The 57,671-nt window shown below is 39.8% G+C and carries 58 protein-coding genes and 1 pseudogene (2 of these 59 running past the window's edge); 28 read left to right on the forward strand and 31 right to left on the reverse strand.

The annotated features are described in order from the left end of the window. The 5 genes from ACLKML_RS17345 to ACLKML_RS17365 all read right to left on the reverse strand — a co-directional run. Window positions 1–1,273, reverse strand: partial view of a Na+/H+ antiporter NhaC family protein gene (locus ACLKML_RS17345; protein WP_413284249.1) — the 5' portion only. Its footprint begins 86 nt before the window's first position; only the first 1,273 of its 1,359 coding nucleotides appear in the window; its start codon is at window positions 1,271–1,273; the stop codon falls past the left edge of the window. 31 nt (window positions 1,274–1,304) lie between these two features. Beyond that, window positions 1,305–2,504, reverse strand: a complete 1,200-nt coding sequence (locus ACLKML_RS17350; protein ID WP_413284250.1) for a pyridoxal phosphate-dependent aminotransferase — start codon at window positions 2,502–2,504, stop codon at window positions 1,305–1,307. Between the two features lie 4 nt (window positions 2,505–2,508). Then, window positions 2,509–2,883, reverse strand: a complete 375-nt coding sequence (locus ACLKML_RS17355) for a RidA family protein (protein ID WP_413284251.1) — start codon at window positions 2,881–2,883, stop codon at window positions 2,509–2,511. A gap of 66 nt (window positions 2,884–2,949) precedes the next feature. After that, window positions 2,950–3,579 carry a transcriptional regulator gene (locus ACLKML_RS17360; protein ID WP_413284252.1) on the reverse strand — a complete coding sequence of 210 codons (630 nt, stop codon included), beginning with the start codon at window positions 3,577–3,579 and terminating at the stop codon, window positions 2,950–2,952. Window positions 3,580–3,849: 270 nt separating this feature from the next. Then, a complete protein-coding gene (locus ACLKML_RS17365) occupies window positions 3,850–4,533 on the reverse strand; it encodes a PA14 domain-containing protein (RefSeq protein WP_413284253.1) in 684 nt (227 codons plus the stop codon). A gap of 441 nt (window positions 4,534–4,974) precedes the next feature. Between ACLKML_RS17365 and ACLKML_RS17370 the strand changes: the two genes are divergently transcribed. Continuing rightward, window positions 4,975–5,166, forward strand: a complete 192-nt coding sequence (locus tag ACLKML_RS17370; RefSeq protein WP_413284254.1) for a hypothetical protein — start codon at window positions 4,975–4,977, stop codon at window positions 5,164–5,166. Window positions 5,167–5,257: 91 nt separating this feature from the next. Here the strand turns inward: ACLKML_RS17370 and ACLKML_RS17375 are convergent, their stop codons facing one another. The 4 genes from ACLKML_RS17375 to ACLKML_RS17390 all read right to left on the reverse strand — a co-directional run bounded on the left by ACLKML_RS17375 (window position 5,258) and on the right by ACLKML_RS17390 (window position 9,692). Continuing rightward, complete coding sequence (locus ACLKML_RS17375; RefSeq protein WP_413284255.1) at window positions 5,258–6,562, reverse strand: TRAP transporter large permease; 1,305 nt, start codon at window positions 6,560–6,562, stop codon at window positions 5,258–5,260. A gap of 1 nt (window position 6,563) precedes the next feature. After that, window positions 6,564–7,055, reverse strand: coding sequence for a TRAP transporter small permease (locus ACLKML_RS17380; protein WP_413285921.1), 492 nt, complete (start codon window positions 7,053–7,055; stop codon window positions 6,564–6,566). 82 nt (window positions 7,056–7,137) lie between these two features. Beyond that, window positions 7,138–8,097 carry a TRAP transporter substrate-binding protein gene (locus tag ACLKML_RS17385; protein ID WP_413284256.1) on the reverse strand — a complete coding sequence of 320 codons (960 nt, stop codon included), beginning with the start codon at window positions 8,095–8,097 and terminating at the stop codon, window positions 7,138–7,140. Between the two features lie 284 nt (window positions 8,098–8,381). After that, a complete protein-coding gene (locus ACLKML_RS17390; protein ID WP_413284257.1) occupies window positions 8,382–9,692 on the reverse strand; it encodes an anaerobic sulfatase maturase in 1,311 nt (436 codons plus the stop codon). A 377-nt stretch (window positions 9,693–10,069) separates the two neighbouring features. Here ACLKML_RS17390 and araC point away from each other — a divergent pair, with 377 nt between their 5' ends. Further along, window positions 10,070–10,906 carry an arabinose operon transcriptional regulator AraC gene (gene araC / locus ACLKML_RS17395; protein WP_413284258.1) on the forward strand — a complete coding sequence of 279 codons (837 nt, stop codon included), beginning with the start codon at window positions 10,070–10,072 and terminating at the stop codon, window positions 10,904–10,906. An 84-nt stretch (window positions 10,907–10,990) separates the two neighbouring features. Here the strand turns inward: araC and ACLKML_RS17400 are convergent, their stop codons facing one another. Genes ACLKML_RS17400 through ACLKML_RS17410 form a run of 3 tightly spaced genes read right to left on the reverse strand, consistent with a single transcriptional unit; the run spans window position 10,991 to window position 13,946 of the window. Then, complete coding sequence (locus ACLKML_RS17400; protein WP_413284259.1) at window positions 10,991–12,511, reverse strand: tripartite tricarboxylate transporter permease; 1,521 nt, start codon at window positions 12,509–12,511, stop codon at window positions 10,991–10,993. A 9-nt stretch (window positions 12,512–12,520) separates the two neighbouring features. Next, window positions 12,521–12,970 carry a tripartite tricarboxylate transporter TctB family protein gene (locus ACLKML_RS17405; protein WP_413284260.1) on the reverse strand — a complete coding sequence of 150 codons (450 nt, stop codon included), beginning with the start codon at window positions 12,968–12,970 and terminating at the stop codon, window positions 12,521–12,523. 19 nt (window positions 12,971–12,989) lie between these two features. Beyond that, entirely contained in the window at window positions 12,990–13,946 is a 957-nt protein-coding gene (locus ACLKML_RS17410) for a tripartite tricarboxylate transporter substrate binding protein (RefSeq protein ID WP_413284261.1), read from the reverse strand. A gap of 286 nt (window positions 13,947–14,232) precedes the next feature. Here ACLKML_RS17410 and ACLKML_RS17415 point away from each other — a divergent pair, with 286 nt between their 5' ends. Together ACLKML_RS17415 and ACLKML_RS17420 are read left to right on the forward strand one after the other, a co-directional pair. Beyond that, window positions 14,233–15,555, forward strand: a complete 1,323-nt coding sequence (locus ACLKML_RS17415) for a sulfatase-like hydrolase/transferase (RefSeq protein WP_413284262.1) — start codon at window positions 14,233–14,235, stop codon at window positions 15,553–15,555. Between the two features lie 216 nt (window positions 15,556–15,771). Beyond that, window positions 15,772–18,294 (forward strand): EAL domain-containing protein, encoded by a 2,523-nt coding sequence (locus tag ACLKML_RS17420; protein WP_413284263.1) that lies wholly within the window; start codon window positions 15,772–15,774, stop codon window positions 18,292–18,294. Window positions 18,295–18,362: 68 nt separating this feature from the next. On the opposite strand, the gene ACLKML_RS17425 is transcribed toward ACLKML_RS17420, so the two are convergent. Both ACLKML_RS17425 and ACLKML_RS17430 read right to left on the reverse strand, forming a co-directional pair. Then, window positions 18,363–18,611, reverse strand: coding sequence for a DUF3297 family protein (locus tag ACLKML_RS17425; protein WP_413284264.1), 249 nt, complete (start codon window positions 18,609–18,611; stop codon window positions 18,363–18,365). Between the two features lie 128 nt (window positions 18,612–18,739). Continuing rightward, window positions 18,740–18,904: a VOC family protein gene (locus ACLKML_RS17430; RefSeq protein WP_413284265.1), complete on the reverse strand. Its 165-nt coding sequence runs from the start codon at window positions 18,902–18,904 to the stop codon at window positions 18,740–18,742. A 146-nt stretch (window positions 18,905–19,050) separates the two neighbouring features. Between ACLKML_RS17430 and ACLKML_RS17435 the strand changes: the two genes are divergently transcribed. Further along, complete coding sequence (locus ACLKML_RS17435) at window positions 19,051–19,458, forward strand: universal stress protein (RefSeq protein ID WP_413284266.1); 408 nt, start codon at window positions 19,051–19,053, stop codon at window positions 19,456–19,458. Between the two features lie 88 nt (window positions 19,459–19,546). Here ACLKML_RS17435 and ACLKML_RS17440 read toward each other — a convergent pair whose 3' ends face one another. The 7 genes from ACLKML_RS17440 to ACLKML_RS17470 all read right to left on the reverse strand — a co-directional run bounded on the left by ACLKML_RS17440 (window position 19,547) and on the right by ACLKML_RS17470 (window position 29,379). Next, on the reverse strand, window positions 19,547–20,563 hold the full coding sequence (locus ACLKML_RS17440) for a LacI family DNA-binding transcriptional regulator (protein WP_413284267.1): 1,017 nt from the start codon (window positions 20,561–20,563) through the stop codon (window positions 19,547–19,549). A 71-nt stretch (window positions 20,564–20,634) separates the two neighbouring features. Further along, on the reverse strand, window positions 20,635–21,732 hold the full coding sequence (locus ACLKML_RS17445; RefSeq protein ID WP_413284268.1) for an ABC transporter ATP-binding protein: 1,098 nt from the start codon (window positions 21,730–21,732) through the stop codon (window positions 20,635–20,637). Between the two features lie 2 nt (window positions 21,733–21,734). Beyond that, window positions 21,735–22,697 (reverse strand): carbohydrate ABC transporter permease, encoded by a 963-nt coding sequence (locus ACLKML_RS17450; protein WP_317718305.1) that lies wholly within the window; start codon window positions 22,695–22,697, stop codon window positions 21,735–21,737. A 6-nt stretch (window positions 22,698–22,703) separates the two neighbouring features. Continuing rightward, window positions 22,704–23,567 (reverse strand): sugar ABC transporter permease, encoded by an 864-nt coding sequence (locus ACLKML_RS17455; protein WP_317718306.1) that lies wholly within the window; start codon window positions 23,565–23,567, stop codon window positions 22,704–22,706. 120 nt (window positions 23,568–23,687) lie between these two features. Next, on the reverse strand, window positions 23,688–25,037 hold the full coding sequence (locus ACLKML_RS17460) for an ABC transporter substrate-binding protein (RefSeq protein WP_317718307.1): 1,350 nt from the start codon (window positions 25,035–25,037) through the stop codon (window positions 23,688–23,690). A 62-nt stretch (window positions 25,038–25,099) separates the two neighbouring features. After that, on the reverse strand, window positions 25,100–26,800 hold the full coding sequence (locus tag ACLKML_RS17465) for a sugar phosphorylase (RefSeq protein WP_413284269.1): 1,701 nt from the start codon (window positions 26,798–26,800) through the stop codon (window positions 25,100–25,102). 290 nt (window positions 26,801–27,090) lie between these two features. Continuing rightward, on the reverse strand, window positions 27,091–29,379 hold the full coding sequence (locus ACLKML_RS17470; protein ID WP_413284270.1) for a glycoside hydrolase family 9 protein: 2,289 nt from the start codon (window positions 29,377–29,379) through the stop codon (window positions 27,091–27,093). 374 nt (window positions 29,380–29,753) lie between these two features. On the opposite strand from ACLKML_RS17470, the gene ACLKML_RS17475 reads away from it, so the two are divergent. Further along, the gene (locus ACLKML_RS17475; protein WP_413284271.1) at window positions 29,754–30,377 is read left to right on the forward strand and encodes a class I SAM-dependent DNA methyltransferase; all 624 of its coding nucleotides are present in this window, start codon (window positions 29,754–29,756) and stop codon (window positions 30,375–30,377) included. Between the two features lie 73 nt (window positions 30,378–30,450). Here ACLKML_RS17475 and ACLKML_RS17480 read toward each other — a convergent pair whose 3' ends face one another. The 3 genes from ACLKML_RS17480 to ACLKML_RS17490 form a co-directional block, all read right to left on the reverse strand. Then, window positions 30,451–30,636 (reverse strand): hypothetical protein, encoded by a 186-nt coding sequence (locus tag ACLKML_RS17480; RefSeq protein ID WP_413284272.1) that lies wholly within the window; start codon window positions 30,634–30,636, stop codon window positions 30,451–30,453. Window positions 30,637–30,819: 183 nt separating this feature from the next. Next, entirely contained in the window at window positions 30,820–30,993 is a 174-nt protein-coding gene (locus ACLKML_RS17485; RefSeq protein WP_413285948.1) for a hypothetical protein, read from the reverse strand. A 162-nt stretch (window positions 30,994–31,155) separates the two neighbouring features. Continuing rightward, the gene (locus tag ACLKML_RS17490; protein ID WP_413284273.1) at window positions 31,156–31,710 is read right to left on the reverse strand and encodes a ClbS/DfsB family four-helix bundle protein; all 555 of its coding nucleotides are present in this window, start codon (window positions 31,708–31,710) and stop codon (window positions 31,156–31,158) included. A 394-nt stretch (window positions 31,711–32,104) separates the two neighbouring features. On the opposite strand from ACLKML_RS17490, the pseudogene ACLKML_RS17495 reads away from it, so the two are divergent. The 3 genes and pseudogenes from ACLKML_RS17495 to ACLKML_RS17505 all read left to right on the forward strand — a co-directional run bounded on the left by ACLKML_RS17495 (window position 32,105) and on the right by ACLKML_RS17505 (window position 34,972). Then, a pseudogene (locus tag ACLKML_RS17495) lies at window positions 32,105–32,812 on the forward strand (IS6 family transposase). Between the two features lie 649 nt (window positions 32,813–33,461). Next, window positions 33,462–34,397 carry a CorA family divalent cation transporter gene (locus ACLKML_RS17500; RefSeq protein ID WP_136995617.1) on the forward strand — a complete coding sequence of 312 codons (936 nt, stop codon included), beginning with the start codon at window positions 33,462–33,464 and terminating at the stop codon, window positions 34,395–34,397. Then, window positions 34,397–34,972 (forward strand): mechanosensitive ion channel family protein, encoded by a 576-nt coding sequence (locus tag ACLKML_RS17505; protein WP_136995616.1) that lies wholly within the window; start codon window positions 34,397–34,399, stop codon window positions 34,970–34,972. Before ACLKML_RS17500 ends, ACLKML_RS17505 begins: the two co-directional genes overlap by 1 nt. Window positions 34,973–34,994: 22 nt before the next feature. On the opposite strand, the gene ACLKML_RS17510 is transcribed toward ACLKML_RS17505, so the two are convergent. Continuing rightward, window positions 34,995–35,171: a hypothetical protein gene (locus ACLKML_RS17510; RefSeq protein WP_413284274.1), complete on the reverse strand. Its 177-nt coding sequence runs from the start codon at window positions 35,169–35,171 to the stop codon at window positions 34,995–34,997. Window positions 35,172–35,669: 498 nt separating this feature from the next. Here ACLKML_RS17510 and ACLKML_RS17515 point away from each other — a divergent pair, with 498 nt between their 5' ends. The 3 genes from ACLKML_RS17515 (at window position 35,670) to trpS (ending at window position 38,357) form a co-directional block, all read left to right on the forward strand. Then, window positions 35,670–35,894, forward strand: coding sequence for a ParD-like family protein (locus ACLKML_RS17515; protein ID WP_413284275.1), 225 nt, complete (start codon window positions 35,670–35,672; stop codon window positions 35,892–35,894). Further along, complete coding sequence (gene map / locus ACLKML_RS17520) at window positions 35,887–36,660, forward strand: type I methionyl aminopeptidase (protein ID WP_413284276.1); 774 nt, start codon at window positions 35,887–35,889, stop codon at window positions 36,658–36,660. The genes ACLKML_RS17515 and map overlap by 8 nt, the downstream gene beginning before the upstream one ends. 674 nt (window positions 36,661–37,334) lie before the next feature. Beyond that, window positions 37,335–38,357, forward strand: coding sequence for a tryptophan--tRNA ligase (gene trpS, locus ACLKML_RS17525; protein WP_413284277.1), 1,023 nt, complete (start codon window positions 37,335–37,337; stop codon window positions 38,355–38,357). Between the two features lie 302 nt (window positions 38,358–38,659). On the opposite strand, the gene ACLKML_RS17530 is transcribed toward trpS, so the two are convergent. After that, window positions 38,660–39,562, reverse strand: coding sequence for a LysR family transcriptional regulator (locus tag ACLKML_RS17530; RefSeq protein WP_413284278.1), 903 nt, complete (start codon window positions 39,560–39,562; stop codon window positions 38,660–38,662). 133 nt (window positions 39,563–39,695) lie between these two features. On the opposite strand from ACLKML_RS17530, the gene ACLKML_RS17535 reads away from it, so the two are divergent. Beyond that, window positions 39,696–40,301: a short chain dehydrogenase gene (locus ACLKML_RS17535; RefSeq protein ID WP_317717327.1), complete on the forward strand. Its 606-nt coding sequence runs from the start codon at window positions 39,696–39,698 to the stop codon at window positions 40,299–40,301. A gap of 190 nt (window positions 40,302–40,491) precedes the next feature. After that, entirely contained in the window at window positions 40,492–40,941 is a 450-nt protein-coding gene (locus ACLKML_RS17540; RefSeq protein ID WP_317717328.1) for a GNAT family N-acetyltransferase, read from the forward strand. A 189-nt stretch (window positions 40,942–41,130) separates the two neighbouring features. Here the strand turns inward: ACLKML_RS17540 and epsC are convergent, their stop codons facing one another. After that, window positions 41,131–41,883 (reverse strand): serine O-acetyltransferase EpsC, encoded by a 753-nt coding sequence (epsC, locus tag ACLKML_RS17545; RefSeq protein WP_413284279.1) that lies wholly within the window; start codon window positions 41,881–41,883, stop codon window positions 41,131–41,133. Window positions 41,884–42,069: 186 nt separating this feature from the next. Further along, the gene (locus tag ACLKML_RS17550; RefSeq protein WP_413284280.1) at window positions 42,070–43,398 is read right to left on the reverse strand and encodes an aspartate aminotransferase family protein; all 1,329 of its coding nucleotides are present in this window, start codon (window positions 43,396–43,398) and stop codon (window positions 42,070–42,072) included. 170 nt (window positions 43,399–43,568) lie between these two features. Here ACLKML_RS17550 and ACLKML_RS17555 point away from each other — a divergent pair, with 170 nt between their 5' ends. Beyond that, window positions 43,569–44,474, forward strand: coding sequence for a LysR family transcriptional regulator (locus ACLKML_RS17555; RefSeq protein ID WP_413284281.1), 906 nt, complete (start codon window positions 43,569–43,571; stop codon window positions 44,472–44,474). Window positions 44,475–44,588: 114 nt separating this feature from the next. Here the strand turns inward: ACLKML_RS17555 and ACLKML_RS17560 are convergent, their stop codons facing one another. Further along, the gene (locus ACLKML_RS17560; RefSeq protein ID WP_413284282.1) at window positions 44,589–44,921 is read right to left on the reverse strand and encodes a YnfA family protein; all 333 of its coding nucleotides are present in this window, start codon (window positions 44,919–44,921) and stop codon (window positions 44,589–44,591) included. Window positions 44,922–45,172: 251 nt separating this feature from the next. Here ACLKML_RS17560 and ACLKML_RS17565 point away from each other — a divergent pair, with 251 nt between their 5' ends. The 13 genes from ACLKML_RS17565 (at window position 45,173) to ACLKML_RS17625 (ending at window position 56,291) form a co-directional block, all read left to right on the forward strand. Further along, on the forward strand, window positions 45,173–46,564 hold the full coding sequence (locus ACLKML_RS17565; RefSeq protein WP_317717331.1) for an SLC13 family permease: 1,392 nt from the start codon (window positions 45,173–45,175) through the stop codon (window positions 46,562–46,564). Between the two features lie 152 nt (window positions 46,565–46,716). Further along, window positions 46,717–47,397: an LON peptidase substrate-binding domain-containing protein gene (locus ACLKML_RS17570; protein ID WP_413284283.1), complete on the forward strand. Its 681-nt coding sequence runs from the start codon at window positions 46,717–46,719 to the stop codon at window positions 47,395–47,397. Between the two features lie 64 nt (window positions 47,398–47,461). After that, entirely contained in the window at window positions 47,462–48,100 is a 639-nt protein-coding gene (locus ACLKML_RS17575; RefSeq protein WP_317717333.1) for a sigma-70 family RNA polymerase sigma factor, read from the forward strand. Then, window positions 48,093–48,842, forward strand: a complete 750-nt coding sequence (locus tag ACLKML_RS17580) for a ChrR family anti-sigma-E factor (RefSeq protein ID WP_413284284.1) — start codon at window positions 48,093–48,095, stop codon at window positions 48,840–48,842. The genes ACLKML_RS17575 and ACLKML_RS17580 overlap by 8 nt, the downstream gene beginning before the upstream one ends. Before the next feature lie 46 nt (window positions 48,843–48,888). Continuing rightward, window positions 48,889–49,833 carry a YbgA family protein gene (locus ACLKML_RS17585; protein ID WP_413284285.1) on the forward strand — a complete coding sequence of 315 codons (945 nt, stop codon included), beginning with the start codon at window positions 48,889–48,891 and terminating at the stop codon, window positions 49,831–49,833. A 359-nt stretch (window positions 49,834–50,192) separates the two neighbouring features. Beyond that, a complete protein-coding gene (locus ACLKML_RS17590; protein ID WP_413284286.1) occupies window positions 50,193–50,624 on the forward strand; it encodes a nuclear transport factor 2 family protein in 432 nt (143 codons plus the stop codon). Continuing rightward, window positions 50,624–51,346 carry an SDR family NAD(P)-dependent oxidoreductase gene (locus ACLKML_RS17595; protein ID WP_413284287.1) on the forward strand — a complete coding sequence of 241 codons (723 nt, stop codon included), beginning with the start codon at window positions 50,624–50,626 and terminating at the stop codon, window positions 51,344–51,346. The genes ACLKML_RS17590 and ACLKML_RS17595 overlap by 1 nt, the downstream gene beginning before the upstream one ends. Beyond that, on the forward strand, window positions 51,343–52,608 hold the full coding sequence (locus ACLKML_RS17600) for an NAD(P)/FAD-dependent oxidoreductase (protein ID WP_413284288.1): 1,266 nt from the start codon (window positions 51,343–51,345) through the stop codon (window positions 52,606–52,608). Before ACLKML_RS17595 ends, ACLKML_RS17600 begins: the two co-directional genes overlap by 4 nt. Next, window positions 52,605–53,333 (forward strand): DUF1365 domain-containing protein, encoded by a 729-nt coding sequence (locus ACLKML_RS17605; protein WP_413284289.1) that lies wholly within the window; start codon window positions 52,605–52,607, stop codon window positions 53,331–53,333. Before ACLKML_RS17600 ends, ACLKML_RS17605 begins: the two co-directional genes overlap by 4 nt. 112 nt (window positions 53,334–53,445) lie before the next feature. Beyond that, a complete protein-coding gene (locus tag ACLKML_RS17610; RefSeq protein ID WP_413284290.1) occupies window positions 53,446–54,744 on the forward strand; it encodes a class I SAM-dependent methyltransferase in 1,299 nt (432 codons plus the stop codon). Further along, window positions 54,722–55,258 (forward strand): DUF2878 domain-containing protein, encoded by a 537-nt coding sequence (locus ACLKML_RS17615; protein ID WP_413284291.1) that lies wholly within the window; start codon window positions 54,722–54,724, stop codon window positions 55,256–55,258. Before ACLKML_RS17610 ends, ACLKML_RS17615 begins: the two co-directional genes overlap by 23 nt. Beyond that, complete coding sequence (locus tag ACLKML_RS17620) at window positions 55,255–55,773, forward strand: chalcone isomerase family protein (RefSeq protein ID WP_413284292.1); 519 nt, start codon at window positions 55,255–55,257, stop codon at window positions 55,771–55,773. The genes ACLKML_RS17615 and ACLKML_RS17620 overlap by 4 nt, the downstream gene beginning before the upstream one ends. After that, window positions 55,770–56,291 (forward strand): DUF3833 domain-containing protein, encoded by a 522-nt coding sequence (locus tag ACLKML_RS17625; protein WP_413284293.1) that lies wholly within the window; start codon window positions 55,770–55,772, stop codon window positions 56,289–56,291. Before ACLKML_RS17620 ends, ACLKML_RS17625 begins: the two co-directional genes overlap by 4 nt. 199 nt (window positions 56,292–56,490) lie before the next feature. Here ACLKML_RS17625 and ACLKML_RS17630 read toward each other — a convergent pair whose 3' ends face one another. Together ACLKML_RS17630 and hydA are read right to left on the reverse strand one after the other, a co-directional pair. Continuing rightward, on the reverse strand, window positions 56,491–57,036 hold the full coding sequence (locus ACLKML_RS17630; RefSeq protein ID WP_317717344.1) for a carboxymuconolactone decarboxylase family protein: 546 nt from the start codon (window positions 57,034–57,036) through the stop codon (window positions 56,491–56,493). A 479-nt stretch (window positions 57,037–57,515) separates the two neighbouring features. After that, window positions 57,516–57,671 carry the end of a dihydropyrimidinase gene (gene hydA / locus ACLKML_RS17635; RefSeq protein WP_413284294.1) on the reverse strand. 1,284 nt of this gene lie beyond the right edge of the window, so 156 of the gene's 1,440 nt are visible here — the last part of the coding sequence; its start codon lies off the right edge, out of view; it ends in the stop codon at window positions 57,516–57,518.

Genomic DNA, 57,671 nt, shown 5'->3' on the forward strand with positions numbered 1-57,671 from the left:
CTACCGCGTTTGGTTCGACACCACTTAATGCTGCGGCGATAAAGACAAACACACTAAAGAATGGGATGACTAATGCCAAGGAGTTAGAAAAACCATCCAGAAGATTTGCTCTGCGGTAAGGGTGAATATTTAGTCGTTGTCCCGCTTCATTAATTATAGGGCCAACAGATAAAATAGTTGCACTAGTTACTCCGCCGAATAACATGGTTACGATATTGATAACAATGGCGCTGACGATTTCAAAACCTTTTGCTGTTTTACATAGTGATGAAGACATCAGAGTCTTGGTAAGACTTTCGATGATACCGGCGTTTTTAACCACGCCCATAATACCGAAAATAGATACAACAAGAATCGCTGTGCCCATCATTCCCTTAATACCATCGGCTAAAAAACCAGAAGCGTGGTTACCTAAAGAACCATCGGAATGGAAAAGTTGAGAGCCGTCGAAAATCCCAGTAACAAGCCCTAATACGCAACCGAAGGCTAGCGCGACACTCGTTGCAATAAAAATATTATGGGTTAGCTTAGAAACAACTAATAGCACGATAACGGGAATTAACATTAACAAATTATAAGGCGAGAACTCTAACGCTTCACTGGTATAAGTCAGTGTGGTTTCAGGGGCTATCACTAAATATAATATGGTAGTCAACACCGCGGCAATGGCCGCGTATTTGAATCGTGAACGCACTACGCCACCAATATCTGCCGATTGTCCGGTTTTCTTGACGGTTTGGGTTGATGCAGAAGCAATGGTTGTATCGGAAATTGGTGCAAGGTTATCGCCAAAAATACAACCCGAAGCAATCGCGCCTGCCAAAACCGCTTCATCGACACCTAGAGCAATACCGGTTTGATAAAAGACAGGAAAGGCAGCAAACATGGTCCCGATTGAAGAACCAGTGGCTGTTGCAACGATACATACGGCAATAAACGAGAATGCAACAAATCCACCTGATGAAAATTCGAAAGATTGCGCAAACCAAATCAAGCCATTAGATAAACCGCTGACTTTAATCATTTGCGAAAACATTCCTATTAGCAGCAATAATAAGAAAATAGTAACGCTTTCCTTACTTGCTATCCCTTTTAGAACTGAATCCCAATAAGCGGTTCTATTTGATGCCACCAGGCTGGTCAACATAAGCCCTATAAATGCTGCTCCCGCTAGAACATGCATATCGTAAGTCATATAGTGAGAAAAAAGCACAATACAGGAAATAAAAAAGAAGCTTAACGGAAGCAAGGCGATTGCTTGATTGTTAAACATTGGTAATTCCTTTACCGAACTGTTTGTCACGTTATTTAAAGTTAATGATCCCATCTTTTACCCTCTCACAAGCTTCGATTATTTTCTCATCATCACGGAAACATCCGTAAATCAGGCGAAGGTGGCCTTCAAATCCTTTTCCATATTGGCCACCAGGATTGACCAAAACATTTTGGTCTTTAAGTACAAATTGAGTTATCTCCTCACCATCTCCAACAGCATTCACGTCAAGCCACTGCAAAATGCCACTTTCTGGTTTTTTACATTCCACTCCCGGAATGCTATTAAATATCTCGGTAATCATGTCTCGACGTTTTTCTAACCGAGTTGTTCGTTCTGCGATAATAGAGTGGTCGTTTAGTGCGGCTAATGCACCGGCACACGATAAATGAGAAGGTGCGCCGAGTATGTTGACCGCTGCACCGTAATATTTGTCGATAAGTTTATCGCTGGTGTAAATGTATCCAATACGAAGACCGCTTAAACCATAGCCTTTTGATAGAGAACATACGGTCACGGTTCTTTCTAGCATTCCTTCAATAGCTGCTGGGCTGACAAATTTAATACCGTCAAAAATGATGTCCTCAAATGCCTGATCACATACAAGAATAAGATCGTTTTCGATAACAAATTCACAAATCTCCATTATCGAATCTTCACGATAAACAACCGACGTTGGGTTGTTTGGATGACAAATTGCTAACATTTTGGTTTTTGGCGTGAGGTGTTTTTCTAAGTCTGCTCGACGTATTTGGTAATTATCTTGTGGTGATGTAGGCACTTGCACTGCGTTGGCACCCATCAACGACACGTTAACAAGATTGTTTGGATACGTTGGCGTAGGGATTAGGACTTCGTCACCCTTTTCTAAAAAAGGATACATGGCATAAAATAACCCTGAATCAGACCCAGGAGTAACAATAATGTTACGGCTAGGATCGAGATTTAAGCCGGTTTGGCTTTGTATTTTATTGGCAATAGCAACACGTAATTCACGCGGTCCTATTGGCATAACATAGTGTGATGAAATTCCCAATTGGACGCTTTCCATTAGTGCATTTTGCACACTTTTTGGCATCGCTGGGTCAGGGAAATCAGGATCGGCCCACGCTAGAATTGTCCCACCAGATTCAAGGATTTTACCGGCTCCTTCACCCACATCTGCTTTGATTACTTCGTCGAATAGCCCACCTGAGACAGAGGCAAACGCATCCTTCATATGTTTATTCATATCGCTATTCTCCCGCTATCGCAATGGTGTCAATTTCAACCATTGCGCCTTTAGGCAGTGCGCTAACCTCAACTACCGCTCTGGCTGGAGTGTGTTTTCCGAAAAACGATTGATATTCTTCATTTATTTCTGTGAAAGAATTGAGATCAGTAGTAAACACTTGAACCTTGAGGATGTTTTCTTTTTTTGAACCCTGAGACTGCAAAATAGCCAATATATTGTTTAAACTTTGCTTGGTCTGCGTTCGCACGTCTTTTGCCATTTCTCCCTTACTGTCTATAGGCAATTGTCCGGAAACATAAATCACGCCATTATAGGCAGTAGCTTGAGCGTAAGCACCTATTGGTGCGGGGGCATCGGTAGTATTAATAAATTTCATAATATCCCTGTAAATAATAATAAAAAATCTTCCTGATAAAAATTTATCAATTTTTGGTAAAAAATTTTACTTAATTTTTTGTAAGTAGCGATACATAGTTGCGTCTGAAACTTTTAATGTTTTCGCTACTTCGCTAATAGAGCCCTTGAGAAGGAAGATGCCTTTTTTATCCAATTCCTTAATAACTTCCATTCTTTCTTCTTTGGTCAATCGTGTCACGTTAGACACTTTTTTGTTAAATACCTCTTCAATCACATTGGTTGGCAAGCTAGAAACAGACGGAACCAATCGCTCAGATACCGCTGCAGGTCTGGCAGGATTAGATGTCCTTAATATCCCACCCAAAGCATCAAACATATTTTGATAATTGGTCAAATCTTGATTAATACAAAGTAGCCCAACTAACTCATTGTTCTCTTTTATAAAAAATGTCGAAGAGTTAAATGCTTTACCAGTGGACGAGACACTTTTATAAATATCGGTGTAATCTTTGGTCAGGAACTCTTTATCTTTGAGCACCCTCAACACCAAATCTGTGGCAGAATCTCCAACAGTTCGACCACTAATATGGCCATTACCAATAAATACAATTGAACGCTCTAGGCTGCTCAAATCATGTATTACGAATTCACAATCTTGCATTTGTTGTGCCAAAAAGGCCGCTATGTTTTTGAATAGTTGTAAGTTACTGTTCATGATGGGGTTTTATCACCTTGATAATTTATTCTCAATTTAGAATAGCATACTTTATTATTCATTTGTGTGCGAAATGTGACTTTACTGCACTTGCGTTGGGCAACGGGGTCAGGTCTTGCCTTTTGCTTAGCCACGTGAAACGAACGGGGTCAGGTCTTGCCTTTTGCTTAACCACGCAAAAGGCAAGACCTGACCCCGTAAATGAACTGTAAAAAAAGCTGACAATAAAGGGCCACTAGGCCCTTTATTGTAAAACTATTGGTTCTGACACTATTTTACGGTGTTGCGAAATAGACGTCGAGAAGCCAAACCCAGTAAGCCTATAGCAAATAGAAGAGAAGAAGCGGGTTCTGGAACGTCTACTACTGTTGCTACACTATTTACATCGTTGAAATGAGTATAAGCAGTTGAATACTCGGAAGCTATGCTTAATTCTAGTGAAGCCTCCCCTGCATTTTCAAAGAAATACAGTTCCATACTGTGGATGCCTGAAGTTAAATCTATTTGACCAGAGCGTCGTTGCTCTGCATGAAGGTTTGGATCATTAATAATCAGCTCACCATCAATATATAGGAAGATGCCATCATCGCTATACGTTTGGAAAAAGTAGTTCGCATCACTTGCAACTGAAAAATCACCTGTAATTCGAACAAAGAACTGGTCGTTAAGACTTGCTGAGCCACCTGTTACCCCAGCTTGAGAAGCTGAAGGCCAAGGGTTACTACCTGCAATATCACCAGCAAAACCTGCCGGGTCATCAGTAAAATCGATGTAATCCCACTCGGTAATTGTATCTGCTGTATAAGTAGCTGCGTAATACTCTAACGCGCTAAGATCTGTACTCCAATAATCATTATACTGTTCAACAATAAGCGCTGCGTTAGCGGACAAAGACATTATTGCCGAAACCAATCCTATAGAAACAACCTTTAAATACCTTTTAAAACTAGGCATGAAACCTCCAATTAATAGTAATTTTTTATTTTTTGAGCCAAATAGACACTAAATTTACTTATATATTAATAACAGCCATAAATTAGGCAATATATATGCCATTTTTTATGTTATTGATTTTAAAGTAATTTTAATTTTTGTATGATGAGAAGTGTAAAGTAATCCGACATATTTTTTGAACCAACATCACAGTAGAGTGGGGTCACAGAACGGGGTTAGGTCTTGCCTTTTGCTTAACCACGCAAAAGGCAAGACCTGACCCCCGTAAATGCGTAAATAGAAAACAGCTATCAATAGAATAGAGACAGCCAATTATTAGTTAACTTTGTTTTGGTTAATAATTGCACAAAAGTAAAACACTAATGAAAGTTAGGTCTTGTCTCTTTATGCAGAAGGCAAGATCCGTCCCCGTAAAGTAACGCATTTTATGAGAATTAGATTATGACTGAGTTTGGATTATCAATAATATATATGGTTTGGTTAGCGATTGTATTAGCGGTGTTATTTGTTGCTTACGAATTTAGTCTTTTTATACGAGCAGAGCACAAAGTAACGACAATGAATGGTCCTTGGCCAACCAAAGGTGACGCACAACAGCGAAAAAATAACCAACCGGTTACTTTTTTTGCCTAAGAAAACGAATAAACGAAACGAACGGGGTCAGCAAATAAAAAAGGGCAAGTGATTACACACTTGCCCCTTAGTTTAGTCGTTATTGGTAAAATTAGTTAATTAAACCAAATGCTCTTGGTAAAGCTAAACTGATTGATGGGATAAACGTAATCAGTAATAGTGTGACAATAAGTACCGCACAGAATGGCAGTATTGACCGTATTACGCTTTCAATTTTGGCCCCACTAACACTACAACCCACAAACAATGCGGTTCCTACTGGAGGGGTGGCAATACCAATACATAAGTTGAATATCATCATCATAGCGAAGTGAATTGGGTGCATTCCCAGCTGTGTTGCAATAGGCATGAATATTGGAGTGAATATCAATACTGCTGGCGTTAAATCCATAAACATGCCGACAATAAGTAAGATTATGTTCATGAGAATAAAGATGATAATCGGATTATCCGAAATAGACAGCATCCATTCGCTTATCATACTTGGTAAGCCAGTAAATGCCATTGCCCAAGACATAATGGTAGAAGCGCCGATCAAAAATAACATAATGCCGGTGATTTCTGCTGTTTCGACACAGATCATCCGTAGTTCTTTTAGACCAAGTGTCCGATAACAGAGCGATAATCCAAACGAATACAATACCGCTATGCAAGCACCTTCTGTGGCGGTAAATATACCCCCGATAATGCCACCAATAACGACAACAACTAAGCCTAAGCTTGGTATTGCACGCCATGTAATAACAAGCTTTTCGCGTATAGTTAGCTTAATTGCGGTACTTTTGTATCCTTTTTTCTTAGCAATAATATAAGCAACAACCATACAGCTGAGGCCCATTAAAATGCCCGGAACATAACCGGCGATAAATAGTGCAGCTATTGATGTACCGCCACTTACAACCGAAAAAACGATCAAAGAGTTACTTGGTGGAATAAGTAATCCAGCAGGACATGAGGCAACGTTTACCGCAGTTGAATACGATTTATCATATCCTTCTTTTTCTAATTCAGGCTCAAGTGTTTTACCTACCGCTGCCGCTGCGGCAACCGCAGAGCCAGAAACGGAGCCAAATAACATGTTGGCTAACACATTTACATGAGAGAGCGCGCCAGGCATACGACCGACAATTATTTTGGCGAATTGCACTAAACGTGTGGCGATACCACCGCGGTTCATGATGTTACCAGCTAAAATAAAGAAGGGTATGGCAAGTAAACTAAAACTGTCGATACCGGTAACTATTTTCTGCCCGGCTGTCATAAAGGCGACATCCATAGGAAGAATTGAACACATGATCACCAATGAAGACATGGCGATAGCAATAGCGATAGGGACGCTAAATGCGATTAGAAAAAGGAATAGGCATAACAGCCAAAAACCAACTGAGATATCCATATTATTTGTCTTCCTTAATAGATTGAGCAGGAGCAAATACTTCAACGGTATTTAAAGCGAGATAGATCAACATAATGATCCCGGCAAGAGGCAAGATAAAATAAACGTAAGCCATTGGGATTTGTAATGCAGGTGAAAACTGCATCATGGTTCTACCCATTAACTGCATACCACCTTTGACCATGGCTAAGCTAATGAAGATGATAGAGACAAGGTTAATGAGTACATGAAAGTATTTGCGGTGTGTTACTTTGATTGAGTCGATGAACAATGTAATGGCTAAGTGACCATTTTTGCCGAATAAGTAACTTGCTCCTGCAAGACCAAACCAGATCATCGTATATCTTGCTAATTCATCAGTAAATGAGCTTGGGTTGTTGAGAACATAACGACTAAATACTTGCCAAGTAACGGTTATGACTAGAGTGACAATAGCAAACCCACAAAAGGTGAGAATAGCTTTATCTAGAAAAGTTTTAAATTGACGTAAAATTGAGTACATCTTCACTCCAAATCAATATCAGAAAATAAGCCCTCCAAATAGGGAGGGCAATGAGTAAAAAATAACGTTTGGCTTATAGCGCTTCGATAGCGTCTATATAGCTTTTTAGTTTTTCATCTTTTTTCGCTTCTTCAATCATAGGAAGCACTTTTTCACGGAATTTGCTAGTATCTACATCGATAAAGGTCACGCCAGATTCTTTAGCAATTTTCATGTTTTTAGCATCGGTAGCAGCCCAAATCTTGATCTCTTCTTCCATAGATTCTAGAGCTGCTTCTTTAACGATTTTTTGTTCGTCCGCATCTAAGCTACCCCAAGTTGCTTCAGAAATCATGATAAGGTCAGGCGTCATCATGTGTTGATCCATTGCGTAGTATTTAGCCACTTCTGAGTGTCTCATTTCTACTAGGCTAGAGATGTTATTTTCCGCAGCGTCAATAACGCCTTGTTGCAGAGCAGTATAAACCTCAGTAAATGGTACTGGTGTAGCACGTGCACCAAGTAGACGAACCATTTCCATCATAGTTGGAGATTCAGGAACACGAATTTTTAAACCAGCTAGATCTTCTGGTGTATTAATTGGCTTAGCACTATAAAAACTACGAGAACCTGAATCGTATAATGTTATACCAACAAAGCCTTTACCTTTACTTGAAGCAAGTAGTTTTTCAGCTGCTTCACTACGCATAAAGTCGTGCATATGTTCAGCGTTGCGGAATAGATAAGGAATTGAGATAGCTTTATAAGTTGGTTCAAACGATTCGGCTAATGAGCCGTTAATTTTCGCCATATCTAATGCACCAGTAACAACCTGTTCTGCTTGATCGCGTTCTGAACCTAGCATGCCGTTTGGAAAAATCTTAACGTCTATATCACCGCCGGACTTTTCTTTCACTTTGTCTGCAAAGTAAACCATACCTTGGTGAGCGGCACTGTTTAAGTTCATTGCATGGCCTAGGGTAAGTGTTTTGGCATTAACAGTAAAAGTAGCTAGTACAGAAGCTGCGACTAGCGATATCAGAGTCTTTTTCATTCACGAAATCCTTGTTTTTATATGTGCTATATTTAAGTAATTTGTACCTATTCAACGAAAACAATTTTGTAATATTAGTAGTACAAAAGAATAATTGCTCACATTGATTTGAAATCACAATGTCATCTTATAATACAAATAGACGCTCATTTGGGAACTAAATCGCATTACAAAAAATTTCGGTTATTGATTTGTAATTTAGTGTCTTTGATCACGGTTTGTGAACAAACAACGTTGCTATATCACAAGATAGAAAAGGGCCGCTTGAGGTTTTGTTATATTAGCTAACCACAACATTTTTTGAATTTTTTTCCACTGCCGCATGGACACGGTTCATTTCTGCCTATACGAATAGAAGGCTCAGGCTTTCCGGTGTCGTTATCTTGTATGGCATAATAGGCCATGATTTCTGCAGCGGGTCGACGTTGCCTGAGCAATTGAGCCATTACCTGCATGGCTTTTTCACTATGGCGAAAGAAATCAAAGTAACCACTGCACAAATAGTTATGATCGGGTTTTCCGGATGGCCCACGCTCAAATCTATGTTTTGGGCAACCGCCAAAACACGCGAATTGGTATCGACACTCTCGGCATTTATCGTTTAGGGTAGTGAATTTATCTACACCAAATTGTATCGCCTTGTCACTATTGTTTAGTGTAGAAATATCGCTACTATGAATATTTCCAAGTTTGTATTCTGGGTACACATAATGGTCACATTGGTACAAATCACCATTCGACTCTAATGCTAAAACATGGCCACATTGTTTGGAGAAAATGCAGATTCCACTTGCGTTACCAGTCCAACTAGCTAATGTCGAATCAAACATTTGTACAAAAGTAGAACCAACATCGTGGCGAACCCAATAGTCGAAAATCGTAGTTAAAAATTGCCCATATTCTTTTGGGTCTACCGACCAAGGTGTCACTTTTGCTAGTGAGTCGGACGGCCCAGCAAGGAGATGTGTATCATTGTGTGAGGTTTGAGTGGTGCGTTCTACTAAGGGAATAAACTGCAAAAACGTCGAACCAATGGATTTTAGGAACTGATAAACGCGCAAAGGATGCTTTACATTCTCGGCGTTAACAACAGTAAGAGTATTAAACTCTATGTGGTGTTTTTTGAGCAAATTAACCGCCGCCAGCACGCTTGCGTGTGTGCCTTTTTTACTCCGTGTTACTCGATAACGGTCATGTAAATCTTCTGGCCCATCAATGGATATGCCAATAAGAAAATGATGCTTTTTGAAGAATTGGCACCATTGGTCATTTAAAAGTATGCCGTTAGTTTGAAAAGCGTGGTTAATGGTTTTATTACCACGGTATTTTTCGCATAAAGAGACAACCTTTTGATAAAACTCTATGCCGAGCAGAGTTGGCTCGCCACCTTGCCATGCAAATTCAACCGTGTTATTTGGCTGCGCTTCGATGTGTTGCTTAATGAAGGCTTGTAACGTTTCATCTGACATGCGCCAATTCGCTTGTCGCTCAGGGTAGAGCATCTCTTTCTCTAGATAAAAACAGTATTCGCAATCTATATTGCAGACTGAACCGGAAGGTTTTGCCATTACGTGGCAACCGATAGTTGACGTCATTGTTATTCCTTGTCTTGAAGCATATTAAAACCAGTATTAGAATGGCTGTTGAAGTGAGAACAACGAATAAATAGTAAAAAGCACTGCAAGATACAAAAAGTGTATTCGTTTTAGTTTAGTAAAATAAATCAAATAATTTTAGCCACTTAATAAGGTTATTAATTTTTATTAACATTCGTACTTTACTTTATATCCTTATTAATAAGTATGATCTTCGGCATAAATTTCATAGTATAGTCCAATGATTTTATGTGTTGATAATATAGCCTAGCTATAAATGTAGAGTGAGTAAAAGTGAAACTTACAGCAATGAATAAACAGTGTATACTTTAACGATATTTGTAATATTCTCTTGATATAAATAGAAAGGACTTAATGTGGAAACAGACCCTTCCAAACCAGATTATCAATTTGGTAATGATTTAATGTCAGGTCGTACCTACAGTGAAAAAGATAATAATAGAGATTTTTTAGTCAATAGACCAAATGGTATGAAAGGATTCACATTAAATATTACGACCAAAGGCAGTGGCTTGCTTGTAAGTGATAATGAAACCTTTGTGGTGAAAGAGAATGATATATTACTATTGCCGCCATCTGTACCACATTATTACTTTAGAAATCCAGATTTTGAGTCATGGGAAAGACGTTGGGTGTATTTTAGACCAAGAGAACATTGGCAAGAATGGCTATCTTGGGATAAAAAAATAGGTAGTATATATACATCACATATTACTAACCAAAAAGATATTGATGTATTAAATAGAAATTTTATAAAAATAGAGAAAAATATAAAGAGTGATCTACCTTTGAGCACCGAAATTGCGTATGCGATTTTAGAGAAGCTAATTATTCAATGTAAGTCATTACAACCTAGTATTTATGGTAATCGGTATGATGATCGTGTTTTAAAGGTTATTGATATTATCTCACGTAACTTAGATAAAGATTATTCGATTGAATACCTAGCAGAACAAGTTAATTTGTCCGAGTCTAGATTAATGAATTTATTCAAAAATCAAGTGTACATGAGCATTATAAAATGGCGAGATGAGCAACGTATTTCTTGTGCTAAAAATATGCTGGCAAATACCGGAGACTCTATTAGCGATATTGCGAAATTAGTTGGATATAATGATCCTCTTTATTTTTCAAGGGTGTTTAAGAAAAATGTCGGTAGAAGTCCAAATCAATTTAAAAAAGAAAATAGCTAATGCTATTTTCTTTTTTATAAATATTAATAACGAATAATTAATATTGCCACGTTTCTCAACTAGAAACGAAATCTGGTTATTACTCTATGTTTGTTGTTGAATGTCGATTTTGTTTTCCGTGCGAATTTGTTTTATGCGCGAATAAGCAAACCAGGCGAGTAAACTTATAAATATAGCAATAAGTACCAGTGATGCTGGCCGACCAAAAAATATAAACCAATCTCCTTGAGCCATGGTAATCGTCCGTCTTAAGTTCATTTCAGTTAAATTACCAAGTACTAAGCCAAGTAAAATGGGTATAGGAGAAAACTCAAGTTTGATCAGTATATAAGCGATTGCACCAAATATAATTGAAACGTAGATATCGTACATGGTGTTATTAATTGAAAACGTTCCTGCAAAACAGAATATGACGATAAGCGGTGTTAATAATGCGAAGTCAATCTTGGTGATTTTTGCGAAAAACGGCATCAACAAACGACCTTGAATTAACATAAAAATATTGATGAATATGAGACCAATCATAACCGCATAAACTTCTACACCATGTTCTTGAAACAAATTGGGTCCGGGGGTTAATCCATTTATCATCAATGTGCCCAGTAGTATCGCTACTGCCGCATCTCCGGGTATTCCTAAAGTGAGTAAAGGAATAAGTGTTGCCCCAGTAACCGCGTTGTTGGCTGACTCCGCCGCCGAAATACCTTCTATTGATCCTTTACCAAATTGCTGTTTATTTTTTGAGTTTCTACGAGCGGTATCATAGCTAAGAAAAGAGGCCATTGAGGCGCCTGTCCCCGGAATGCAACCAATGATAGTACCAATAACCGATGAGCGGAAAAGTACTAAATATGAGGCAAAAAACTCTTTTAGTGACAGCGTATCTTGCGTGTCTTTGGTTGTGGACAGGCGTTCAGATTGGCGCGTTTTATTATACTTACTGGCATTAGATATGGTTTCCGAAATAGCAAATAAGCCAATAAGAACAATAACCAAATTTAACCCACCATACAGATTGAAATCATCAAAGGTGAAACGAAAAACACCACTAATACTATCCATTCCGACTGTGGATAATAATAACCCAAGACAACCTGCCATTATTCCTTTTACTAAATTGCCGCTGCTGACACCAGAAATAATGAGTAAGCCGAAAATGCACAAAATAAAGTATTCAGGAGGTCCAAAATTTAAAGCAATATTGGCCACTAATGGTGCTGCAAACAATAAGACTAATGCGCTAAATATCCCACCAAAACCAGAAGCATATAAAGCGGTCAACAAGGCTTTATTCGGTTTGCCTGCTTGCGCCATCGGATAACCGTCTAGCATTGTTGCTGCTGCGTGAGGTGTCCCTGGTGTTTTTATTAAGATTGCAGAAATTGAACCACCATAGCTTCCCGAACAGTAAATACCGAGCAGAAACATAAATGACGAAATAGCATCCATAGTGTATGTAAATGGCATAAATAAAACCAAACACAACATAACAGTGAGGCCGGGAATGGAGCCAAATACCAAGCCGAGTAGTAAACCAATATTTAAGTAAATGAAACTCGATGCGGTGAAAAAAGCAATGAATCCATCTGCAAATAAACTATCCATTATTCATTCCTATGGCAGCTGTACTAATAACAAATTTTTGAAGACATAATTGACCAACAAGCAGCAGGCAACGAGAAATAGCGTATATTTCATATTGGTTATCCTAAAGAAAACCAGAGAAAGAATACTGAATGCTATTGAGGAAAATAAGAATCCTATTTTAGGTGTGGCTAAAGCATAAGCGACAATTAAGACAATAAATAGTAGCGATCGAAGCTCTGTTTTAAGTTCAATTTTGAACGTTTTTTGCTCCGTTTGTTGTTTGATTTGTAACCTTATTTCATTAATAAAGAGGAAAATACTACTCACCAACATCAAGATAGTGATCCAACGAGGGAAAGATTGAGCATTGATCCCTACATTCGAACTTGCCAATATTTGTTCTGGTATTGCATATAAAATAAATAATGACAGTCCTATAAAAAGGGCACTACCTATGATGTTGGTGGTTATTTTCATTTTGATACCTTTTGATTGATTATTTTTTAGCAATTTCCCAGAAACGATTCACTTTTTCTATTGTCGTTTCTACATGCTGATTCAGCGCATCACCATCAATTGGATCGATATTTACTCCTAGATTATCCGCCACTTCTTGGAACTTAGGATTCTGTAAAATATTAAGGAAATGATTACGTATTTCTTGCACTAATTGCGGGTCTGTCCCTTTACGAGTTAACATCATCATGCGATTTACTATCCAAGTGTCGTAACCAAATTCAGTAACAGGAGGCAGATCGTATACATCCGTTTTAAGCGGTTTCTCATCAAACACTAAAATAGCTTCAAGTTCGTCGGCTTTAACATACTCTTTAGCTAACGAACCATGTGTTACCGCTAATACCACGTCGCCAGAAATAGTGGCATTCATCGCTTCATTTGCACCATTAAAGCCGACCGCTTCGTAATCAATACCCATTTCAGACAGTAGAGCTGAAATGATTAAAAATTCCGTTCCGTTAAGACCATTGACGCCAAACAGCACTTTTTTATCTTTGCCATAATTTTTTAGGTCCTCAAAGTTTTCAATACCAGATTCAGGGTTAGCCACCAGTACAAAAGAAGACGTATAAATGTTCATAATAGGAGTGAAATCTTCCCATTTGTAAGCCACTTTATTCGTTTTTGGACTAATCGAAAAATTACCTTCACTACCATAAATAATTTTAGTGGTATTCGGTCTTTCACGCAGATATTCAGTTAACGCGACAACACCTCCCGCACCTAATCTGTTTGTTGGGACGATAGGTTGGCCAAATTCATCGGCACCAAATTGCGCCATGGCTCTATTTACCTGATCGGCAAGTCCGCCTACGGCCCATGGTACAACCGTTGTAATGGGTTTAGTTGGCCAATTATCGGTGGCTGATTGCGCAGAGAAGGCAAGTAAACCTAACGATAGTATTGTGCTGACCTTTTTGACTAATTTCTTCATAACTCACTCCGTTCTAGTTGTATTATCCATGTAATATCGGTTTTTTATATTTAATGTTTCACAGTAGGATTATTAATAAAATGTTATCAACATGGACAATAATAGATAAAAAGCAGCAAAATAAAGAGATTTAGATCAAATAATTTAACTGATTGTTAATTTATGAATGAAAAATGTGAAGTTTATCAAATTGGCAGTTCAATAGTATTGTCCATGTTTTATTCTTGTACGATACTAGAATGAAATTCGCTAGGAATTTATTTATTAACTATTAGGAGAAGATGAAATGGGGAAAAAGAAAAATGTTTTGATCTTTTTTACTGATCAGCAAAGAGCGGACACATTAGGTGTGCATGGCAATCCTTTAGATCTTACTCCTAACTTGGATTACGATGCATTAAATGGTACGCATTGTGAAAATGCATTTACTGCGCAGCCAGTGTGTTTACCTTCCAGGGCATGTTTACAAACTGGTAAATATTCTTCACAGATTCAATGCAACACTAATGATGACATCTTACCGACAGATGAATTAACTTTAGCTCATTATTTTAATGATGCTGGCTACAATACTGCCTATTTTGGTAAGTGGCATTTGCACGCTTGCGATACTGCGCCTTTTGCACAACCACAAGGAGGCTATCAAACGTGGTGCGCAGCCAATATTTTAGAGTCAATTTCGGACGCTTATGAAACGGTTTTGTATGATGAAGAGGGCAACGAAGTGCGTCTCCCTGGCTATCGAGTTGATGCAACCGTGGATCGGGCAATTCGATATATCGACGAAAACAAAGATTCGCCATTCTTTATGATGGTGTCGCTACTTGAGCCGCATATGCAAAATACCCGTGATGATTATCCTGCACCTACAGGTTATCAATCACGATATATTGATGCATGGACTCCACCCGATCTTAGAGCTTTAGGTGGCACCTCGGCGCAGCATCTTCCAGGATACTATGGAATGGTGAAGCGTATAGATGAAGCGTATGGGCGATTAAAAGACGCATTAAGAAGTTTAAATTTACTGGACGATACTATCGTGTTATTCACCAGTGATCATGGCTGCCATTTCAAAACAAGAAACAGCGAATATAAACGGTCTTGCCATGATTCTTCGCTTAAAGTACCGATGGTTTGGTCGGGGGCACAGTTTGCAAGAGGTGGTCGATTGCCGAACACGATTAGTTTAATCGATGTACCTCCAACATTATTAGATGCATGTGATATACCGGTTCCTGATTATATGAGTGGACAGTCAATTTTACCTTTAGTTAATCGAGTTGACTCTCAGTTTAGAGATTATGTTTATGCAGAAATCAGTGAATCTCATGTGGGGCGTTGTATTCGAACTCGCCGCTGGAAATACAGTATTCGTCAAGCAGAAGATAACACCTATGTTGAAGATTTTCTTTATGATTTGATGGCCGACCCATGGGAACTAAACAATATTATTGGTTATAGAAGTCATAAACATGTGGTTTCTGTATTGAGGCAAAAGCTAGTTAATCAGATGCTCGAAATAGGTCAAATTGAACCGAATATTGTTGCGGCTGAAGAGGTCGATTCGAAGCAATATCAAATAACCGTTGAAGAGGCGTATTGTTAACTATTTTCCGATCTTTTGATTTATGAGGCCATATATAGAATCAGGTTTTGCTTTTACGCGTTCCTTTGAGTAAAAACGAAAAAGGCAAAATCTACCTCAGTTAACCTAAAAACCTCTTATAATTTAGATGAATAGATGTTATTAAATTCATTTACTACTGTTAAGACTTAAGTATACTTTACCTACGGCTAGACAGAATAATAGTAAGTGAATTTAATGGCGAATGAGTCGAAAGTACACCAAAATAAAATACTCATTGTTGATGATGATCCGTCCATCATCCAAATACTTAATCAAACGATGAGTGAGCTAGGTACGGTTTATTTTGCCAGTAGTGGTAAGGAAGCGATTGTTCTTGCAGACACCATTAAACCTGATTTGATGCTGTTGGATATTCAGATGCCAGATTTAGATGGCTATGACGTGTGTAAAACACTCAAAGCAGATCCTGAATTAAAATCTATTTCAATTATGTTTATCACCTCGCAGGGTGACAGCCAAAGTGAACTAAAAGCGCTCGAACTTGGTGCGGTAGACTTCATCCAGAAACCAATTAATCCGGGAATAGCTCGTGCTCGCGTCAGAACTCAATTGAGTTTGAAGGAAGAGCAGCGCAGTTTGAGGCTCGCAAGAACAACACTCGATACAATTATCTATCATCTACCAGTTTTTGTCTCTTATTGGGATGAACATGCTCGTAATGTATTTAGTAATGATGCTGAGGGATACTGGTTTGGTTTAAATCGTGAAGATATCTTCAATCAGAGTTTTACCCATGTTATTCAAAACTGTAATGGATTAAACCAAAACATTAGTAAATCGTTAATACTAGCTGTAGAAAAATTACCTTTAGGTACCGCGGTCGATCTGGATTTTACTTTAACCAAAAAAGTCAGCAGCAATTCACAAGCTACGACGAACGAAAAAGACAACGTTGATACAGTTTTTGCTAGCGCATCATTAGTGCCAACGTTAGTGGATGGCGTTTTTAAAGGCTTTGTTATGTTGCTTAACGATATAACGCCATTAAAAGCACTGCAAGTTGACTTACACCAAGATAAAGAGCTATTACGCGTCACGTTAAACTCTATTGGTGATGCGGTTATTACTACCGACATGGCAGGTAACATCACATTTATGAATCCAGTTGCCGAGTCTTTGACTGGGTGGAGTAATGAGTCTGCCTTGAATCAATTAATTGAACGAGTGATGCCATTAAAAGATGCGAGCCGAAACTTTGAGTTAAAGAATCCTATTTATACTGCTATGAGTGAGAAAAGAGTGGTGGGAATGGCGTTTAATACCACATTAGTTGGTACCGATAATGCCGTTTATGAAGTTGAAGATTCAGCGGCTCCTATTCTTGATACTAATGACCAAGTATTGGGCGGGATTATCGTTTTTCACGATGTGAGTGAAGCACGAGCGATGTCGTTAAAAATGACTCATCTTGCTAATCATGATGCATTAACGGGCTTGCCCAATCGAATGCTGTTACAAGACAGAGCTAGATATGCGATTGATAATGCAAAAGACAACGATCAACTGGTCGCAATGCTAATGTTGGATGTCGATAACTTCAAACATATAAACGATGCGATGGGACATGCTGTTGGCGATACGATTCTAAAATATGTAGCCGATCGTTTAGGAAACATAACACGAAATGCTGATACGTTAAGTCGTCAGGGAGGCGATGAATTTACCGTTATTTTGACTCAAATAGACAGCCAAGCAGCGATTATTAACTACTTAAATAAGATAAAACAAACGCTCAGTGATGCCTTTATTTTAGATGGAGAACGTTATGAGGTGAGTTGCAGTATTGGGGTGAGTATTTTTCCCGATGATGCACAAAATGTTGAACAGCTGTATAAGCATTCCGATACCGCGATGAACTTAGCCAAAGTAAAAGGTAAAAACGGCTGGCACTTTTTCTCTGGCGAGATGGCTGAAAAAATGTCGCAACGCCATGAAATAGAAAAATATTTACGTTATGCGTTACAAGAATCATTATTTGAAGTGCACTATCAACCTAAAGTGGATGTATCTAACCATTCAGTGGTCGGGGTGGAAGCTTTATTAAGATTAAAAAGTGCCCAAGGCGAGCCTATACCACCGGGCTTGTTTATTCCAATTGCAGAAGAATGCGGCCTGATTGTACAACTTGGTGCCTTTGTTTTGGAGCAAGTGTGTAAGGATGCGAACCAATGGCAAGCTGATGGTTTAATGCATATTGTTAGTTTAAATATTTCCACCTTACAGTTTAACGACGATGATTTTATGTCGAGCGTTAAAAATATATTTGAACAAAATTCAAATTTAAATTTGAATTTAATTGAGTTCGAAATTACCCAAGGGGTATTGGCTAAGAGTATCGAAAAAACTCGCCAGAAACTGATGATTTTGAAAGGCATGGGGATCAAAATTTCTATTGATGATTTTGGTACGGGTTATTCAAGCTTTACCTATATCAAAAAATTTCCTATTGATACGATAAAGATTGACCAGAGTTTCGTGCGAGATATTTTTGTTGATCCTAGTGATCAAGCGATTGTTCGAGCTATTATTAATTTTGGAAAGGCGCTGGATTTAAAATTGGTTGCTGAAGGAGCAGAAACGAAAAAGCAAGTGAATTTTTTAGTGGAAAATGGCTGCGATATTGTACAAGGATACTATTATTCAAAGCCCATTCCATATAATGATATGACTGCGTTCATTCACCAATTTCAGCAATAAAATCACAATAACTAAAGAGTCAGCTCTTATTTAGGTTTGACTCTTTATTATTGATTCAAAATAGCCGATTAACGATAAAACGCTTCAACCGTGCCTTTTAATGTGATCAATATGGGCTGCCCACGGCGGTCTAGTGCTTTAGGTGATGGAATTTTTACCCAACCTTCACTAATGCAGTATTCTTCAACGTCGAAACGCTCTTTGCCATTTAAGCGAATGCCTATCTGATGGGCAAAGCAAGCTTCTAGATGATGTGGGCTACGTGGATTGCCTGAAAGGCGATCTGGTAGTTCAGGTTGTGCGGTTGTATCGTTCATATTTTCTGTCTATCACCAATAAAAAGTAGCTCATTGTAGACAAAGTAACTATAACGCTCAAGGACCTATGACGCTCAAGCAGCAAATAAAGGGTAAGATAAGACGTTCCTCTTTATTTGCCTTGCTCTTTAATCAGCGCATTGGGCTACTTCTATTATTTCGGATTTTTCCATGATGACTGTTAAGCCTAAAGCTTTGGTGTAAAATTCAATCGCTTTATCCATGTCACTTACTGTCAATTTAGGGGTCAGGTCTTGCCTTTTGCTTTTTATATAGCGAAAAGCAAAAGGCAAGACCTGACCCCTTATCTTTGTATTTTAGGCGTTAAAAAATGAGAATACGCATACAAAACCAGATGTTTTGTAGTGCTATGCTTATTAAGAAAGTTACGTTTTTTATCACTATATTTTGAGGGGTAACCGTTATTTATAAACATATTTTGGTCGCAGTTGAGCTTTCTGAAGAGAGTGTAGCGCTGATAGATAAAGCCGCGGTTTATGCTGAAAAATTCCAAGCTGATGTGTCACTGGTTTATATTGACAGTAGTCATGGTGAGATTTACAGCGAGATTTTCGATTTAAACAAGCCTGAAGAGCAATCGAATGTTAATGAAAAAACCAATCGTTATTTCCAACAATTCGTACAAGGGGCCCAAGTTCCTATTGAGTACGCGTTAGTTGGTACTGGGAGTATCGCTGATAAGCTGCCGGGGATCATTGAACAATATAAAATCGATCTGTTGATTTGTGGCCACCATCATGATTTTTGGAGCCATATTATTTCTACCTCGCGACAACTAATCAATACCAGTTCGGTGGATATTTTGGTGCAACCAATTGAGGAGTAATGATTAAACATCTAAATGTTTAAAGAGATAAACACAAACTGGTTCAGGTCTGGATAGATCTGAACCTAAATATTGTTATGTTGAGTATTTATGAGTTCACATTCACTTGAGCGTCTGACTGGCGAGCAATAATTTCGGCTAGATACCAGTTTTGAACTTCGAACTTGTTATTTTCTAGTTTGTTGAGCATAAGTTTTGCCATCGCTTCACCGACATCATGAGTGGCGTATTTTAGTGAGGTAATGGACGGTTTGGAGTAACGGCTATGTTCGTAATCGCCATAACCAGCAATAGCAACGTTGACTCCAGGTTGGTACCCGAGCTCTTCACAAGCGGCTATTGTACCCAGTGCCATGGTGTCATCGGCACACAAAATCGAAGTAGGGCGTTTGGCAAGTGACATCACTTCTTTGGTCATAGTCATTGCCGCACCTTCATTAAGATCACCGTTTAAAAGCCAACGTTTATCAATACTTAGATTGGCTTCTTTCATGGCTTGTATATAGCCTTGTTGACGGGCTTGAGATAAGGTCAATTCAATGGGCGCATCAAGGAAAGCAATACGAGAATGACCGAGTGATATTTGTCTTTTGGTTAGCTCATAAAATGCCTTTTTATTATCAACATCGACGAAGCTATCAATGGCATAGCTAGCATCAAAACCGTGGCAAACGTACGGAAATTGGTGTTTTTCCAACATCTCGATTCGCTCGTCATTACTGCGCGTTCGTACAATAAATAAGCCGTCAACCAATCCGCTAGTAATAAAATCTAAATAAACCTGTTGTTCATTTTGCCATTCAGATATGGTGGTTACGATGAGTTGATATTCGTGCTTGGCTAAAAACGCTGACGCTCCGGCGAGAACTTTAGAGAAAGCGGGTGATACAAACATCCGAGAACTAGCAGGTAATATAATACCGACATTACGTGACTTACCTGACGCCAGTCGTTTTGCTGTCGGGTTGGCTTTATAGCCCATTTCCTGTGCCGCGAGCAGGATTTTTTTCCGAGTCTCTGCGTTCACATCAGTATAACCATTTAATGCTCTGGAAACGGTGGATTTTGATATCCCCAGATGCTCAGCAAGTTTCTTGATAGACATAAATTACTCTATATTTAATATTTGGAAATCGTATCAAGGGGGCCAGAGTTTGGCCCCTAATTTATATCAATTTACAGACGATTTTCTGTTTCTTGGTCAAATAATAACACGCGAGAAAGATCAACTAATAGATCCACTTTTTCGCCTCTGGCTAATTCTGAACGTAGATCTAGACGAGCTTTAACATTTTCACCACCAAGGGTAAATAACACTTCTTTGTCAAAGCCCATTGGCTCAATAAGATCGACGGTTATGTTATCGAATGTGAAGCTTTCTCCATCTTCTGCGAAAAAGTTTTTATCGTTAAAAAAGTCAGGACGAATTCCCACTTTTACCGCTAACCCTTGTTCAGGGATTGCTTGGTCGTACGTGACACTTGAGAGCTTTGTGCGTGGCAGCTGATAATGACCAATTTGTAAAAAGTCATTATATAACGTGCCGGGCATGATATTCATAGAAGGAGAACCAATGAACTGCGCGACAAAGATATTGACGGGATTAAGATAAATCTCCATCGGCGTTCCGGCTTGTGCGATGTGGCCGTCATGAAGTACGACAACTTTATCGGCTAATGTCATGGCTTCTACTTGATCGTGAGTCACATAAACACTGGTGCGACCAAATTTGTTATGAATTTTGCCTATTTCAGTACGCATGTGCCCACGAAGCTTAGCGTCAAGGTTAGAAAGCGGTTCATCAAATAAGAACACATCTGCATCACGGATAATTGCACGCCCCATTGCAACTCGTTGACGTTGACCGCCAGATAAATCGGCCGGTTTTCTTTCCAGTAGCTCTTCTAGTTGTAGCATTTCAGATACTTCTACCAGTCGACTTTGAATTTCGCTTTCTTCCACTTTCAAACGACGTAGTGCGAAGACGATATTTTCCTTGACCGATTTGTGTGGGTATAACGCATAGTTTTGGAAAACCATGGCAATATTTCGGTGTTGAGGTTCAATGTCGTTAACCACTCTATCACCAATAGAAATTTCGCCAGAGGTTGCTTGCTCTAAGCCCGCTATCATGCGTAAAGTGGTTGATTTTCCGCAACCTGAAGGACCAACAAGTACCACGAATTCGCCGTCTTCAATGTCGAGATCTATGCCTTTTACGACTTTGGTTTGGTCGTAATTCTTAACGATATTTTTAAGTTTTATAGCTGCCATGATTAACCCTTAACCCCGCCTTCAGTTTTTCCGCCTTTCATAAAGCGAGAAGCAAATAAGAAACAAACTACAATTGGAGCAAGAGTCAGCATAGAGGCTGCCATTATACGGTCCCAAATTGCATTTTTAGAAACAAACAGCTCTTGTAGAGCCAGTGGTAGAGTGTGAAACTCTGGGTATTGTTTTAGAAATACCGAGGCAAATAAATATTCGTTCCAACCAATAATAAAACAGTAAATAAATACCGTAGCTAACATCGGTAAAGAGAGAGGAAGTACCACTTTAATAATCGCTTCGGTTCTGGAACATCCGTCCATCATTGCCGCTTCTTCTAGTGCCATTGGTATGCCGCGAAAATAGTTACCCAACATGTACATACCAACAGGCAAGGTTTGTACGATATAGATGAGAAATAAACTAAATACGCTGCCCCACATGGAAGAAGCTAATCCGATATTCATTGCCATTTGATAAAGTGGCACCATCAATAACACCCCACCCACCATATAAACAAATAATACCGAGCGTTGTATAACGACTTTGCCTTTAAACCTTAGCCGGCTAATAGAGTAGGCCCCCATTACCGCAAAAATAAGCGAAAAGGTGGCGGCACCTACCGAGAATATCACGCTGTTGAACATGTATTTGCCAAACGGAAATAGGTTGTCGTTAGACGTGAATTTAGCCGAAATAGCCGCTTTTTTTTCCTCTGATAACTTAGGATTAGCCAAAATCTTCTGAATGGCTGCCGGTATTTCAACTTCTTGCGGTTCGGTTAATCCGAGCAATTCTTTGTACGCGTCAAGGTTGATCACTTGAGGAATAAGTGATGGGTTACCCCAATCAAATTGATGTTTGAGTGACGTCGATAAGATTTGTGCGAAGGGTAGTAAGCTAAAGCTGACTAATAATCCCACCGCTAAAACGAACCCTAACCGTCCTTTTAATGTTTTTTTTGCTAGCATTATTAATTACCACTTCATGATTTTTTTGATGTAGAACCAGATGAATATACACAGAACACCAAGTTGAATCACTGATGTTGCGGCCGCTAAGCCTTGATCTATAACACCTGTAAAGGCTTGGTAATAGGTGAAGATAGGCAAGGTTTGCACGTTGGGTGCAAGTAAATACACATCTTCAAATCTATTTAAGTTCCAAATAAGTCGTAGCAAGACCACGGTTGCTAAAACAAAATGCAGCTCTGGCAATGTTACGTGGAAAAAGCGTCCGATTGGTCCGTAGCCATCCAGTGATGCTGCTTCATATTGATCGCGTGAAATTGATACCAATTTGGACAAAATCAACATATAAGCAATGGGCGCATGTTTCCAAATATCGAAAATAACCACAACCCACAAGGCGGAATCTGGGTCGCCAATAAGATTGGTACGTTCGGCCCAAAGATGTAAAACATCGACCATGATGTAGTTCACCACACCGGAGATAGGGTCGAATAAAAATTGCCAACCAAAAACCACTGAGATAACAGGTGCAACGTAAGGAAGCATGATGGCCGCGTTGACTAATCCTCTTCCTTTAAATGGCTCACGCAATAGCAAAGCCATCGCTAAGCCAAGTAGAGTTGTGCCTACAACAGTACCAAAGAGGTACAAACCTGTGGTACCAATGGCGGCATAATAGTCGGCATTTGATAACAATTTTGTGTAATTTCCTAACCCGACAAATGTTTTGTCACCATTTAGCTGAACATCAAAAAAGCTCAGGTAAATGTTATACACAAGAGGGTAAAGAATGAGTAAGCTAAGAATAATGATTGTTGGAGCAACAAGCTTCCAACCGAATCTTGCTTCAGCTCTTTCTAATGGAGTCATGAGTGTCCCTTGTAAGAAGAAGGGGGCGACAGAACGCCCCGTTCTCTTTTCTACAATGATGATTTAGTTCTATGATAATGATTTAGCTATAAAAAGCTTCTTTCACAACTAGTTTTGAACTTACTTTGCAACCACTTGTTGCATTTGTTCATCTGCCCAATCTAACGATTCTTGAGTATCCTTATTCTCAATAGTTGCGCTGTATATCATTCTAGGAATAATTTGTTTCGCAAAAATCTCACCAGAAGCAGGGAAGGCTTTTCCATCTACAACAGAGAAGTTTTTGATGTTGTCAAAGCCAGCAACAATCTCTTTGATAGACTCTTTACCATATTGCGCGAAGATGCCTTTAGGATCGTCTAAGAACTCATCAGTTTCGGCAATATCTCGTAGCATTGGTAAATGACCACCTACCGCCATATGTGAATATGCAACCACTTGATCTTTTTCATTCATATATTCTATGAATGTTTTAGTTGCATCGATTTCGTCTTGGTTGTCGTTCTTCATTATAGAAAAGCCAACTAAAGTACCAAACGATGAAGGCGATGTTTTAGTGATAGTAGTGGCTAAACGCGTGTTTTTGGCTAAATTTGGATCAAAAGCTGCACCTTTGAGATCTTTAAAGTTTTCAGAGCTTAATGAACTGGCGGCTGCTTCGGCCAACGCGATATCATCTAGGATATAAGATGAATAGAAAAACATGGCCAATTTACCTTGTAAATAGTAGTCGCGAGCACGCCATGTTTGTGGGCCCGGAGGGTTATATTGGGACAAGGTTTTATAAAAATCCAACACTTCAGCTTGCGCTTTTGAGTTGAAGATAAGATCGCCGTCTTTATTAAACTGGCCGGCATCATTTGATAAAGCGAACTGCGTATAACATTGCTCAGCATAGCTATCGGCTTTGGTACCAATTAATATGCCATATTGATTGTCTTCAGGTTTATAAAAATGCTTGGCTGCTTTTTCAATGGCGTCCCACGTTGTTGGTGGCTCAAGTCCCGCTTCTTTAAACCAGTCGGCACGATACCAAATACCCTGAACCCAACCACGATAAGGAACCGCAACATGTTGTTTCAGATCTGGGTTTTCCACTAGAGTGAGTGCACCGTCGTAAAAACGTGACTTGCCAAGGGTGTTAATGACATCAGTGTTTGCTGCAGTATCAATAATGCCTTCTTCAGCGAAAGCCAATGATAGATTAGAGCCCACCTCGATTAAATCTGGTAACGTATTTGAAGCGGCTGCGGCAGCGATTTGTTTTGGCATATCGTTTTCATCTACACCAATGATCTTTACATCGATTCCGGGGTTAAGTGCTTCAAATACATCAGCCATAATCTCAATGGTTTGGATTCGGTCTGATTGAGTTTGTGTTGTCCAGTACTCTACAGTAGTTGCATTCGCCAAACTTGGTAATATTAAACCAGCTGTCGCGAGTCCGAGGGTGAGGGTCTTAAGTTTCATCGTCCTATCCTTATTTGATGTTCTTAGTTATTGAAGTCGTATTTACAATGTCGACATTCTTGTTATTTAGCGCATAGCCACATGACTTGGTAAGGTGCAAGCACAGTGGTTGTGGTTATGTTTTGTCCAGTTATTAGATCGGTATTTAAGTGGTCTAATAATATACTGGTATTGAGTTCTACTATTTGGTTACTAATATTGATGACGACTGCAATCTGTTCATCGCGTATTAATGTCAGTAGTCGAGAATCGGTTTTTACGATTCGTTGCGAAGCATTCGGCATAAAGGCCGGCTGGTTTTTACGCAACGTTAATAATTGCTCAAATCGTTTAAGTACTTGATAACGTCTTGTTTGAGGATCACTCAATTCTTTAATTACGATATCAGCGTCTAATTTTTCTCGATTGATCGCTCGGTTGTAGCCGAGTTTCTCTAACCCTTCGAGATCGTTTTTTGACCCTAATAAGCTGTGAATATAGATACCTGGTACACCAGCCATTGCGAGTAATATGGATTGAGCAGCCATAAAGCGATTTAAGTTAGTTTGCTCGTCGGCGCTATTGTCTCGGATGGCATCAAAATAGTTGATGTTTAATTCATAAGGGCTTTGTGTGCCGTCACCATTATCTTTATAAGAGACGCGACCACCGTTTTGTTCTACTCCATTAACTAAATCTTGTACTTGATCTTTACTTAGTATGCCTTCAACTGGGCGAACACCGATCCCATCATGTGAGGCAAGGAAATTGAAGAATGTAGTGTTGTTAGAGCATGGTTCTAAGCCTTCAATCCAGTCTACAATTTTATCGCTGTTGCCGGTTTGCAGAGTATGCAGGGTCAGTGGTGGTAATGGGAATTGGTACACTAAATGCGCTTCATTTTCACCGTTACCAAAGTAGCTGATGTTATCTTTATGAGGTACGTTCGTTTCTGTAATCAGTTTTATATGTGGCGCTGTATAATCTAAAACCACACGCATTGCTTGGATCAACGCATGAGTTTGTGGCAAATGCAGACAGGCGGTATCGAGTTCCTTCCACATAAAACCAATTGCATCTAAACGGATAAATGTCGCGCCTTGTTTGGCATAAAATATCAGTAGCTCAACTATTTTTTGAAACACTTCTGGAGTGCGGAAATTCAGGTCTATCTGGTCTTCACTAAAGGTTGTCCAAATATGCTTGCTGCCATAAGCCGTTTCAAACGGTGTGAGCAGTGGTAACGCTCTTGGTCGAGTAACCGAGCTATAATCTCTGTCTGGATTGGCTTCGACAAAATAGTGTTTATATTTCTCATTACCTTTTAAATAACCTTGAAACCATTCACTTGCTTGAGAAATATGATTGATCACACCATCAAACATTAATTCGTAATCGTCGGCTAGCGCTTTAACATCGTTCCAATCGCCAAGATCCGAATTAATTTGCCAATAATCGATAACTGAAAATCCATCATCAGAAGTATACGGATAACAAGGCAAAAGATGCACAGCGGAAAGTAAGTTATTCGCTTGTTGATTAAGAAAATTATGCAGCGTGCTAAGTGGTGCTTCGTCTTTTCGTATGATCGAGTCACCATAGGTGATGAGCATGATGTCGGTTTGGTCAACCCATAACTTGTCATTGGTTGGCATTTGAGATTCGGACGCTAACTTGACCAACTGGGGAATAAGTTTTGAAAGTTGTTCTGGCGAATAGACGCCAGCAAGAATCTGTTGCAGATCTTTGCTTAGGTTGTTCAGGTTATTTATTTCTACGGTCATTTGGCGTCTTTCCACACAATGTTTAGTTTTGAAACGGCTAGCTGAGATATCGTTAGCTAACAGATGGTCAATTTTTATTCATTTTAGTTCTCTTTCATGAAACTTTTTAATAACAAAACCGGTTTTGATTTTTGTTTTAAAAAAACGAGATAATAATCTCGATACTTCCTTACAAGAGAACTCACTGACTGTTATTTAGTCTAGTACAACTTTTATTGTCGATGTATTGCGCTACTTCTCACTTTTCACACTCAACCAAAACCGGTTTTGGTTGAGTGTGAAGTGGATCACTATTTTAGCTTCCCTTCATCAAGAGCAGACGCTACCCAAACGAGCGGAGCGTTCCAATTAATGGTTATTTCGTTCAACGTCCATGCACCAATATTGTCTCGGTAACAGGTTTGTCCGATACATTTTCCTTTCATTGTTGCCGCAATTGGATCACTAAAGCTTACAGAGTTCGGTCCACCAATTAATGCACCGGGTGCAGGAAGTGGCGAGTTTTCATCGGCTGCATGAGCCCAGAAGCGATGATGTGGATTTTGCGCAGCGCGAGTGCCATAACCAGTGATATAAGAGATGTTCATTGGGTTAGCACCTAACAAATAATCCATTGCGCTGGCCGCACTTTTTAAATACTCAATATCTTGAGTAAAATCATTGGCATAAATTAGGAAAATCGAGCGGTTAACTAAGTTGGAATTTGACCCCCATGAGTATTCTTCAACCGTATAAGGAATACGGTAACCTTCGTTAGCTACTTGATCTTGATAGTTTGATGCCGTGTTGATAATAGCTTGCTTAGCTTTATCTGTTTCGGCTTTGGTTAATGAATTAGGTACAACAGCAAGACTGATGGTGCCAAGTGGGGCGGTGTATTGCCAAAAAATATCGCCTTCACTGGATAAATTACCTTTTGGTGATTCTAAATAGTGAGGTGAGTTTTCAAGCTGTTTTCGGTATTTTTCTTTGCCAGTAGTGATGAAAAGTTCTGCTGAAGCCCAATAAAACTCATCATCTAGTTTTAGATCATCATATGGTCCCGAACCAGTAAAGTTGTCGTAAGCGTATAGATCCGGATGCTGATTAGCGGCTTGCCATGCATTTTCTGCAGCGGTTAAGCAGCGTTGGGAAAAGTCTTTGTCCAGCGTCTGCCAAATTCGCGCACATTGAGCGCCAATAGCGGCTAAATTGAGCGTTGCCGCGGTACTCGGCTGACCAACATAGCGTTTTTGCGTGTCTTTATGCGGAGGCAGTGGCATGCCTGTCCACGCCTCATCGGCTATTTTATGCATCGCGAGATAAGAGCCATCAATTTCTGTAAGATTGAGTTTTTTATCGCTTGATTGATCACCAATCGGTACTGCGACATGATTACCTTTTGGGATTTGCATCGACAGCATAAATTCGATATTCCATCTTGCCTCAGAAAGCACTGGATTAATACCGTTGTCCGCTTCAGGGATTTTCACTTTTGGACCATCAGCAAAAGGGACACTGGCGTTATCTAACCATTTTCCTCGTTCGTAGAGATTGAGTAATGTCCATGTTGAGATGCCACTATTAACCACATATTTGCCGTGATCACCTGCATCATACCAACCGCCGGTTGCATCAATAGTGAAATTGCACCCGGGCCAATCATTACCCCATGCGTCTTTTTTATCAAAGCATGTGACGCTGTCACTTGTGTGCCCGGCAGGACGAGCAAGATCCGCTCGTTGCACATACTGCTCTTCGATCTTAATACCACTCCGATTTTGATAAAAATAGGATAGGGCATCATATTTCAGTGTGCTGAATACGTTGTTACTGATATCAAAGGGTAAACTTTTATCTTCGTCCACAGTAATCGTTAGGTCTTGCATTTCACTGCTGTAGTGAGATAAATCGATGCGATGCAGCTTTTCACCTGACGCTTTGTTTAAGCCAATCGGCTCAGTACGTCCCATATCTATATTAATGCCTTGAGCATTTTGCATCGTCCAACGCAGGGCTTGCTCAGAGTCACTGGCAAGATAAACAAATTTATCTGCTTGAGGTAAATAGCCTACCTGATTGGCTCGTATTGGCGATATATTTGCGCTTTCAAGATAAGGTTTTCCGAGCAGAGAGATATTCGAAACACAAATTATCGCCGCTTTCTGAGCGCCCATTTGGAATTGAAATTCAGCCCCAGCATCACTTTCGCCTTGTTGAACAAATTGATACTCGAAAGACGCTTTGTTTGGTGTAATCAAGGTATCTGTCACAAAGTGATGGGTATACGGAGCGCCTTCATGCTGAATTAATGTTTTAACTTGAGTGTCTATATTAGCGTATGCGTCAAAACTGAGTTGATACGTTTCGCCTTGTTCAAGGCCTACTCCCGCGTGACCAAGGATAACATTCCAAGGGTTGGCACCAGGGTTGGCTATATCCATACAGGCTTGGTTATTGTCTGTTGTGACACTGGCTCCTGCTGTCCACCACCCATCAATACCATCGTTAAACGTGCCATTGCGAATCATTTCATCTGCGTAGGCTGTTGACAGCCCACTGGTTAATCCTATCAGTAACAGTGATATCTGCTTTTGCATACATCCTCCTCGTATAGTAGAAGGGTATTAAAAAAGAAAATGAAATAGCAGACTGTGTGCACGTAACGTTTTGAATAACTGGGATGTATTATTGATTTGAATCGTGATTGTTATTACAGCTTGTCCTCATTGGGTGAAACGATTTCATGGGGTAGGGAGCAATGCGATATACATAGGGATGCTCGATACTCGAATATCACATGTACCCAATATAGTTAAGCTTTACCAATATAGTTAAGCTGTACCAATATAGTTAAGCTGTACCAATATAGTTAAACTGTGCCAATATAGTTAGACTGTACCAATATTTGTTATTCTGCCATCGTTACTTTGACGATTTTCCGCACAGAATTTTTAATGATATGGAGCGTAATTTGACTAACTATTTTGATGCTTTAGCCAGCACATGGGACCATAACCCAGAAAAAGTAGCTCGTTCTGAGGCTACTGCTAACAAAATCAAACAGATAAATTTCCCATCAAACAATAGTCTAGTTGACTTTGGAAGTGGGACAGGGTTGCTTGGTGTCCAGCTATTAGATACATTTTCTCAAGTCACGCTGGCTGATTCTTCTCTTCAAATGTTAGACATTGCCAAAGAAAAAATAGCGACAGGCAATATCAAAAATATTACTACCGAACATGTTCAGATGCTGTCAGATGTTAATTCAAAACATTCTGCTATTGCGACTCTAATGGCCCTTCATCATATCGATGATGTGAATCAGTTTTTCTCTCAAGCCTATGATAAGTTGCTGGAAAACGGCATGTTAATTGTTGCAGATTTATACCAAGAAGACGGCTCCTTTCACAGCCACAATCCATCATATAGTGGCCACAATGGTTTTGATATTGATAGCTTATCTACCATTGCTCAAAACGCTGGGTTTGATGTGGTGAGCGTTGAAAAATACTATGAAATTAAGAAAGAGAACTCGGAGGGTAAGAATGTTGCATACCCATTGTTTCTGTTTGTAGCGCAAAAATCATGTTCTTAATGCCTTTGAATATGAAAATTAACTACATCACACCATCAGCAACAATTCGAGTCAACTCACGCCAATCATTTCTCTAAAAGCGCCCCATCCCATGGAAAAAGCCACTAAACAAACCAATTAAAACACTAAAAATAAGGCTCAGAATTATAGCAGCAGGGATCGAGGCAATTGCAAGTTTAACCATAAAAACAACCATAGACATAAATGGCATTTTTACATCCACAACAGTAACTTCGTGGCTTTCATTTTCTACAGACATAACTGTCTCCTTATAATCGTATGCAATCAAATTAATTTACTATGTAATGCGGCGTTTTGAGGTAACCGATGTTTTCCTTAAAGCTAACATTCTTAATAACAGGCTGGCTCGTTTATTCGCCGCCCGAGTTTTCAATTAATCTATCATAACTCTATAAAGATCAAAGCATATGAGCCTTGTTTTTCATTTCATCAGCCATACACTGTTAAGTAATGCAAGTTGCATCAAGCCGTTTTCAATCTCTAATCTGGTTCTAATTCGCCAAATCTCTTCTACCTGAAAAGGCTTTTTGACGCCACTTCGTTTCGTTTTGCTTTGCTTTGCTTTGCTTTGCTTTGCTTTGCTACACACCATCATGACGACCTCCTTTTTTATTTGGTCATTACGATTGTAGTCAGAAGAAAATGGACAAAAAATTATTAGTGCAAGCGCACTCACTCATCCAAGATAGATTAAAAGAAGTAATTTGACACCATAGCCCTTTGTTAAGGTATGGTGCATAAGATAACCACCCTAGGGTCAAATAGGGAAGCGTTTTGTATGAGCTTTGAGCTTTTTGATTGCCCACTCATAGTGACTTGGCATGGCCGAAACGCAATAGCTGCCCAACGTCGTTGTCCCTGTCCAATCAAAATGCTTCTTAGTGAAAAGCTCCTCATTGGAAAACTTTGTAGTCAGATCAAGAGCGGCTTCATGGCTTTCTTTAACCAATTCTTTTGCCAAAGAGAGCTTCGTTCCTTGGTGTTTTTCGAAGAACTCGATGTTCATTTGGCCATAGGTTTTCCAGTTGTATGGCTCAGGTAGAAAACTGCTCTTTTTACCTGCCATATTAGAATTAATCCAATTTAACAGTAGCTGATGCCACTCGTATAGATGTACTAGAACATCTCTCAGGTTTCGGTCACGACTCCAGTGAGCTTCCTTTTTGCTAGCCTCCATCGAGAAGTCAAATTCGGTCATCAGCTCAGTTTCAGACATTGACTCGATATGCATAATTAGTTTTAAGAAGCTATCATTGGCTTGCGAGATTAGTTCTTCCTTTGTCTTAGGTCTTGCCATCGTAGATGATTCCATTTGCTGCGACTTTGACAATCATATTCACATGAGGAAAAGTAAGTCAAATTGCTACGTTGCAAAATGAGGGATTAAATCGAGTAGCTTGTCTTGGGGCAGAACTTTGTTAACCGTACTTCACACAAACCGTACTTCTCATGTCATTACTGAGGGATCCTGACGGGATAAGTACCAATCGATTCTGTCGTATTACTTCATTCTAGTTGTCGTTGATACTTTTCGCCTTACACTTCGATATTCAGTGATTGTGACTTCTTAATCCTGAGCTCTTTGGTGCTGAGATTTTCTTCCTTCCAGATGTTTTTAATCGTACCGATACTCACGGTGATATTGTGGCTCTGTTGCAAAGTTCGTCGAATCAGCTAATCTTTTCTGTTTTTAGGCCTGCTCGCTCATGACACTCTTTAAGTATCGACAATTTTCCTATGACATCATCATTTGGGCTGTACGTGGGTATTGTAAATACGGGATAAGCTATCGAGAGCTCGAAGAGATGCTCTGTGAACGGGGTGTCAATGTAGATCACAGTACGATTTATCGTTGGGTTCAACGTTATGCGCCTGAAATTGAAAAACGATTACGATGGTACTGGAAACCTAAAATAGGGTTGAATTGGCAAGTGGATGAAACCTACATCAAAGTGAAAGGAAAATGGGTGTACCTGTATCGTGCTATTGATAAGAAAGCCCATACTGTCGATTTCTATTTATCACCTAGACGCAATGCTAAAGCGGCGAAACGCTTTTGGGTAAGGCGTTGAAAGGACTCAAGTGCTGGGAGTCGCCCCTCCGCCATCAATACCGACAAGGCCGCTTCCTATGGGGTCGCCATCACGGAATTAAAGAAAGAAGGTCAATGCCCTGAAGCGCTTGAACATAGGCAAATTAAATACCTGAACAATGCAGTAGAAGCCGATCATGGAAAACTGAAAAGGCTCATCAATCCAGTCAGAGGATTTAAAACCATGAAGACGGCTTATGCCACTATCAAAGGATTTGAAGTGATGCACATGTTTAAGAAAGGCCAGTTCAATATCTGGTTATCAGGTCAAGGAATAGCAGGAGAGGTCCGTCTAATCACCAATGCATTGGTGAACTATTAATCATTATTCAGATAACCGGAGCACTGTCGGTTAGGCTCAATCTTTGCAACAGAGCCGAGCATGGTTTAAAACTCCTGCTTCTCATAACTGATAAATAATACGTATTTAAGCTATATTAGACAGAATCAAACTTAAGTCGGTAATGAAAATTTTTGAATAATTTGGGGATATTTTACCGCTATAGAGCTAGGTCAAAGCGCTAAGCTTTTCCGAAACAACCTGTTCGACTCCTTACTTGGCTTGATGGACGTACAAACCAAAGAATACCGAGAGGAACAAGATATCTTCGCACCATGTCGATAGTGCTTTTTTCTTGAACTTAAGTGCGAACTTGAATAAGTAACGGGTAAGCTCCTCTTGCCTTAACCAATTAATTCATCACCTCTAAAAAGAAAAGGCCTCGGTCTTTTCTTTTTTTATCCATCGCTAACGTGACGCTAGAGTGCTAATTTATAATCACGACACAATGAGCGATATTTGTTAGAAAAAACAAAGAGAGAGTCCATGCTAGTCACAAAGACAATAAACTATCTCCTCATTAAACTGACTCAAGATGACTCTTAAATCGCGTCTTCATTGCAATCGTTAATTTAATAAAATCAAATATTTATATCATTTAGAAGTTTAGCAATATCACTAAGGACAGCGAATGGACGCTTTCATAATTTCAAGCTGGCAATTTTCTGAGGGTGTGGCACATGAACACACCACTAGCCCAACCCCATTCGAGCAATCAACTTGGTACCACTGCCAAAGAGATGCTGAAGGGTTGAGAGAATGGCTCCACAGTAATACGGTTCCAAATGCCATCATCGATTCATTACTCACAGACGACACTCGTCCTCGATTTGAGCAGTTTGGTCACGACTGCTTTTTGATGATCTTGCGAGGCATTAACTTAAACGAAGGTGCGAATCCTGACGATATGTTGAGCTTACGCATCTTATGGTACAAAGGCACCTTAATCTCGACACGTAAAGTTCCTTCGAAAGCGGTCAGTAATCTAATATCCGATCTAAAACAAAACCAAGGTCCAACATCATTACCTGATGTCTTACTGGGAATGATCCGTGGAATTAACCATTACATATCAAGCTTCTTGACTCCCGTCGAACAACTGATTGATGAGCTAGAGTCTGAATCTCATATTGATATTAAGTCCATCAATGCTCTGCATTCAAGGCTACTTAGGCTAAGGCGCTATTTGAAGCCACAGAAATACGTTTTTGAGGATTTAATGAGTGAACTGCCAGCTCCATTGAGTAAGCACAACAGTCATATAAAGAACAGCCTTGATACCATACTCAGGATTAACGAGTCGGTTGAGTTTTATATCGATCAAATTAATGTATTTTTGGCCAGTCGAAGTCAGCTACAAGCTGAGAAAATGAATAGAAATACGTACCTATTTTCTATTATTGCGGGTATTTTCCTCCCTGCCGGATTTTTTACCGGTTTACTCGGGGTCAATATTGCTGGTATCCCAGGAACAGACAACCCCATGGCGTTTCCACTATTTTGTGTTGGACTGCTCACGGTCGTGGCGATTGAAGTCATTATTTTGAAAAAATTGAGGTTTATTTAATGGTTGAGTTTTTGCAATCCAATATGTGGCTTAAGCAAGTAAGTTTAGGTTTGCTGCTTATCGTTGTGTATTGGGTGATAAAACGCTTGGGGAAGAACTGGATAGAAACATTAGCGGAAAATAAGCGGGTCGAGTTGAAGCGGAAGCAGTTCGTGATCAAGTGTTTCAATATCGTTCTATTTCTACTCTTCATCGCTGTGTTTACGATTGTTCTTAACTTGGGCTTTGGTGATATTTCGCTGTTCTTGTCATCCATATTCGCGGTGTTGGGTGTCGCTTTATTCGCGCAATGGTCGATTCTAAGTAACCTCACAGCCAGCGTACTAATATTTTTCGTATTCCCTTATCGCATTGGTGACAGAGTAAGAGTCGCGGAGAAAGACGAAGATATCAGCGGTGTGATCATCGATATTACCATGTTCCACGTTATTCTTCGACACAGTTCGGGCAACATTATCACCTACCCTAATAACCTGATCCTACAAAAAGGCGTGATAAAGGTTTTAGTTGAACCTGAGTTAAACAATGAATCTGTCGACTCAAAGCTCATCACAGCTAAAGAAACAAAAAAGTAACACGCCCTGCTCAAGCTCCTCATTAGTAATGATCAACAGAGGGCAACATTTTTTGCCCTCTTTCAATTAATAGCAACTCTTCGGCTCTGTTGCAAAGTTCGTCGAGACTTGTTGAGCAAGGTAGTGGCACTATTGATACTGATTTACCCTCGATAATTTTGCAAATGATATCGACAGTAAACTGGGATTTAGAATCCATATAGAACATCCTTAGCCCCTTCTAAAGTTTAATTAATTACTTTAAAAGGTAAGCCAATTTAGTCCCGTCAAAATCCCTCGGTAGTTATTGCAATGACAAAGTCGCTTGGTAATTAAGGTACGACAGAATCGCTTGGTGATCACACAAACCGTACTTCTCACACAACTCGTATTTGGACAAAGGCGTGTCAGTGGTTCTTCTAATTTAGTCAGCCCTGAATAACTTCTCGTATCTCAAAACGCAATCAGGCACCGCTGAACGCAGTGCCTGAGATAGAAGGAAATGGACAGAAGTTGTCACTCTCTATTCTCGTACCAAAATTACTCTATGCAAAAATTTATATTAAACATGCAGCTTCTTGCGTATTCCTCATGACTTTTCCTTTCTAACAAGCTACTGAGTAGCGACAGTGTTGTGTGATTTTCTTCAGTAAATCAAGATTGAAGTAATATATGAAGTGTATATAATACGTATACGTTATATATATTATGTGTGTCTATGGGTATCGTAAAAATTTCAGAGAGTCTTCACGAGGAGATTCGAAAAGCTAGTGGTGCCATGCATCGTTCTATCAACTCTCAAGCAGAGTTTTGGATAAAGGTTGGAATGATGGCAGAGTTGCATCCGAACTTTACATATAACCAGTTAATTTCAGAGTTAATGTCATCAGCTTCAGTATCGGCAGAAAATATCAAAAACAATGAGGCGGCTACTAATGACTAGTCTAGTTTCCATCAAAAGTCGTGAAGAAATCGAGCTAATGAGAGAATCTGGAAGGTTGTTAGCAAAGGTATTTACAGCTTTGGACTTTTACATGAAGCCAGGTCTATCCACGATGGATATCAACGACTTTGTTGAAAAATATATCGTTGATGACCTCAAAGCTCGACCAGCAAGCAAGGGGCAGTATGACTATGAGTTTGTATTAAACTCATCGATTAACGAGGTTGTATGTCACGGTGTTCCGAAAAGAACCCAGTTTTTAAAAGCCTCAGATATCATCAACCTAGATATAACACTGGAAAAGAACGGATTCATTGCAGACTCAAGCAAGACGTATGTAATGCCTGATGCATCGCCTATCGCGAAGAGGCTTGTGAAAGTGACATATGAAGCCATGTGGGAAGGCATTAAACAAGTAAAATCAGGTGCTAAACTAGGTGATATTGGTTATGCAATTCAACGTTATGCCGAATCACATGGATACAGTATTGTAAAAGAATACTGTGGGCATGGTATTGGTCGGGAGATGCATGAAGAGCCACAGGTTCTTCATTATGGTAAACAAAATTCTGGCCTTACTCTAAAAGAAGGTATGACATTCACCATAGAACCGATGGTCAATCAAGGCTCTGCAAAAGTGAAAACCAAAAAAGATGGTTGGACTGTCGTAACGAGAGACAAGAAGTTATCTGCCCAATCAGAACATACCGTTTTAGTTACAAGTTCTGGTTATGAAGTTTTGACTCTTCGTGATGAAGAAATCTAATTGATAATGAAATCTCGTCAGTTCTGTGAACTTGCATAGTGATGCAGATGAGGATTACGGTCTAGAGTCCTCTTTTTTGCACACTTTTGGGAGTTGCGTATTAGCGGATACCCGATGAGCTATTCTGGCCACCCGATCACGTAAATTCTGCAACTCCCGACCACTGGTATTCTGATTTGCCCGATCAACCGAGGTTTTGTTTCTTTGTCATTAGTTTTCTGGTGTGGTGATGACCCTGTGTAGATCTTTGTCAGATAACTTCTCATATCCCAAAATGTCAAAGGCCACCATTGTTAGCGGTGGTCGATTCGCACGAATCTAGACAATTCCTTCCACCTTCAATTTGTGGTTTCAGGTTCGCTTTATGCAGATTTCTTCACCGCATACGCAACACATAGCTCATACTCGAAGAGAATGAAACGCTCTAAAATAACTACTTCTTGAGATTCGGAGACATCAATCTGGTAATGGTTTATTTAGAGGTTGAGTTAAAAACTAATTATTGTTAGCTTGTTGGGATGAAACGTACCACAACACCTTCATCATTTTTTTATTGGTGGCGCTCTAACTAGAGCGGCACGGGATTCTCACATTCTTAAGCTGCTGGAAGGTAGCTAGGACTGAGTTCTCATTATCTCCAGTAGCGATCTATTTGCATACTAGGAGATAAAATCATGAACACTAATCAACCCTCTGATAAATCAGAAATCATTTTAACAGGTGACAGAGCTACGGGCCCATTGCATCTTGGCCACTATATCGGTTCTCTGAAGCAGCGTGTCTCTTTGCAACATGTGCACGATCAGACTATTCTTGTCGCTGACATGCAGGGTCTAACAGATAACGCTCACAATCCATCTAAGGTATCTTCCAATATACTTAATGTCGTCGCCGATTATCTTGCGGTAGGCATCGACCCGAGTAAAACAACAATTTGTCTCCAGTCGCAATTACCCGCATTAGCTGAGCTAACGATGTATTACAGTAATCTTGTGACAATAGCGCGGTTGGAGCGAAACCCTACGGTGAAAAGTGAGATTAAAAATAAAGGCTTCGAACGCTCAATCCCTGCTGGCTTTTTGACATATCCAATTTCTCAGGCCGCCGATATCACGGCTTTCAACGCGACTCTCGTTCCTGTTGGGGATGATCAACTGCCTATGCTTGAACAAACTAATGAGATTGTAAGGAAAATAAATACCCTGGCAGGAAAAACAGTTCTCAATGAATGCCGCCCACTACTAAGTAATGCATCACGTCTACCTAGTACAGACGGAAAGAACAAGATGTCAAAATCGATGGGCAATGCTATCAACCTTGGTTTTTCCCAGAAGGAGATCAGTGCTGCCGTAAAATCAATGTATACCGATCCAAATCACTTAAAGATTGAGGACGCTGGTTGTGTTGAAGGAAACGTTGTTTTTACATACCTTGATGCATTTCACCCAGATTCAGACTACATCACTCAATTGAAGGAGCACTACCAACGGGGAGGTCTTGGTGATGGAACGACAAAAAAAATCCTTGAAGAATGTCTGCAAGAACTACTTCGACCTATTCGAGAGAAAAGAGCAGAACTATTAGATGATAAAGCTCAGTTAATCGACATTTTGGCTAAAGGAAGCCAAGTATCTAAAGAGAAAACTAAAAGAGTACTTTTTGATATCAAAGATATATTTGGACTGAATATCCTCTGAACTGAACAGCCCTTGCTTCGGGAGACTCAACTCAAATTAGCGAGTTATGTTCCCGAAGTAATCCGAGTTGCATTTGTATGCAATACCCACCGCAGTAGGAAACGATCGCTTTATGAATAATTTTGGGAGTTTTCTGTCACGGTCTCTCTGCTGCTAACCATGAGCAAAAGTACGGTGATCTCAATGGCACGATCTGCCACTGAGCAAATACGTTAACTCGGTTTGGGGCACTTCCGAGTTACGAAGTGCCAACTGTGAAAGTTCTGGACATTTTCGTATTATGCTAACAATGCTCAAACGACCTATTCGAGGTACTTTTCCTCTAACAGAGAAACAACCCACTTTTGTAGCGGATCATCGCTAAATCTAGGGTGCCATGCGGCAATAACATCAAATGATTCGGGTGACTCGCTCATATCGATTTGCGTCACATTCAATCCTTCTACTGCTCTCGAAGGCAAAAAAGCAATAGAATCGGTTGTTTCAAGGTAAAGAGGCACCACGGAGAAACAAGGTGCTGACACAACAACATTACGCTCTAAGCCAAACTGCTTGAACCATTCATCTATTGACCCCTTAAAATTCGGTCTAGAAGGCGAAGCAATAATTGCTGGATAGGCTGCGATTTCTTTGAGTGATGGGTTTACTTTGGAAATCGTTGAATCATTGGATGTGATACACACATGATGCTCTTCAAACAACTTAATGATTGGATAAGACTCAGGTATATAGTCAGGAAATGCTATCGCTAAGTTCACTTTTCCACTTTCCATCAAGTCATTTAACTTATCTAATTCAAAATCTCTAACAATGACTTTTAAGTTTGGCGATTGAACCCTCAACATTGCAATCAATGATGGCAGCACAACTTGTTGCGCATAGTCTGTAGCTGCTATGACATAGGTACCTTCTATCGTGTTTGGATCAAACGTTTTTGGAGAGAGGAGTGCTTGAAAATCTCGAAGCAGTTTATCGATTTCTAGAGAGAGTTCTTCGGCTAAAGGCGTGGGTAAAAAACCATTGGTTTTTCTAAGGAACAGTCGATCTCCAAATACCTCACGTAGTTTTTTAAGTTGCTCGCTTACCGCTTGCTGGGTTAAGCCGAGTTGATTTGCTGCCTTCGATGCGCTCTGCTCTCTAATCAACGCCTGAAAGACTCTGAGTTGTTTAATATCTAGCCTATCTAGCCTATCTAGCTTATTCACTTAAGTTACCTTTTGCCTAGCCAAGTGTTACCAATTTTTATTGTATCACTTACAAAGAAATGTTGTTTCTATTTGTTTTACTTGATCATTAACATAGCTCCTGTCAAAACAAACCATAGAGATGGAGTAAGTAATGAAAACAGTAATTCTAATTGGCGCTTTGGGTAAGATGGGACAAGCGGCACTAACAGGTCTAGGGAATCATAAAGTGATTACCGCAGGTCGCTCAGGTAATGTTGACCATATTGTTGATATTACCAATGAAAGCTCGGTTCGAGCACTATATGAAAAAGTCGGTCACTTTGATGCTGTTGTTAACACGGTTGGTTTTTGTGAGTATGCAACATTTGCAGAAATGAGTGAATCACAATGGATGACCACGGTAATGAGCAAAATGATGGGACAGATCAACCTTGTTCGTATTGGCCAAGAGTATATCGCAGATAACGGCTCATTCACTCTAATCAGTGGCATCTTAAATGTAAAACCTATCCCTTATGCGATTGCTGATGCAACGACAAGCGGTGCTATCGATACCTTTGTAAAGTGTGTTGCACACGAAATGCCACGTGGTACACGTATCAACGTTGTGAACCCAACAGTATTGGAAGAAGCATGGGAAGTTTATGGGGAAATGATGCCTGGCTTTGAGCCAGTACCAAGCAAACTGGTTGGTAAAGCGTTTGAGCGTTCCGTTGACGGGTTTATCAACGGCGAAGTATTGTTCGTGGATGCTTAACGGATTCCAATTGAGAAGCACGCCTTTCATAGCGTGCTTCTTTTTTAATAGGGTATTTGCGTTAACAAGCTTTGGGGGCAGAACCTTGTTGTGGATTCCATTACCAGTAATCTCTTGCTAAGCAGTCAATAAACTTGCAGAGTTTAGGCAAACCAGCAGACTATTAAAGATGTTATATATCAAGGGAAATATGGATATCAACGCGGTTTCAGAAAGTGATTTATCTAACATCCTTGCTTTAGTCAAGGATGTAGCTGACCGTGACGTTCTACCATTATTGAACGCTCAGGGGCGGAGTGAATTCAATACACGAGTGTTAAGTGATATTGAGACTACATTAAATGCATCAACGTTTACTACAGTTAAAGCCGTCATAGATGGTCAAATTGTTGGTTACGGTGCATTTCGCAATGGCAACTATCTCACTCATCTTTTTGTATCCAAATCTTGTCAAGGTTATGGAATAGGTAAAGCACTACTAACTTACTTATTGAATAACACAGCAGCAATAGAAGTTAATCTTCGCTCTTCAGTCAATGCTGTGAGTTTTTATGAACGGAACGGATTTGTGGTATCAGGTGATGAGTCTGAATTGAATGGCATTAGGTTTATACCAATGCGCTTGGTTCGTATGAAATAGGTTCGGATGACATAGGTTCGTATGAAATAGGTTCGCATGACATAGTTTCGTATGGAACAGGTTCGCAGGACACAGTACCTACTCAGGATTACTGTGACCAATCTACTATTGATTCTAAATACCATTGGTTCTAAATACTATTGATTCTAAATACCATTGATATTCTGCGCTCATTGTTAGCTAAAATACTTAAATCTTAGTGGTTAATGTCACTAAATTGGCCGGAGCTTTACCAACTTGTTTTGCGGGAGCCCCCGCAACCACGACGCCCTCGTGCACCGGTTTGAGTACCACGGAATTTGCTGCAACAATCGCACCTTTGCCTACTTCAATGTTGCCTAATACGGTCGCGCCAGCACAAATTAGCGCTCCTTGACGAATTTTAGGGTGCCTGTCTCCAGCTTCGTTTAGGGTGCTACCCAGAGTCACGCCATGCCAAATACTGACATTATCTTCGATCACAGCGGTCTCTCCGATGACAATGCACATACCATGGTCGATAAATAGATTTTTCCCCAGTTTGGCAGCGGGATGTATGTCTATATCCCATTCTTTTGATATCCAGTTTTGCAAAAGTACAGCACTTTGAATATCACCTTCGTGCCATATCGCATGAGAAAATCGGTATGCCTGTACGGCTAGTAGGCCTCGGAACGACAAAAATGCAGTAAGATGATCTGGGCAAGCTGGATTGGACATAACCAAATGATTAATGTCCGAGGTGGCGCTTTCCACGATGTTTGGGTAATGATGGTTCAACTCTGAAAACCAATCGACGAACACTTGTCGAGAGAGATGCTGCTTTAAGGTATCCGCTAGATTACCGACCAACGCATCGGCAAAATTATCATATGAAAATATTTTGTCAGCAAGGTAAGCACTTAATCGGTGATTGCTTTGTTGTAGCTGATTGGCTTGTTTATTAATCTCTGACCAGATCATCGTAATCGCCTGTAATTTTATGTAAAAATTGTTAATAAACAATATAGTAATGCACGCAACAATATGCACCGACTTGACGAGTCAGCCAACTTGGCGCAATTTACGCTGAACATAAAGCCAACCTAACTGGTGAGAGGTTGAACCTGTTAGATTGACGTTATCCGCTGGTAAACAATCAATGCAGTGTCATTGACACAGGGTCTTTTCAACTTCAGTAATCGCTTTATCAAGAATGGCAATCCCTTCGTCCAGCTCTTGGTAGCTGACGGTAAGAGGTGGAGCTATGCGAAAAACCCCTCCCATACCTGGTAGGCATACAATGTTCATATGCAAACCTAACTTAAAGCATTCTTGTGTGATTAAGTCGCCAATTTCCTCAGAGCGTGTTTTATCTGTTTTGTTTTTTACAATTTCGATTCCCTGTAGCAGACCACGGCCTCTGGCGTCACCAACGACTTGGTGTTTTTCTACCATTTTCATCAGCGCTGCGGCTAAATAATCGCCTTTTTCTCTTACTTCCTCGATAATGTTGTCTCGTTCAAGTACGTTCATTACAGTGCATCCAATTGCCGCTACCAGAGGATCATTAACATGTGACGTGAAGAAGACGAAGCCATTGTCTTTAGCTTTTTGTTCAATTTCTGTTGAAGTCACAAGAGCCGCGAGAGGCAGCCCTGCTCCTAACGTTTTTGATAGGGTTAAAATATCCGGGGTGACGTCATCGTGCTGAAAGCCATACCAGTAACCGGTGCGACCAAAACCAGTTTGGGCTTCATCAAATATTAAAAGCATTCCACGTTCATGACACTTTTTCTGTAACGCGGCCAGATAACCGGGAGGCGGAACAAGAATACCGCCACCAGATAGGATAGGTTCAACAATGCATGCAGCTAAACTACCGACCGATTGTGCATCAACCATTTCAAAACCGTAATCTAGTTGCTTTTTCCAATCCAGATTACCTTCTTTATCGACAAAATCAGGGCGGTATTCATAAGGTGTCGGAATAGCTAATTGCCCCGGAACTGGCGGGTAGCCATTTTTTCGAGCAGAACAATATGTTGCACTGCCACTGGCCTCAGTAATACCATGCCATGAGCGACTAAACGATACGATTTCAAATTTTCCGGTGACCAATTTTGCCATTTTTATCGCCGCTTCATTCACTTCTGAGCCTGTCGACAGAGGAATCACTTTGGTTAATGGATCAGGAACGGTCTGAGCGATATGTGTACATAGATTAATACTGGGGCGTGATAGCATTCCACTAAATAAATGATCTATCCTGTCGCACGACTCGCGCATGGTTGCAACCACATCAGGATGAGAATGACCAAGCGTTGAAGACATTTGCCCAGAAGTAAAATCTAGAATTTTTCTTCCTGCTTCTGTATAGATATAACTTCCTTTTGCGCGTTCAATAATCTCTGGGACAAAATATGGTGCACCATATCTTCCTATATGACGTTCGACATCATCCCAAGGTGCGTTCCTTTTTTCATACGGTTCTATCATTGTGTCTCTTCCATGAGTCGTTTTTAATGTTTTCTATTCCGATGATTTGAATCTAAAGTTAAAAACACTTTAAAACAATCAAATATTATTAAAGGATATATTTAGTATTTCTGAAGTATTGTTTTGTTGATACAGTAGTATTTTAATCAGACGTAAAACAGGGACCTTAGATGCTGAATATTTGGCGGCTAAAATTACTCGTTCAGTTTCAGACTCTTGGCACTATGCAGCGAGTCAGTGAAGTGATGCACACAAGTATCGCTACCGTCTCTCAACAGCTGAGTCTTTTGGAGCAAGAAACCAATACAATATTGTTCGAAAAGGTAGGCCGAAAGGTTCAACTGACTCACGAAGGGCATGCTCTAGTTGAAAAAACCAGGCCGATACTTAATCAGTTGAATGATATTGAACAGTCATTAAAAGACAATTTAGCTGAGGTTCAAGGGACGGTTAGAATTGCAGCCTTTACCAGTGCTTTGGAAAAAATAGTGATACCGGCGGTATCTTTATTGTCGCAACACTATCCAAAGCTTCAGATGCGATTAACCGAAATGGATCCGGATACGAGCCTGCCAGCTTTAGATACCTATCAATTAGACGTGGCAGTTGTTGCCTATTCTAAAAAGCAACATTTACTGGAACAAAGTCATCGCAATGTGATTAAGCTAGGCAGTGATCGCCTAAAAGCCTTGGTCAGTAATAAACACCCACTCGCAAAGAAAACTCGGATTACAATAGATGAATTAAAGGATGAAAGTTGGGTATTAGAACCAGAAGGGACGTACTTGTATGAATATACTCAAGAGCTGTGTCGAAATGCTGGATTTGAGCCAAATATCATCAATGTAGTGCAAAGTTATTTACCGATGCACACTATGATCGCGGCAAATATTGGCATTGGAATCTTACCTGAACTGGCCATCATAGAATCTGTAGAGGGTATTTGTGTTTTAGATTTAGAACCCGACCCAACAAGAGATATTTATCTTGTTGTTCGCAACAATACGACCACAACACGCGCTATGAATGCCGTCACCGAAAGCCTTATTAATAATAAAAATCCGTTAACTTATTAACCTTATTATTCAAATATTTTACCGTTCTCTGATGATTTCTTTTGTAATACTGCAGCTTGAAGTGTCTGGTTAGAAATGCAGAATTACAAAATAATCTCTGAATTTAAAGGCTTGTCATGCGCTGCGTGGAGCGGACATTATAATTGCCATACCCACAAGAGCTATACCAGAACCAACCATATCCCAAATGGTTGGACGGATGCCATCGACAAGCCATAACCACAAAATAGCCATAAAAATATAAACACCACCATAGGCGGCATAAACTCTACCGGCTGCTGTTGGATGTAACGATAACAACCAAGCAAATGCGGCAAGACTTAAAGCGGCGGGAATTAGCAACCAAATAGACTTATCCTCCCTTAACCAAAGATAGGGGAGATAACAACCAATAATTTCAGTCAAAGCAGTAAGTAAAAAAAGGCCTATAATTTTAATTTCGGGCAAAAGATGATTCCTCTAAGGCATAATTGTTTATCTAACACATGTTGAGTTTTAAGTGTTTATACACAACACACAATATCATTGAAACTCGTTTTGTAGCAGAAATAAGCCCGCCATGCGATCTCATTGACTAGCCACAATCTTACGCAAACAACAAAAGGTTTAGACAAATCTAAGGTTGCAATAATTTTTGCTCAATGTAGTATGCTCTACATTAGCATTAACTTAATTAGTTTTTAATAAAGGACATTGGCATGAACTGTCGATTTAGTATAAAGCAGATGGCGATTATGCTTTCAATCGCCATTGCGGCTTGGTTAGTCTTTTTTCCGATAGACAGCCAACCAAGCGAATTTTCAAATAGTGCGGCTTTAGTTTTGATTACGTTAACGTTTTGGTCAACAAGCATTATGCCCCCATTTTTAGTTGCACTTATCTTTTTTGCCTTGGCTGCTACGTTTAAATTACTTGATCCCACCTTACTTTTTTCTGGTTTTGGTTCCACAGCCGTATGGTTAATTATCTCGGGCTTTGTTATCGGAGCGGCGATTTCCACTTCTGGGCTGGGTAAAAAATTAGCTTCGGTTATTGCGCCTCATTTAACGACAAGTTATAGCCGATTGATTACAGGATTGGTTGCTAGTGCCATGCTGCTCGGTTTTGTTATGCCATCATCGGTTGGTCGAGCGGTAGTATTGATACCAATAGGAATGGCGCTTGCCGACCAGGTTGGTTTTCAAAAAGCGAGTAACGGTAGAATAGGCATTGCTGTTGCGTTAGCTTTGGCGTGCAATATGCCAAGTTTTGCTGTTCTGCCTGCGAATATTCCTAACATGATTCTTGCTGGTGCGAGTGAAACACTTTATGACATTCAGTTTAGTTATACCGAATATTTACTGCTGCACTTTCCAGTATTAGGTGTGGTTAAATCATTGTTTATCGTACTCTTGGTGTTGAAAATTTTTCCTGATGAAATTTTACCAAATCAGCGTGTCGAATCTGATAATCAGCAACAACAGTACGATAGCAAACTACAAAAGAAAGTGGCTATCTTACTTGCTATTACCTTGTTGTTCTGGGTAACAGATACGATCCATGGCGTTAATCCTGCTTGGGTTGGATTGGTTACGGCTATTATTTTGTTACTACCGAAAGTAGGGGTTATCCCACCAAAATCTTTTAACAGCTCGGTCGATTTTGGCACGGTAATATTTGTTTCTTCTGCACTTGGTTTAGGAATGCTAGTAAACGAATCAGGTATCGGTAATTATATGGGAGAAGCATTTAGTCAACTACTACCATCATCGTCTTCTGGTTCTTTCTTCAGTTTTATGGCGCTTTCTTTAACCTCTGTTGTGACGGGATTGGTGACGACTATCCCTGGAGTTCCTGCGGTTCTTTCGCCTTTGGCTGAAAATTTTGCCAATGCTACTGGCTTTTCAACTACCGCAGTATTGATGACTCAAGTACTCGGTTTTTCTACCGCTATTTTTCCTTATCAAGTCGCCCCTTTAATTATTGCCATGCAGTTATCGGAAGAGCCGTTAGTAAAATTGGTCAAAGTGACCATACCACTAACGCTGGTCACGGTTTTGTTACTATTTCCATTGGATTTCGTGTGGTGGTGGCTACTTGGCTGGGTCTAGTAAAAAAGTAAACTTGAGATCGAATTCGTAAGGTGATGGGAGCGGTTTGCTGTTATTTTTTATGCTTAAATTGAAATAAGTAGCATATTAATGTGATCCTATTGCACCACTAATGCGTACAGTTGTCGTTAATTAAATTAAAGAGACGAGCTGTGACTGAATCTAATACCGAAGCGAAAAAAAGCTCTCAAGCGAGCCATAACGTCAATATTTTGCCTGTATTTCCATTACCGATTTTTTTGCTAACCGGAGGAATGCAAAGGCTGCGTATTTTTGAAGCGAAATACGTGGCCATGGTGGCGAATGCAAATGAAACCGACGGATTTGTTATGTCTGTTTATGACCAAGAGAGAGCATTCAACGCTGCAGACTGGGGAGCTCACGTAAAAATTGTCGATTTTGACCAAGGTGAAGATGGTATTTTGCAAGTTGATGTGCTCGCGGTCGGCTTAGTGAGTTTATCGGACTTTAGCTATCAGCAAGATGGCTTGTTATTAGCTCACGCGGAAACGTTGCCGCATTGGTCTGTAGAACCATCTTTAGTGAGTGATTGGTCTAAACAACAAAATACCGAAATAACTAGTGATAAGCTAAGTTTTAATAACAGCGAAGAGCATCAGCAATTCTCTACCGTTTTACAAGGTATTTTTCAAAGTCATAAACCGCTAAATGACCTATATAAAGAGCAGTATTTCGACTACTATGAATGGGTATGCGCTCGATTGTTGGAGATAATTCCTCTCTCTTTGACAGAGAAAGAGAAGTTTGTTAAACCATTGCAATTAGAGCAACTTACAAAACTCCTTGATTCTCTGTGCGAAAAAGATAAATAAAAAGTGATCCTTTTTATTTTTGCTAACGTAATGGTTTATAACTATTCCAATTGAGCGTGGATCGATGCAGCAGATAGAGGCACAAACAGATCTGATAACGGTAGGACATCCCATTACAAAGCCATTAACTCAATCGGCTCATCCTGAGCTATCGCATTGGTTATCTTTGGTTGCGAAAAACCAAGATAAAGATGCTTTTACTAAATTGTTTGGTTTTTTTGCTCCTAAAATTAAACGCTTTGGTATTAAACAGTTTAATAACGAAAGCCAAGCAACGGAGTTGGTTCAGGACACCATGACCAATGTGTGGAAAAAAGCCCATTTGTACGATGCCAGTAAAGGTGCAGCAACGACTTGGGTTTACACAGTGATGAGAAACGCGTGTTTTGATTACCTGAGAAAAGTAAAAAATCATCCCCAGCAAAATATAGGCGATGATATTTGGCCATTGGAGCAAGCACTAGATGAGAACAGCGATCAAGTTAGCCCATTCCAAGACCACTTGATGACCAAAAGGCTGCAGCAATTCGTCGATACTTTGCCTACAGCTCAAAAGGTAGTGGTGCAGGGCGTGTATTACCAAGAACTTTCTCAAGAGCAGCTTTCTCAACAACTCGGCGTTCCGATTGGTACCATAAAATCGCGCTTAAGACTGGCGTTAGAAAAAATTAGACAGCAAATGGGAGACCATGATCATGATTAATCATCACCCAACAGACGCTGTATTGAAAGAATTTGTGGCGGGAAATTTACAACCTTCGGTTGCGGTTATTGTCGCAAGCCATGTTGAAATGTGCCCAAAATGCCAGAATTTGGTCCATCAGTTTACGGAAATGGCAGCGATACAAGAGTTTGGCGCAACAGACGGATTCGATTCAGAAACCGATTTTGATTTGGTAGCAGATGCTGCAGAAACGACTATGCTTACAAGGTTGCAGGTTGATGAAGCAAATCAATTTGTTAACACTCAAGCTGACGACGTATCGATAGATATGATCAATGCCATTACAGATTTACCAGTGCAGCGTGAAGATGTGTTACCTAAAACCGTGCCACAAATTGATGTGGATGGAACACGGATTTCGCTGCCTAACGCGGTCAAATCTATCGCGTTAAAAGAGTGGCAAGGTTTAGGAAAAATTGCACGAGCTCGGATGAATTTTGATGATGACGAGCGACGTATGAGTTTATTGCATATCGCTAAGGGAGGAAACGTTCCTCAACATACTCACAAAGGTTTTGAAATAACCTTACTGCTTCAAGGGAGTTTTAGCGATAATATGGGTACATACAATACGGGAGACTTTATGTGGTTAGACGGCAGTCATACACATAACCCGATCACATCAGAAGGGTGTGTTTGTTTAACCGTTTCAAGTGATGCAATACATTTTACTCAAGGTATGAGCAAGCTATTAAACCCACTTGGAAAGCTCATTTATTGACAGCATATTGACTCTGAGTAGTAGTTAATATGGCGAGGATAGGATAATGGATAAGAAACTAAAATTAGGTATTAGTGCTTGTGTTTCCGGCCAACAGGTTCGGTATGACAAAAGCCACAAACGTTCTCATTTTTGTATGGAAGAATTGAGTGAGTTTGCGGAATACAAACCGGTTTGCCCAGAAGTCGCCGTTGGTTTACCCACCCCACGTCCAACAATACGTCAAATTTCTGTTGATGATGTAATTAAAGTTTCTCGCCCAGATGGTTCTGGTGATGTTACGCAAGCATTAACTGAATTTGGTCAATCCCATGCGAAGCAAACCGAGGATCTAGCCGGATTTATATTTTGTGCCAAAAGCCCGAGTTGCGGTATGGAACGAGTTAAGGTTTACCAACATGATGGTAAAGGTTCGCAAATGACAGGTGTTGGTATGTTTGCCAAACAGATTATGACGCACAATCCGTTATTACCTTGCGAAGAAAATGGCCGCTTAAATGATCCGATTATTCGCGAAAATTTTATCACGCGTATTTTTACCTACCAGAAATGGTTGGATTTGAAAGCCAGTGGTTTTACTCATCATAAATTGATTACCTTCCACAGTACGCACAAATATTTGGTGATGAGCCACCATATAGAAAGCTATAAGAAACTCGGTCGTTTACTTGCTAATCCAGAAGATAATATTGAAGTGGTGGCGGATAAATACATTTCTATGTTAATGCAAGCGCTGACGATCAAAGCGACTCGACGTAGTCACAGTAATACGTTGCAGCATTTACAAGGCTACTTTAAAAAGCAACTGACTAAAGAGAAGCGTAAAGAGTTGAGCGAAGAAATTGATGCTTATAGAAATGGTGTTACGCCTTTATTGGTTCCATTAACCTTGATTAATCACTATTTACTGGAATTTCCTAACCAATATTTATCGGATCAAACTTACTTAAATCCTCATCCTAAAGCCTTGCGCCTTCGATACGGATACTAAGCAAGTTTTAAACAGAAAAGCAAAAATGGACCTTGAGTCCATTTTTGCTTTTTGCCATCTAGTCATTTCAATTATCTATAACGTCAGAAGTTACCGATGTCGTTAGATGACCAATGTTGTTAGATGACCAATGTCGTTAGATGACCAATGTCGTTAGGTGACCAATGTTGTTAGGTGACCAATTTCGTTAGGTGACCAAAGTCGTTAAGCTACCTATGCCATTCAACTAATATTGACCTATCTTTACTAAGTTATTCTATTATTTATTAAAAAATTCTGATCCATATAGACATGTCATGCGTATATAAAATTATATCAACAGATAAAACCGTGTCGTATCCAACAAAAGGTGAGGTTATATGCAGCGTTCATTGTGGCTTAAAAAATTTATCGATGTGTACAGTGAATTGAGAACCGATAATCTCGCCACATTACAAACAATTTACCATCCTGATGTCACTTTTATTGACCCTTTGCATCAAGTAAACAGCATCGAAGCGCTTTTAGATAGTTTTGAGAGCAGTTACAGCAACATAAGTTATTGCGACTTCGTGATTGATCATGTGATGCAATCTGATGAAGAAGCGGCAGTTTACTGGACAATGACCTTCCAACATAAAAACTTAAATGGTCACAAACCCGTTTCTGTTGAAGGGCATTCTCATTTGAAAGTACAAGATGACCTGATCATTTTTCATCGGGATTATCTGGATGTTGGTGCAATGATTTATGAGCATGTGCCATTGATTGGGTTTTTAGTTAAAAGCATCAAACAAAGGGCGGGTCAATAATGCAGATCTTAATCACTGGTGCAACTTCTGGTATTGGCAATGACTTAGCTAAGCAGTATGCAAAGCAAGGACATAAAGTTACCGCTTGTGGTCGTAGCGCGGCTAAATTACAACAGCTCTGTAGCGATTATCCGTCGATAGAATCGCTCTGCTTTGACCTCACTGATTATCAAAATTACCCACAAGTAAGCGAAGATTTTGCCCCACTGGATTTACTGATTTTAAATGCAGGTGACTGTGAATATATTGACGATGCACTAAATTTTGACGCTGAAAAATTTGAACGCGTTATTAATATCAACCTGATTTCTGTGGGCTATAGTTTACAAACATGGTTGAAACATATTAAACCCGGAGGACGTTTGGTTTTGGTCAGTTCTAGCGCGGCGTTGTTACCTTTACCAAGAGCGGAGGCGTATGGCGCATCTAAAGCGGCGTTAACCTATTTGGCTAAAACACTGACAACAACCTTGAGTGGTAACAACATAAACGTGACCGTTGTCCATCCTGGTTTTGTAAAAACGCCGTTAACCAACAAAAATACTTTCGCTATGCCGATGATGATTTCAAGCCAACAGGCGGCCGAGAAAATAATCACTGGCGTTGCAAAGGGACGTTCAGATATTAGTTTTCCAGCTCTGTTTATTTTTATTATGAAGTGTTTGAGTATTTTACCTTCGTCACTTTGGAACAAATTAGCCACTAGGATGAGCGAAAAATGACAGTTAAAAAAACAAAAATAGCCATTATTGGATCAGGTATTTCGGGCTTAACCTGTGCATATTTACTCGACAAAGACAATGATGTAACCGTTCTAGAAAAAAATGATTATGTTGGTGGCCACACTGCGACGGTTGATATTGAGCATCAAGGGAGTCAGTTCGCTATTGATACGGGTTTTATTGTTTTTAATGACCGCACATACCCCAATTTTAATCGTTTATTGTCAGACTTAGGCGTTGAACGACAAGCAACCGAAATGAGCTTTAGTGTTCATAACAAGCAAACTAAGTTTGAATACAATGGTCACGGAATTAATTCCCTTTTTGCACAGAGAAGAAATGTATTCAGACCCAAATTTTGGCAACTCATTATTGAGATAATTAAATTCAATAAGTTGTGTAAACAAGCTTTTCATAATGATGACATTGAACAGAAAAGTACTTTGGGCGACTTTCTATCTCAGCATAATTTTAGCTACTTTTTCTGCGAACACTATATTTTGCCGATGGGTGCGGCGATTTGGTCTACAAGCTTAAAAGAGATGAAGCAGTTTGAGCTTAAGTTCTTTGTCCAGTTTTTCTATCATCATGGCTTATTGAATATCGTTGATAGGCCGCAGTGGTTTGTAATTCCTGGTGGCTCAAGAACCTATGTTGAAGCGATTCAAGCCAAACTGAGTAAGCCAATTGAAACTGGATGTTCCATTCTAAATGTTAGCAGAGGTGAGCAAGGGGTAACAATCACCTTAACAAATGGTGAACAGCGAGTATTTGACCATGTGATTTTTTCCTGCCATTCCGACCAAGCGTTGAATTTATTAGCCGACCCGACGAGGGAAGAATTCGACGTGCTATCAGGTATTCCTTACAGTCGAAATGAAGTGGTATTGCATACCGATACGCGTTTATTACCGGATAGAAAGCTGGCTTGGGCGAGTTGGAACTACATGCTGGATGGTGACTTATCTCGCCCTTCTTGTGTCACTTACAACATGAACATACTTCAAGGATTGAAAAGTGATGATACTTTCTGTGTAACCTTGAACCAAAGTGACGCTATTGCGCCAGAAAAAGTGATACGTCGCTTCATTTATCACCACCCAGTTTTAGATGATAAAAGCGTTAAAGCGCAAAAGAAACGTGACCTAATTTGCGGTAAAAATGGTTGCCATTTTGTTGGTGCCTATTGGTACAGCGGCTTTCATGAAGATGGGGTTCGCAGTGCGTTAGATGTTACTAAGCGCTTTGGGCAATCGTTATGATCACAAACAGTGGAATTTATTGGGGTAATGTACGCCATCGTCGCTTCGGTGATATAGGCCATATATTCAATTATAAGTTGTATATGTTGGCTATCGATCTGGATGAATTGGCCAATTTATCTCAACAAAGTTGCTTGTTTGGCGAGCGTTGGTTCAATTTAATTCGATTTAATGAAAAAGATTACATAAAAAGTGAACCGGGAACGCTAAAGCAACGTATAAGTGAAAAGGTGCAAGCATTAGGTGGCGATTGGTCTGCTGAAAACAGAGTGACTATGTTGGCTCAAGCTCGGTGTTTTGGTCTCTATTTTAGTCCTATTAATTGTTATTTTTGCTATGACTCTTCGGCGAAATGTCAATATATGTTAGCAGAAGTGAGCAATACCCCATGGAGACAAAGGCATTACTATTTAGTGGATATGAACGGTGATATGAAAGTTAAAAAAGCGTTTCATGTTTCTCCTTTTATGCAGATGGATATGACCTATCACTGGAAAGTGTCCGCGCCTAAAAAAAATGTGTTAGTCCACATAGAAAACCACAACAACGATAAAGTATTTGATGCCACGTTGGCGCTAAGTAAGCGTGAGTTTACTGCTAAAGAAATCGCTAAAACAGTGCGTTCTATTCCCATGATGACGCTGAAAATTGTCGCTGGAATTTATTGGCAAGCATTAAAACTGTTTTTGAAACGAGTGCCATTTGTTGCGCACCCAAACAGTTAAATTAATGGGTCGAAGCTAGGTTGGTATCGATAGAGCATGTTGGTATTGATAGATCAAGTTGGTATTGATAGAGAAAGAATTCGAAAAATGGATATTCGAAAGAGAGGTTTACATGCAACAATTAGTTAAACAAAGTCAGTCCTTAAATTACTCAACTGATACGTTACACAAAGATTCTATGAGTAAATATAGGAACTTGATTTTTTCGTTACTGAGTAAACTAGAACAGTCGGCGATTGAAGTAATCGAAGGCGATCAGCACTTTGTCTTTGGTGATCGAAATTCGACATTAAGCGCCCAGATAGTGTTGCATGATTCAAGTTTTTTTAAAGATGTAGTACTCAATGGCAGTATTGGCGCGGCAGAGGCTTATATTGATGGTAAATGGACCAGTCCCGACCTCACTCGCGTTATTCAAGTTATGGCCATTAACCAAGCTCAACTGGATAAAATTGAAAGCAAAGTACAGTGGTTTAGTAAGATAAAAAACAAGCTGCTTAGTAGAAAAAACGCCAATACGGAGCAAGGATCTAAACGTAATATATTAGCCCATTACGACTTAGGTAATGAACTGTACAGTCGTTTTCTCGACCCTGCAATGCAGTATTCTTGTGCGATTTATGATCATAAAACCATTGCGTTGGACCAAACCGATATGTTGGATATGGCTCAGCAGCGTAAAATGCAAACCATATGTGAACGATTGGAGTTACAGGCTAGCGATCGTGTTGTCGAAATAGGCACCGGATGGGGTGGGTTAGCAATATATATGGCTCAACATTATTGGTGCCATGTTACCACGACCACTATTTCGGATGCTCAACATCAATATACAGCCGATTTGATTCAACAATTGGGCTTAGAAGCTAATATTACGTTACTTAAATCCGATTATCGAAAATTGACGGGTGAGTATGACAAGTTGGTTTCAATAGAGATGATTGAAGCCGTAGGGCATGAGTATCTGGCGACGTTTTTCGACAAATGTTCTTCCTTGTTAAAGCCAAACGGAAAAATGTTGGTTCAATCGATCACCATTGCTGATAACCGTTATGACCAGTATCGAAATAGTTTAGATTTTATCCAAAAATATATCTTTCCCGGAGGGTGTTTACCATCGGTAGCGGTAATGACAGAACAGATTGCTAAAAATACCGATTTGGTCGTGCATGAGATGCATGATATTGGTTTGCATTACGCTAGAACTTTGCATGATTGGCGAATCCGCTTCGAAAATCAGTGGAATGAATTGCTCGACCTTGGTTACAGCGAGGAATTTAAGCGCCTGTGGATCTTCTATTTGTGTTATTGCGAAGGCGCATTTTTAGAAAGAAGCATCAGTACTCATCACTTGGTAGCAAGAAAACCCCGCTATAGAGGCAAGAGTGATGAAATCGTTTTGGCTTATTAACGTACTGCTGTTTCAATCGAGTTGGTTATGTGGGGCATTTTTTACCCAATACGCCAACTTGGTTAACCCGATTTTATTGATTAGTCACTTTGTTCTGACTCCCACTCGCAAGCAAGATGCTAAGTTACTGTTGTTGGTTCCTCTAGGCTTATCGATTGATTTTTTGCAAATGCAATTGGGTGTTTTTAGTGCGACTTCAGTTAGTTCTGAGCCAATGACCAGCTCTTTCCCACTGTGGCTTGTGTTTCTTTGGATAATGTTTGTACTTAGTTTAAACCACAGTTTGCGCTGGCTTACTCGATGTTCGTCGCCAGTTTTGGTGGTGATTGGCGCGGTTGGTGGCGCAAGCAGTTATTTGGCAGGAATCAAAGCCGGTGCATTGCAGTCATTGGTGAGTGATAGTTTTTTGTTTGTGTCTTTACTGTTGGCTTGGGGCGTTCTGCTACCAACATTAGTTTGGTTACAAAAGAGATATTTTAGCCTTGGTCTTACCGCTAATGGAGGTAAATCATGATCAGGATATTCGCATTACTATTTATGACGGCAACAGCGTATGTCATAACCGCGACAGCGCAGGCATCGCCAGTCGCTCATTTGAGTAAAGTCGGGCAGGGTGAAATGCAATATCTGTTCTGGACGATTTATCAAGCCGAGTATTACCAGCAACAGAATACGCAAACTGCGACAGATAAAGAACCGCAAAAGGCATTGAAGATAAAATATCTAAAATCGATAGATAGTCAGGCACTGGTTAAAGCAACAATAGAACAATGGCAACAGCTAGGTTACTCATCAGATAACATTACATCATGGGTTGAACCATTAAATGCGATGTGGCCCGATGTCGAGCCGGGCAATACCTTGACACTGCTTGTGCAAGCAGACGGACATAGTCAATTTTACTTCAATGACAATGTTATTGGCACCATACAGGATAGCTATTTTGCCGACGCATTTTTATCTATTTGGTTGTCTGAGAAAACCTCTCAGCCTGAGCTTCGTCAACAATTACTGGGGTTAACGCCATGAAAAAATTTATACTGCTTACTTTTGTTCTATTGTTGACTGCTTGTGGCAATGCCAGTTTAGACGAGCATAAAAACACCTCACCAGAGTTGAAACTAGAACAGTTTTTTAACGGCGAACTTAAGGCTTATGGAATGCTGCTTGATCGCTCTGGCAATCTCACTCGTCGTTTCGAAGTAAAATTACTTGCCAGTTGGCAAGGCAATAAAGGTGAAATAAAAGAGTGGTTCGAGTTCGATGATGGCGAAAAAACTACGCGAACTTGGCATATAGAAAAGCTAGCCGAGAACCAATATCAAGGTACGGCGGGTGATGTTGTTGGTATTGCTCAAGGAACGACAGAAGGATCTGCACTCTACTGGCAATATGATTTAAATATACCGGTTGACGATGAAGTTTATAAGATTCGTTTAGATGATTGGATGTTTCTAATTGATCAAAATAGGCTGTTTAACAAAACCAAATTATCTAAATGGGGTTTTGATGTGGGTGAATTGATTCTTTATATTGAGAAAATTTAATCGGCTGAAAATAAGCCTAAGGTAGTGGACTTTTACATTTCAATCTTACGAGTTGTTCAAATCTTTCAAATCAACTTCCGTTAGTTTTAATCTAGCAAAAGCAGCCATCAAATTAGTTGAGGCTGCTTAAGATTTTATGCTAACGGTTTATTTTATAGTAACAGTTTATTTTATAGTAACTGTTTAAAGCTAAAGCGGCTTATTTCCACTCAAACTTTTTAAATACGTCATCTACAGGAGTATGAGCTAGGTGGTTGGTATAGTTACTCATTACTTTTTGCGCCAGGCCTAATACGATATCAAGCAATTGACGTTGGCTATAACCGGCGGCAAAAAATGTTTCCATTTCTTCGTCAGAAAGTACGCCACGGTTACGAACCATTAATAATGTTGTTTCATGCAGCACTTGCAGTTTATCTGTGGTCATTTTTTCTTTGTTACGCAGAGCGTCGGTCAACGCAGGATCAACGTTCATCATGTGAGCAATACCTGTGTGTGCTGGTACACAGTAGTGACATTCATGCTCAACATTAATGGTTTGCCATACAACAGTTAACTCTTCGGCATTAAATGACGATTCAGTAAACAGCTTATGCAGTACTTGATAACCTTCTAGTAAGCCAGGGGCATCTGCCATCACGGCATGTAGGCCAGGAAGCATACCATTTGCTTTAATTGAACCTTCTACAAAAGGTTTACTTGCTTCAGGTGCAGACTCTAAGGTGTGAAGGGTAAATTTAGTCATTAGTACGGTCCTATTTTTAGACGATTATGGATTAAGTTATTCTTGCTCGTGAGCGAGAATGAAACTGATATTGAACAATATAGACCACTTTGAGCAGTCGTTCAATTTAATTTTGAACAATTGTTCAAAATAATTGTTTTTGGCTAAGTTTAACCATCTCTTTTATCTCGGTAGTTTATGAACTCTAGTTTATTAGTTCTAGCTAATTAGTATGAGCTCTAGTTAATTACTATGAGATCTAGTTAATTGCTATGAGCTTAAGTAATCGTTGCAACAGAAGGGTGTTAGACAAAAAATATAAAATAAATCAAAGATTTAGAGGGTTCGAATAAGGCAAGAAAAAAACGGCATAAAGTCGCTGAGGTGTAGACGCGAAAGTTTTCGCATCTACACAAATTGTCTGAGTAAAGCGCTAGTGATTAGCTTAAACCGTTATTAATTTATTTTAAGCAATAGTCATGCACTCAAAGAAACAGCAATTAACGTTCAACCGCTTCGGGTTGGCTCAGTTCATTGCGTTTTAATTGGCTTTGATAGAAGGTTGCATAAGGTGGGCGAGTGACATATTGGCCATCACCTGGTTGCGTTTTAATTTCACCTTTGTCCCACGCGATTTTACCATTACAAATCGTGGT

Origin of the sequence: Vibrio sp. MA40-2 (assembly GCF_047302445.1) — a bacterium.
GTDB lineage: Bacteria > Pseudomonadota > Gammaproteobacteria > Enterobacterales > Vibrionaceae > Vibrio.

Bases quoted from the DNA above. Each gene is read 5' to 3' on its own strand.
- ACLKML_RS17350 (WP_413284250.1), bottom strand. From the start codon at position 2,504: ATGAATAAACATATGAAGGATGCGTTTGCCTCTGTCTCAGGTGGGCTA.
- ACLKML_RS17355 (WP_413284251.1), bottom strand. From the start codon at position 2,883: ATGAAATTTATTAATACTACCGATGCCCCCGCACCAATAGGTGCTTAC.
- ACLKML_RS17360 (WP_413284252.1), bottom strand. From the start codon at position 3,579: ATGAACAGTAACTTACAACTATTCAAAAACATAGCGGCCTTTTTGGCA.
- ACLKML_RS17365 (WP_413284253.1), bottom strand. From the start codon at position 4,533: ATGCCTAGTTTTAAAAGGTATTTAAAGGTTGTTTCTATAGGATTGGTT.
- ACLKML_RS17370 (WP_413284254.1), top strand. From the start codon at position 4,975: ATGACTGAGTTTGGATTATCAATAATATATATGGTTTGGTTAGCGATT.
- ACLKML_RS17375 (WP_413284255.1), bottom strand. From the start codon at position 6,562: ATGGATATCTCAGTTGGTTTTTGGCTGTTATGCCTATTCCTTTTTCTA.
- ACLKML_RS17385 (WP_413284256.1), bottom strand. From the start codon at position 8,097: ATGAAAAAGACTCTGATATCGCTAGTCGCAGCTTCTGTACTAGCTACT.
- ACLKML_RS17390 (WP_413284257.1), bottom strand. From the start codon at position 9,692: ATGACGTCAACTATCGGTTGCCACGTAATGGCAAAACCTTCCGGTTCA.
- ACLKML_RS17400 (WP_413284259.1), bottom strand. From the start codon at position 12,511: ATGGATAGTTTATTTGCAGATGGATTCATTGCTTTTTTCACCGCATCG.
- ACLKML_RS17405 (WP_413284260.1), bottom strand. From the start codon at position 12,970: ATGAAAATAACCACCAACATCATAGGTAGTGCCCTTTTTATAGGACTG.
- ACLKML_RS17410 (WP_413284261.1), bottom strand. From the start codon at position 13,946: ATGAAGAAATTAGTCAAAAAGGTCAGCACAATACTATCGTTAGGTTTA.
- ACLKML_RS17415 (WP_413284262.1), top strand. From the start codon at position 14,233: ATGGGGAAAAAGAAAAATGTTTTGATCTTTTTTACTGATCAGCAAAGA.
- ACLKML_RS17420 (WP_413284263.1), top strand. From the start codon at position 15,772: ATGGCGAATGAGTCGAAAGTACACCAAAATAAAATACTCATTGTTGAT.
- ACLKML_RS17425 (WP_413284264.1), bottom strand. From the start codon at position 18,611: ATGAACGATACAACCGCACAACCTGAACTACCAGATCGCCTTTCAGGC.
- ACLKML_RS17440 (WP_413284267.1), bottom strand. From the start codon at position 20,563: ATGTCTATCAAGAAACTTGCTGAGCATCTGGGGATATCAAAATCCACC.
- ACLKML_RS17445 (WP_413284268.1), bottom strand. From the start codon at position 21,732: ATGGCAGCTATAAAACTTAAAAATATCGTTAAGAATTACGACCAAACC.
- ACLKML_RS17450 (WP_317718305.1), bottom strand. From the start codon at position 22,697: ATGCTAGCAAAAAAAACATTAAAAGGACGGTTAGGGTTCGTTTTAGCG.
- ACLKML_RS17455 (WP_317718306.1), bottom strand. From the start codon at position 23,567: ATGACTCCATTAGAAAGAGCTGAAGCAAGATTCGGTTGGAAGCTTGTT.
- ACLKML_RS17460 (WP_317718307.1), bottom strand. From the start codon at position 25,037: ATGAAACTTAAGACCCTCACCCTCGGACTCGCGACAGCTGGTTTAATA.
- ACLKML_RS17465 (WP_413284269.1), bottom strand. From the start codon at position 26,800: ATGACCGTAGAAATAAATAACCTGAACAACCTAAGCAAAGATCTGCAA.
- ACLKML_RS17470 (WP_413284270.1), bottom strand. From the start codon at position 29,379: ATGCAAAAGCAGATATCACTGTTACTGATAGGATTAACCAGTGGGCTG.
- ACLKML_RS17480 (WP_413284272.1), bottom strand. From the start codon at position 30,636: ATGTCTGTAGAAAATGAAAGCCACGAAGTTACTGTTGTGGATGTAAAA.
- ACLKML_RS17485 (WP_413285948.1), bottom strand. From the start codon at position 30,993: ATGATGGTGTGTAGCAAAGCAAAGCAAAGCAAAGCAAAGCAAAGCAAA.
- ACLKML_RS17490 (WP_413284273.1), bottom strand. From the start codon at position 31,710: ATGGAATCATCTACGATGGCAAGACCTAAGACAAAGGAAGAACTAATC.
- ACLKML_RS17500 (WP_136995617.1), top strand. From the start codon at position 33,462: ATGGACGCTTTCATAATTTCAAGCTGGCAATTTTCTGAGGGTGTGGCA.
- ACLKML_RS17505 (WP_136995616.1), top strand. From the start codon at position 34,397: ATGGTTGAGTTTTTGCAATCCAATATGTGGCTTAAGCAAGTAAGTTTA.
- ACLKML_RS17510 (WP_413284274.1), bottom strand. From the start codon at position 35,171: ATGGATTCTAAATCCCAGTTTACTGTCGATATCATTTGCAAAATTATC.
- ACLKML_RS17515 (WP_413284275.1), top strand. From the start codon at position 35,670: ATGGGTATCGTAAAAATTTCAGAGAGTCTTCACGAGGAGATTCGAAAA.
- map (WP_413284276.1), top strand. From the start codon at position 35,887: ATGACTAGTCTAGTTTCCATCAAAAGTCGTGAAGAAATCGAGCTAATG.
- trpS (WP_413284277.1), top strand. From the start codon at position 37,335: ATGAACACTAATCAACCCTCTGATAAATCAGAAATCATTTTAACAGGT.
- ACLKML_RS17535 (WP_317717327.1), top strand. From the start codon at position 39,696: ATGAAAACAGTAATTCTAATTGGCGCTTTGGGTAAGATGGGACAAGCG.
- ACLKML_RS17540 (WP_317717328.1), top strand. From the start codon at position 40,492: ATGGATATCAACGCGGTTTCAGAAAGTGATTTATCTAACATCCTTGCT.
- epsC (WP_413284279.1), bottom strand. From the start codon at position 41,883: ATGATCTGGTCAGAGATTAATAAACAAGCCAATCAGCTACAACAAAGC.
- ACLKML_RS17550 (WP_413284280.1), bottom strand. From the start codon at position 43,398: ATGATAGAACCGTATGAAAAAAGGAACGCACCTTGGGATGATGTCGAA.
- ACLKML_RS17555 (WP_413284281.1), top strand. From the start codon at position 43,569: ATGCTGAATATTTGGCGGCTAAAATTACTCGTTCAGTTTCAGACTCTT.
- ACLKML_RS17565 (WP_317717331.1), top strand. From the start codon at position 45,173: ATGAACTGTCGATTTAGTATAAAGCAGATGGCGATTATGCTTTCAATC.
- ACLKML_RS17575 (WP_317717333.1), top strand. From the start codon at position 47,462: ATGCAGCAGATAGAGGCACAAACAGATCTGATAACGGTAGGACATCCC.
- ACLKML_RS17580 (WP_413284284.1), top strand. From the start codon at position 48,093: ATGATTAATCATCACCCAACAGACGCTGTATTGAAAGAATTTGTGGCG.
- ACLKML_RS17585 (WP_413284285.1), top strand. From the start codon at position 48,889: ATGGATAAGAAACTAAAATTAGGTATTAGTGCTTGTGTTTCCGGCCAA.
- ACLKML_RS17590 (WP_413284286.1), top strand. From the start codon at position 50,193: ATGCAGCGTTCATTGTGGCTTAAAAAATTTATCGATGTGTACAGTGAA.
- ACLKML_RS17595 (WP_413284287.1), top strand. From the start codon at position 50,624: ATGCAGATCTTAATCACTGGTGCAACTTCTGGTATTGGCAATGACTTA.
- ACLKML_RS17600 (WP_413284288.1), top strand. From the start codon at position 51,343: ATGACAGTTAAAAAAACAAAAATAGCCATTATTGGATCAGGTATTTCG.
- ACLKML_RS17605 (WP_413284289.1), top strand. From the start codon at position 52,605: ATGATCACAAACAGTGGAATTTATTGGGGTAATGTACGCCATCGTCGC.
- ACLKML_RS17610 (WP_413284290.1), top strand. From the start codon at position 53,446: ATGCAACAATTAGTTAAACAAAGTCAGTCCTTAAATTACTCAACTGAT.
- ACLKML_RS17615 (WP_413284291.1), top strand. From the start codon at position 54,722: ATGAAATCGTTTTGGCTTATTAACGTACTGCTGTTTCAATCGAGTTGG.
- ACLKML_RS17620 (WP_413284292.1), top strand. From the start codon at position 55,255: ATGATCAGGATATTCGCATTACTATTTATGACGGCAACAGCGTATGTC.
- ACLKML_RS17625 (WP_413284293.1), top strand. From the start codon at position 55,770: ATGAAAAAATTTATACTGCTTACTTTTGTTCTATTGTTGACTGCTTGT.
- ACLKML_RS17630 (WP_317717344.1), bottom strand. From the start codon at position 57,036: ATGACTAAATTTACCCTTCACACCTTAGAGTCTGCACCTGAAGCAAGT.